This is a genomic window from Pseudomonas sp. LAMO17WK12:I10, assembly GCF_900215185.1.
GTDB lineage: Bacteria > Pseudomonadota > Gammaproteobacteria > Pseudomonadales > Pseudomonadaceae > Aquipseudomonas > Aquipseudomonas chlororaphis.
The window spans coordinates 1-42,239 of sequence record NZ_OBDX01000043.1 but is presented as its reverse complement, the minus strand read 5'-3'; the positions used below and the strand labels follow the sequence as shown (position 1 = coordinate 42,239).

34 protein-coding genes and 1 pseudogene are annotated in these 42,239 nt (G+C 64.4%); 20 read left to right on the top strand and 15 right to left on the bottom strand.

Going from position 1 to position 42,239, the window contains the following annotated elements:
- The 3 genes and pseudogenes from CRO75_RS32445 to CRO75_RS30245 form a co-directional block, all read left to right on the top strand.
- A pseudogene (locus tag CRO75_RS32445) lies at nucleotides 1–91 on the top strand (IS5/IS1182 family transposase); the annotation flags it as partial.
- Between the two features lie 522 nt (nucleotides 92–613).
- Complete coding sequence (locus CRO75_RS30250; protein WP_085530551.1) at nucleotides 614–1,351, top strand: TSUP family transporter; 738 nt, start codon at nucleotides 614–616, stop codon at nucleotides 1,349–1,351.
- A gap of 30 nt (nucleotides 1,352–1,381) precedes the next feature.
- Nucleotides 1,382–2,338 (top strand): TauD/TfdA family dioxygenase, encoded by a 957-nt coding sequence (locus CRO75_RS30245; RefSeq protein WP_097140217.1) that lies wholly within the window; start codon nucleotides 1,382–1,384, stop codon nucleotides 2,336–2,338.
- 366 nt (nucleotides 2,339–2,704) lie between these two features.
- On the opposite strand, the gene tagQ is transcribed toward CRO75_RS30245, so the two are convergent.
- The 12 genes from tagQ to tagH all read right to left on the bottom strand — a co-directional run bounded on the left by tagQ (nucleotide 2,705) and on the right by tagH (nucleotide 20,205).
- Nucleotides 2,705–3,646 (bottom strand): type VI secretion system-associated lipoprotein TagQ, encoded by a 942-nt coding sequence (gene tagQ, locus CRO75_RS30240; RefSeq protein WP_097140215.1) that lies wholly within the window; start codon nucleotides 3,644–3,646, stop codon nucleotides 2,705–2,707.
- Between the two features lie 145 nt (nucleotides 3,647–3,791).
- Nucleotides 3,792–5,456: an SUMF1/EgtB/PvdO family nonheme iron enzyme gene (locus tag CRO75_RS30235; RefSeq protein WP_177409814.1), complete on the bottom strand. Its 1,665-nt coding sequence runs from the start codon at nucleotides 5,454–5,456 to the stop codon at nucleotides 3,792–3,794.
- Between the two features lie 73 nt (nucleotides 5,457–5,529).
- Nucleotides 5,530–6,717 carry an FtsX-like permease family protein gene (locus tag CRO75_RS30230; protein ID WP_097140210.1) on the bottom strand — a complete coding sequence of 396 codons (1,188 nt, stop codon included), beginning with the start codon at nucleotides 6,715–6,717 and terminating at the stop codon, nucleotides 5,530–5,532.
- On the bottom strand, nucleotides 6,717–7,433 hold the full coding sequence (locus tag CRO75_RS30225; protein ID WP_097140208.1) for an ABC transporter ATP-binding protein: 717 nt from the start codon (nucleotides 7,431–7,433) through the stop codon (nucleotides 6,717–6,719). The genes CRO75_RS30230 and CRO75_RS30225 overlap by 1 nt, the downstream gene beginning before the upstream one ends.
- Nucleotides 7,433–10,498: a serine/threonine-protein kinase gene (locus CRO75_RS30220; RefSeq protein WP_097140206.1), complete on the bottom strand. Its 3,066-nt coding sequence runs from the start codon at nucleotides 10,496–10,498 to the stop codon at nucleotides 7,433–7,435. The genes CRO75_RS30225 and CRO75_RS30220 overlap by 1 nt, the downstream gene beginning before the upstream one ends.
- Before the next feature lie 28 nt (nucleotides 10,499–10,526).
- The gene (locus CRO75_RS30215; protein ID WP_097140204.1) at nucleotides 10,527–11,252 is read right to left on the bottom strand and encodes a PP2C family serine/threonine-protein phosphatase; all 726 of its coding nucleotides are present in this window, start codon (nucleotides 11,250–11,252) and stop codon (nucleotides 10,527–10,529) included.
- 34 nt (nucleotides 11,253–11,286) lie between these two features.
- Entirely contained in the window at nucleotides 11,287–11,979 is a 693-nt protein-coding gene (tagF, locus tag CRO75_RS30210; protein ID WP_097140202.1) for a type VI secretion system-associated protein TagF, read from the bottom strand.
- Complete coding sequence (gene tssM, locus CRO75_RS30205) at nucleotides 11,976–15,488, bottom strand: type VI secretion system membrane subunit TssM (protein WP_097140200.1); 3,513 nt, start codon at nucleotides 15,486–15,488, stop codon at nucleotides 11,976–11,978. Before tssM ends, tagF begins: the two co-directional genes overlap by 4 nt.
- The gene (locus tag CRO75_RS30200) at nucleotides 15,485–16,852 is read right to left on the bottom strand and encodes a DotU family type VI secretion system protein (protein ID WP_097140199.1); all 1,368 of its coding nucleotides are present in this window, start codon (nucleotides 16,850–16,852) and stop codon (nucleotides 15,485–15,487) included. The genes tssM and CRO75_RS30200 overlap by 4 nt, the downstream gene beginning before the upstream one ends.
- Nucleotides 16,853–16,858: 6 nt before the next feature.
- Entirely contained in the window at nucleotides 16,859–18,193 is a 1,335-nt protein-coding gene (tssK, locus tag CRO75_RS30195; protein ID WP_009044334.1) for a type VI secretion system baseplate subunit TssK, read from the bottom strand.
- A gap of 21 nt (nucleotides 18,194–18,214) precedes the next feature.
- Nucleotides 18,215–18,685, bottom strand: a complete 471-nt coding sequence (gene tssJ, locus CRO75_RS30190) for a type VI secretion system lipoprotein TssJ (RefSeq protein ID WP_097140197.1) — start codon at nucleotides 18,683–18,685, stop codon at nucleotides 18,215–18,217.
- 107 nt (nucleotides 18,686–18,792) lie between these two features.
- Nucleotides 18,793–20,205 carry a type VI secretion system-associated FHA domain protein TagH gene (gene tagH / locus CRO75_RS30185; protein ID WP_097140195.1) on the bottom strand — a complete coding sequence of 471 codons (1,413 nt, stop codon included), beginning with the start codon at nucleotides 20,203–20,205 and terminating at the stop codon, nucleotides 18,793–18,795.
- 366 nt (nucleotides 20,206–20,571) lie between these two features.
- Here tagH and tssA point away from each other — a divergent pair, with 366 nt between their 5' ends.
- The 17 genes from tssA (at nucleotide 20,572) to CRO75_RS30100 (ending at nucleotide 39,504) form a co-directional block, all read left to right on the top strand.
- Nucleotides 20,572–21,609 carry a type VI secretion system protein TssA gene (gene tssA / locus CRO75_RS30180; protein ID WP_239990679.1) on the top strand — a complete coding sequence of 346 codons (1,038 nt, stop codon included), beginning with the start codon at nucleotides 20,572–20,574 and terminating at the stop codon, nucleotides 21,607–21,609.
- A gap of 65 nt (nucleotides 21,610–21,674) precedes the next feature.
- The gene (gene tssB / locus CRO75_RS30175; protein ID WP_009049566.1) at nucleotides 21,675–22,190 is read left to right on the top strand and encodes a type VI secretion system contractile sheath small subunit; all 516 of its coding nucleotides are present in this window, start codon (nucleotides 21,675–21,677) and stop codon (nucleotides 22,188–22,190) included.
- Nucleotides 22,191–22,205: 15 nt separating this feature from the next.
- The gene (gene tssC / locus CRO75_RS30170; RefSeq protein WP_053261652.1) at nucleotides 22,206–23,699 is read left to right on the top strand and encodes a type VI secretion system contractile sheath large subunit; all 1,494 of its coding nucleotides are present in this window, start codon (nucleotides 22,206–22,208) and stop codon (nucleotides 23,697–23,699) included.
- Between the two features lie 97 nt (nucleotides 23,700–23,796).
- On the top strand, nucleotides 23,797–24,285 hold the full coding sequence (locus CRO75_RS30165) for a type VI secretion system tube protein Hcp (protein ID WP_009044340.1): 489 nt from the start codon (nucleotides 23,797–23,799) through the stop codon (nucleotides 24,283–24,285).
- 75 nt (nucleotides 24,286–24,360) lie between these two features.
- Nucleotides 24,361–24,792, top strand: coding sequence for a type VI secretion system amidase effector protein Tae4 (locus CRO75_RS30160; RefSeq protein ID WP_037005248.1), 432 nt, complete (start codon nucleotides 24,361–24,363; stop codon nucleotides 24,790–24,792).
- On the top strand, nucleotides 24,789–25,232 hold the full coding sequence (locus CRO75_RS30155) for a hypothetical protein (protein WP_097140193.1): 444 nt from the start codon (nucleotides 24,789–24,791) through the stop codon (nucleotides 25,230–25,232). The genes CRO75_RS30160 and CRO75_RS30155 overlap by 4 nt, the downstream gene beginning before the upstream one ends.
- A 150-nt stretch (nucleotides 25,233–25,382) precedes the next feature.
- On the top strand, nucleotides 25,383–25,898 hold the full coding sequence (gene tssE / locus CRO75_RS30150; protein WP_009044342.1) for a type VI secretion system baseplate subunit TssE: 516 nt from the start codon (nucleotides 25,383–25,385) through the stop codon (nucleotides 25,896–25,898).
- Nucleotides 25,895–27,754 (top strand): type VI secretion system baseplate subunit TssF, encoded by a 1,860-nt coding sequence (gene tssF, locus CRO75_RS30145; RefSeq protein ID WP_097140191.1) that lies wholly within the window; start codon nucleotides 25,895–25,897, stop codon nucleotides 27,752–27,754. The genes tssE and tssF overlap by 4 nt, the downstream gene beginning before the upstream one ends.
- Nucleotides 27,718–28,770 (top strand): type VI secretion system baseplate subunit TssG, encoded by a 1,053-nt coding sequence (gene tssG / locus CRO75_RS30140; RefSeq protein WP_239990678.1) that lies wholly within the window; start codon nucleotides 27,718–27,720, stop codon nucleotides 28,768–28,770. The genes tssF and tssG overlap by 37 nt, the downstream gene beginning before the upstream one ends.
- Nucleotides 28,763–31,486, top strand: coding sequence for a type VI secretion system ATPase TssH (gene tssH, locus CRO75_RS30135; RefSeq protein WP_097140186.1), 2,724 nt, complete (start codon nucleotides 28,763–28,765; stop codon nucleotides 31,484–31,486). The genes tssG and tssH overlap by 8 nt, the downstream gene beginning before the upstream one ends.
- A 30-nt stretch (nucleotides 31,487–31,516) precedes the next feature.
- Complete coding sequence (gene tssI / locus CRO75_RS30130) at nucleotides 31,517–33,742, top strand: type VI secretion system tip protein TssI/VgrG (RefSeq protein WP_097140184.1); 2,226 nt, start codon at nucleotides 31,517–31,519, stop codon at nucleotides 33,740–33,742.
- Between the two features lie 17 nt (nucleotides 33,743–33,759).
- Nucleotides 33,760–34,206: a DUF6484 domain-containing protein gene (locus CRO75_RS30125; RefSeq protein WP_097140182.1), complete on the top strand. Its 447-nt coding sequence runs from the start codon at nucleotides 33,760–33,762 to the stop codon at nucleotides 34,204–34,206.
- Between the two features lie 15 nt (nucleotides 34,207–34,221).
- Nucleotides 34,222–35,334: a DUF2169 domain-containing protein gene (locus tag CRO75_RS30120; RefSeq protein WP_097140181.1), complete on the top strand. Its 1,113-nt coding sequence runs from the start codon at nucleotides 34,222–34,224 to the stop codon at nucleotides 35,332–35,334.
- Entirely contained in the window at nucleotides 35,334–36,368 is a 1,035-nt protein-coding gene (locus CRO75_RS30115; protein ID WP_097140179.1) for a 3-oxoacyl-ACP synthase, read from the top strand. The genes CRO75_RS30120 and CRO75_RS30115 overlap by 1 nt, the downstream gene beginning before the upstream one ends.
- Complete coding sequence (locus CRO75_RS30110) at nucleotides 36,369–37,316, top strand: DUF4150 domain-containing protein (protein ID WP_009044350.1); 948 nt, start codon at nucleotides 36,369–36,371, stop codon at nucleotides 37,314–37,316.
- Nucleotides 37,317–37,326: 10 nt separating this feature from the next.
- A complete protein-coding gene (locus CRO75_RS30105; RefSeq protein ID WP_097140177.1) occupies nucleotides 37,327–38,241 on the top strand; it encodes a hypothetical protein in 915 nt (304 codons plus the stop codon).
- A gap of 3 nt (nucleotides 38,242–38,244) precedes the next feature.
- Entirely contained in the window at nucleotides 38,245–39,504 is a 1,260-nt protein-coding gene (locus CRO75_RS30100) for a TIGR02270 family protein (RefSeq protein ID WP_097140175.1), read from the top strand.
- Between the two features lie 56 nt (nucleotides 39,505–39,560).
- Here CRO75_RS30100 and CRO75_RS30095 read toward each other — a convergent pair whose 3' ends face one another.
- From CRO75_RS30095 to CRO75_RS30085, 3 genes are all read right to left on the bottom strand, one after another.
- Nucleotides 39,561–40,466 (bottom strand): LysR family transcriptional regulator, encoded by a 906-nt coding sequence (locus CRO75_RS30095; RefSeq protein WP_092420973.1) that lies wholly within the window; start codon nucleotides 40,464–40,466, stop codon nucleotides 39,561–39,563.
- Between the two features lie 679 nt (nucleotides 40,467–41,145).
- Nucleotides 41,146–41,772: an isochorismate family cysteine hydrolase YcaC gene (gene ycaC, locus CRO75_RS30090; RefSeq protein ID WP_028682128.1), complete on the bottom strand. Its 627-nt coding sequence runs from the start codon at nucleotides 41,770–41,772 to the stop codon at nucleotides 41,146–41,148.
- A gap of 68 nt (nucleotides 41,773–41,840) precedes the next feature.
- The coding region (locus CRO75_RS30085; protein ID WP_143504262.1) for an amidohydrolase family protein at nucleotides 41,841–42,239 on the bottom strand (399 nt) is incomplete at its 5' end.

Sequence of the window (42,239 nt, the reverse complement as noted above, 5' to 3'; positions counted from 1 at the left end):
CTACGACAAGCTGGCGAAAAGTTTTGCGGCGATGGTCTCACTGGCTTGCACCATGCGGTGTTTGCGACATTACTTTTCGTACACTGCCTAGCACACGCTTATCGTTTCGCCGACAACATGGCCCCGCCATTTGACTCGGCAGACCGCCCGGGTGAAAGGGTTGACTATTGATATAAGGGAGATTTTCACCCGCAAGGGAAGTCAGTCAACGCAACACGCCATCAACTTTGTATCGATGACGATCTGACTTCCCGACATGAACAGAGTGATTGGACTACGGCCTGTCACACCAACCCCATACTCACGCATCAGTAAGACTTACGCCCCGTTTGAACAGGGGGCGGAAACCTTGTCGCGTTGAAAAAAGTATCCGGCTGGCAACCAAGCAACATCCACAGAGCAAAAGCTCGCCGTGGCCAGGAATCTGAAACAGACAGACTACGCATTTCCGATCATTTCATTACCTGCAAATAAGTAATGGCTGAGTTCGCCTTGAAGCGCCTGATTATTCCAGAGCGTTCATAGGCGTTTGCCTAGAAATAAGTAACTCCGTGAAAAGCCAACGCATCGCGATGCACGTTTAAACCTTAATAAAACTGGACAGGAACCAATAATGCTCGAACTCTCTGATGGCTTATATCTGTTGGTGGGCGTCAGCTTTATCACTTCATTCATGACGGCAGCCATTGGTGTTGGCGGCGGGATTGGATTGCTTGCGGTGATGCCTCAATTCATCCCTATCTCTGCGGTTGTACCGGTTCACGGTTTGATTCAAATGGTGAGCAATGGCAGCAGATTCGTCTTTGACTACAAGAGTGCAAAAGTAGAGATCCTGCCTAGATATGTTATCGGCTGTCTTGTCGGAGCATTCATAGGCTATTTCTTCATCGGGAAATTCCCCGAACAATATCTGTCACTGATCCTCGGCTTTTTTATTCTGGCAATCACCTGGACCAAGATCGTCTCACGCCTGGGTTTTGTATTTAAAAACTTTGCGATCGTGGGCTTCTTTCAAACATTTCTTTCACTTTTCGTGGCTGTAACCGGTTTGATATCACAGCCCATCCTGATGAAGATGAATATTAATAAAAATGAAGTGATCGTAACCCACGCCATGCAAATGAGCGTGCTGCACGGGTTGAAGGTCGCGGCCTTTGTTATTGCCGGTTTTGCGTTCATGGATTACGCAAATCTCATATTAATCATGATTACCGCATCCACCCTCGGCTCATACCTCGGTGGCTTTCTCAGAGACCGTATATCGCAGCGTGTAGGCGCCATGCTTTTGAAAGCGGGGGTGACATTTTTTGGTTTGAAAATGATCTTCGATCATTTTTTTAATGGCATGTAAAAGTTCTTCCATCAAGACAAGGAGTGTAAAATGACTATAAGCAAGAAGTTTGATTTTTTTGACAACAAAGGAATCTCCCTTTTTCTTAAAGAACATGGATATTGCGTTATCAAGCCTCAAGACCACTCTCTCGAAGCCTTTAGAGAGACGGCGGGCAAGTTTGGACTGATCCAGTTCCATACGAAGTCCGATGAACATGGTGTGGTGGGCGGCGGCGAGCCAATAAACAAGGACTGGCAAAGCTTCAAGGATGATTACCATGGTGAACTGTCGAGCGATTTCTTCCCGCATACCGACGGGTCTTTTTTGAATGGGATGGCCTATGTAGATGGCACGGCAAAAAAAATCACGCCACCCAAGTTCGTCATCCTCCAGTGTGTTTCGAAGCCTGAGTCTGGCGGAGACAATTTCCTGGTTGACGGGCAGAAAATCTACAATGACCTGCTTTTAAATCATGCTGACACATTGAAGATATTGATGACCAGCGGCAGTGTCACCTACTGCCGGGACGACTTGTTGTCCATAGACTGCGCGGTATTCGAAAAAATCAATGACAACACATTAAGAATCCGCTACAGGTATGACAGCACCGCCTTCATTCCTGAATGGGCCAACGCCGCTTTCAACTACATCCAGAACCATTACTCCAGCAACGAGAATTACATCACCCCTATCAGCCTTGAACCTGGGGATATTCTGGTCATGGATAACCTGAGAGTCCTGCACGCTCGTCACAAATTCATCGATGGCAACCAGAAAAGAAAAGTAAGACGACTCTGGATCGCTGATGACTCAAGCGCCACATTCAAGAACATACTGGATCAGTCACCGGTGCGTAGAGCCATGCTGCCTTTTCAGAAATACAATATCGCCCGGCATGAAAATGCAGAGCATTCATTTATCGAATACACCTGCGGCATTCACTGTCAATCGAACAGGCGCTTATTAAAAGTTCACGACGAACTTGATATGCCTGTCGAGCAATAATGACCACTGACGTCACCTTGACAGCGCCCCTGACTGATACTTTCAAAAGAACCTTCATCTTCCTTTTAGCGTGCCAAGCGGATGCTGGTTTATGGTTTTCAGATAAGTTCTGACTGCCCCATGAACCCCATATTCAAAGCACCTGTCTGATCCCGGATGCTGTGCTCCCGATGCCCTCAGGAGCCAGCATCGCCGTGGATGTGACCCGCCGCCCAATCAAAAAAACGGCACCCCTCCCCCCAAACCCGTCGACCTCCAAAAAGTCATTGCTGGGCTGGCCGCGCCGGACCTCAAGGACGCCATCGTCAAACAGATTGAGCTTCCAATCGGCTCACCCAACCCCTGGAAAGCGGCCCTTTTCCCGCATCAGGCTTTCGAGCAGGCAGGCGGTGCCCAGTCCCCCATGTCGGGGTTGCTGCACACGTCGTTGACCATGGTCTGGCCACGAGCGGCGACTTTCTGGCCTTCCGCACGCTTGGCCGTGGCTTGCTGCAAGGTGCGCTCGGTGGTGACGGCTTCCTTGGGCACATTCGTCTTCGTCGCCGCCTTGGCGCCGGCCTTCTTGCGGGTCGACGCCTTCTTATCGGTGGCGGCCGGAGATTTCACGGCGGCCACCTGAGCGACGTCCTGGCGTTGCACACCGACCGTCTGCAGATCTTTCTCATAGGCCTGGGTGTAGACACCGATGCTCTCGCCGGCACGCCCATCCACGGCGGCCATCAGCGCATTGGTTTCCTTCAGGCCGCTGACGATCTCGGCCAAGCGCAGGCGCCCTTCGCTGTCGCTGATCTTCTTCGCCTTGCGCGCATTGAGCAGTGAGGTGAACTCACGCTGGTAGCAGTTCTGCGCGGTACGGGTGTAGCTGATGCTACGGTCGATTTCGCCGCTACTCTGGTCGAAGTCGCTGGCGTAGGAAGCAATGCGCGCACGGTCGTCGCTGATCTGCTTCTGGCGTTCGCTGTAGTAGCCGGTCGCGCCGCCGACCAGTGCCCCGGCGGCAGCGCCTATCAGGGCATTGCGGCCGGCATCGCCGCTATTGCCGACCATGGCCCCGGTCAGGCCGCCGAGCAGGCCACCGGCAATGGCGCCGGTGGCCACCGACTTGGTCATCGACTTGTCGGAACTGCGCAGCTGGCTGACCGGCTCATAGCATTGCGGGTAGTACTCGACCTTGGTTTGGGCCGCGACCTTCGAGCTTGGAGCCCCGAAGCCCGCGCATCCGCCCAGCAGTAGGGCGCAGCAGACCATGCCCGGCAACGGCAGGGTACGAGCCAGGATCGAAGCGCAGTTCTTGAGTGAAGTATCCATGGTCGTGTCTCTCCTTGTTTTGTGGGTCAATTCCGTTTTCGGCTTCCGCGCAGAGCGGGCTGCGTCCAGCGTGAGCCAAGCCTGCCGACACTACATCCAGCCTAGCGGGTCTTCGCCGCCACCGACGACCGTTCCGACACCCTGCTCAGGGTCCAAGAAGCTCCTTCAGGATCGTCTCCGGATCGGCTCGGTGCTGCTGGCGAAACTGCCCCACGTGCCTGACGAAAAGCGTGGCACGGGCCATGAGGCTTTTTCCCAGCACCGGTTTGTGATTGAGCTCTTCCCGGGTCCGCTGGAACTGCGTCTGGATCACCTCGTCGGTGTAGCGCGTTCCGGTCGCCAGGTTGTCGATGTAGATCGCCAGGGCGCCCTCGAGCGCACTGCGCCCATTGGCGATGGCCGTTTCATAGAGCTTGGCGGTGGCTTCGTCCTGGGCGGCCCGCGCCTGATCGCGATCCTTCTTCAGGTTGGTCAGGCGAATGTTGTAGTTGTTGACCGTCTCGGCCACCAGGGCCGCCGACTGGATCAGGTTGCCTGCGGCCTCCTCGCGCTGCCGGGCGATCAGCGACACATTGCGCTTGAGCTCTTCGTTCACCCGCGCCAGGCGCGCCTGCAGGTTCGGATCGGTGCTGCTGGCGATGAGACTGTCCAGTAACTGGGTCGGGTCTTCGGCAGCCTCGATTTCATCGGTCAGGCCCGCCAGGCGGCCTTCCTTCTGCCACTGCTCGAACAGTTCCTCATAGCGTGAGCGCGGTGCCGACAACGCGCCCAGGGCCACCCGGAAACCGGTGGTGGCGTTGCGCTGTTCGCTGCCGTCGGCGGCGAACAGCGGGTATTCCCGGCGCATGCCGGTGAACAGCGTCAGCTCGCCTTCCAGGTAGTTGCCGCCCTTGACCACGAAGCCGCCGTAACTGCCCTGGCGGCGACCGGCGTGGACCAGTTGGAAGGACTCCTGGACCATCTCCGCGGCATTGCCGATCACGTCGAACAGTCCCAATGGATTGGGCTTTTTCAGCCCGACCGGCAACAGCCGCGCGCCCTGCCCCGTGCCCCCGGCGACCTGACTGAACACCGCCCAGTCCCCTAGCGGGCCATCGCTGTCGCTGCCTTGCACCTTGCGCGGAAACAAGCGCGCCTCCAATGCCTGGCGGCTGACCGCATGGCCACCGCGGGCGGCGAATTCCCACTCCACTTCGGTCGGCAGGCGGACGAAGCCCATCCCGCCGTCCTCGGCCGCTTTGCCGCGGCCGCTGACCGGCAACCGGTCGCGGTGGTACTTGAGCAACCAGGCGCTGTACACCGCGGCAAAGCGCTCGGCCTCGAGGCGCGACAGCTTGACCTTGGGCAAGCGCGCAGACATGTCGCTCATGGGGGCGCAGGCCGGTGCCTCGCCCTGTCCGGCCAATGCCGCCTCCTGGGCCATGACCAGGGCATATTGGCGCTCGGTGACCTCGTACTTGCCGACGAAATAGAACATCGGCTTGAGCAGGCTGTCGGCCTCGCTCTTGGGCAGGGTCGGGGCGATTCTGGCTTGCCAGTCGGCCGGCAGGTCGTCGAGGACGAACTGACCGTTGATGTAGTCGCGCCGATAACCGGAGATGAAGGATTGCCGGTAGCCCGGATCGTCATCGCTGAAGGGATAGCCGAGATTGACCTCACGGTCGTCCAGGGTGCCCTTGGCGAGGACATAGACGTAGCGGAACACCAATTCGCCTTCGCAGGGCAGCGGCAGGCTGAGGTCATCGGGCAGCGGTTTCGGATTATCCGCCGGGGCGTCCTGCGCCTGCGCCGCGCCGGCCAGCGCCAGCATGACCAGAGCCCTCAGCCAGACCAGGCCCTTCAGCCAGACCAGGCCCCTCCGCCAGACCAGAACCCTCGGCCAGTTACACATCGCGCAGTCCTTCCGAGGCTTCGATCCGCGCCGCGCGCCAGCCACCGGAGGCCGCCGCCAGCAGGCAGCAGAGCAGCGTCAGCAGCAGGGCCAGCAGGTAGTGGGTCGGCAGCAGCCGGCAGGCGAACTCCCCTGTCGCCGGTGCGAACAGCCGGTTCAGCCCGGTCTCGGCCATGCCGTACAAGCTCCAGGCCAGCAGCAGGCCGAACACCCCGGTGTACAGCGCCTGCAGCACGACGAAAGCGATCAGGGCGCCTGTCGAAAAACCCAGCAGGCGCAACACCGACAAGGCCCTGCGCTTGCGCTCGACGGCGGCCAGGGCGCTGGCGGTCATGGCCGCGAAGGCCCCGGCCAGGGCCAGGCTGGCGATGACCCAGAACACCAGGGTCAGGTTGTGGCTGAGGGAGCGCACCTGGGCGATGGCGTCGGCCTGGGTCGCGACCTCCAGCCCGCGCTTGGCGAAATAAAGACGCAAGCGCTCCACGCCGTCCAGGTCCGCGGCGTAGAGACGGAACCCCGGATACACCCGCGCCGTGCTCGCTTGTGGCTGGTACCCAGGCCAGGCCAGGCCGTCGCGGTAATCTTCGGCGGCTTCCAGCAGGGCCAGGGGCGCGAACAGCGCATCGCGCTGGAAGGCCGCGAGTGGCAAGACCCCCTGCACCCGCAGGCGGGTGCGCTGGTATTCCTGGCGCCCGCCGACCTGACGGCCGAACGCGGCGCTCAGCACGTCGCCGCCCTGGACCCCGAGCTTCTCCGCCGCCCGCTGGCTGAGCAGGACCTGGTCCGGCGCATCGGGCAGCAGCGCCGGCGCCACCAACGGGTCGCCCGCGGCGGTGGGGATCATCTCGACCGTCAGCGCCTGGCCGGCCGCGTCCGGATAGAGGTCGGCGGTCGCGGCGATCTGTCGGGTACGCGGCACGACGAAGGCCACTTCGGGACGCGCGGCCAGCTCGGCGATGGCCTGGGCGCTGAAGCGCCCGCCGCCCATGGGCACCACTTCGCGCACCGCGGGGTCGCGCTCCAGGCGTTCGGTCAGGGTGGTGACCAGGCCGAACTTGAGGCCGAACAGCACCAGCAAAGGCGCGAGCACGGCGACCAGGGCCAGGACCGCGCAAGCCGACAGGCGCACCTCGGCGCGGTAGTCGTGCCAGGCCAGCAGGGCCATCAGGGCAAGCCGCATCAGCTACCCCCCGCCAAGGTCGCGGTGACCCCGCCATCCGCGCCGCGCTGCACCTGCAAGGGATGCAGCTGCAACCCGGCACGCCGGGCCAGCGCCTCGTCATGGGTGGCGACCAGGATGCACACGCCGCGCTCCTCGGCCTGGGCCACCAGCAGTTGCATGACCCGTTCGGCGTTCAGCGGGTCCAGCGAGGCGGTGGGCTCGTCCGCCAGCACGATGCTCGGCCCATGGGCCAGGGCCCGGGCGATGCTCACCCGCTGGCGCTGGCCCACGGACAGGGCCGCCGGCAGCTTGTGCAACTGGTCGGCGATTTCCAGCTGCTCGGCCAGGCGCCTGACCGTGGCATCGGCCGGCAGGCCGAGCAGCGCCCGCGACAAGCCGATGTTGCGCTGCACGTCGAGAAAACCCAGCAACCCGCCCGTCTGCAGCACATAGCCCATGACCCGGCTGCGCAGCCCGGCCAGCACATCCTGGCGGCCACTGCGCCAGAGCCCGGCGACATCCAGCGTACGGTCGTCGGCGCGGCATTCGAAGACGCCGCCCGGGTCCGGCGACAGCACCAGAGCCAGCAGGTCCAACAGGGTGCTCTTGCCGCTGCCGCTGGGGCCTACCAGCGCCAGGCGCTGGCCCGCTCGCAAGTCGAGCCGGGGCACCACCAGGCTGTAGCGCTGTGGTCCCTCGCCGCGGGTCTTGCGAATATCTCTGAGCTTGAGCATCAGGGCAGCGTCGCCAGGGGAACGCGATACAGTGCATCGCCCGGCTGGGCGTCGCCGAAGCGGACCCAGTTGGCGCTGTCGTTGTGGAAGGTCTCGTACAGGCGGATCTTCGACTCCAGTTCGTCGATGAAGTCTTGCTGCTCGGCCACGCTCAGGGACAGCCAGAGGTCCTGGGTCATGGTCAGCGATTTACTGCGATACGGCAGGCCGTCCAGGTACTCGCCGAGGATGCCGCCTTCGACCAGGTTGCCGCCCTGCTTCAACCGCGTCGGGTCGCGGCTCATGTGGGCACTGGCGCTGGCGATTTCCTGGAAGAAATCCTTGGGTGAGGTCTGGGTACGGCGGGCCGCATCGACGATCAGTTTCAGCGACTGCTGCAGGTCGTTGAGCTGCAGCTTGGTCAGCAGCACGCAGACCTGGAAGGCCGGCAGCGAGGGATTGGTCAGGTCATGGTCGGAGGTCCAGGCGGTGATCAGCTGCGGTGCACGGACCGCCGACTGGCGACCGAGAAAGTCCATTTGCATGGCGTAGCCGATGGCCGTGGCCTTGCTCGCGACGCTCGGCGCCCCCTGTGGCGGCGGCAGGCTCGGCGCCTGGTTGTTGCGCGCCTGATGCACCTGTTCGGCGAATACCGAGCCGATCTCGGCGACCGTGTCGCCGAAGCGACCGACATCGCCGCCCGCCACCGGAATGTACAGGTCGCCGATCTGCGGGTTGGCGTCGGCCGTCAGGCTGCGGTACTGCTGCTCGGCGAAGTCATGGTTTTTCCGGCCCGCCTCGGTGCGCAAGTGCAGCGCATAGAGCTTGATCTGTTTGCTGAGGGCGGCTTCGCGCACCTCGGCTTCGTTCATCTGGGTGCGCCCCAGCGGATCGTTCTTGCGCAGGGCGCCAGCGTCGGTGACCAGCAGGATCAGCCGCCCGGCATAGGGACTCCAGTCCATGCCTTCGACCGCCGCCATCACACCGGCGAAGGCATCCTCATTGAAGGCATGGCTGGACACCTGGGCGGCCTTGACCTGGCCAGCCAGCTCGAGGAAGCGCTGTGGATCGCGGCCCTCCTTCAGGCTCACCAGGGTTTGCGCCACATATTCCAGGCCCGGGGTTTTCTCGACATTGCTGCGAAACCCCACCAGGCCGAAGCTGACGCTGTCCAGGTCGCCACGGCTGGCGATCTGCCGGTGCAATGCCTGCACCACCTGGCGCACCCGGTCGATGTAGGGCTGCATCGACACCGAGGTGTCGACCACCAGCACGATCGCCGTGCGGAAGGCATCGCTGCCGGCCTTGGCCGCTCCCCCGGCCTTGCCCAGGGGCGTATTGCCAGGGTCGATGGAGGCCACATTGAGCAGCTGCACCGGCTGACCGTCGGCATCGAAACTCTCGCGGGCCTCGAAAATCGGCAGCAGGTAGAACTGGTCCTGGGGGATGGCGCTGGCCACAGGCTCCAGAGCGACGATCTGCGGGTCCACGCTGCCTTCGTTCTGCGCCTTGTGCAGGGCCGCACGGGCCTGGGCCGTGTCAGCCAGGAACCGTTCGAGGGTGCTTACTTCGCGCAGGAACATGACCGGCGAACGACCGGAGCGCTCGGTGAACTTCAGCACCAGGCTCTGCTTCCAGTCGCTGACCTGCTCGGCCGGCAACCAGCCGTCGCGCTGGCCATCGCTGGCGGCGCCAACCTCCAGCCAGGTGCCACCCGCCACCGCCTGGCGCTGATAGACATACAGCACCGAGAACGCCGGCAGCGCGGCACCGCTGGGCGCCGCCCCGGGCTGGCCGGACACCTGTGCGCCGGGCTTGCTCAGCACGCGCTGGAACAGGGTTTTCTTGCCCGGCATCAGCAGCGGCCGGTCGCCGCCATCGGCGTTCGTCGCCAGCGGCGGTTGCGCTGCGCTGGCCGTCTTGGCGGGCGAGCCCTGCTCATCGCCAGCCGGCGTTTTTTTGGCCTCGACCTGGCCGTTTTGCGGCTCCGCCGGCGGCGCCGAGCGCAGCCACCAGTAGCCCCCGCCAGCCAGGGCCAGTGCGCCGACCACAGCCACACCGAGCAGCGCCCACAACGGCCCGCGCGACCCGGGCGGCGGCTGTGCGCCGAGGCTTGCGGCCCGCTCGGGTCTGGCCGTGGCGGCGGGCTCCGGCTCTGGCGCAGCGAGCGGCGGCATGTCCAGGGACACCGGCGTCAGCCCGCCCAGGCCGGTCGTCGCGGATTGGCCGGCGGCCGCCGAGGGCGGCAACGGCAATGGGCGCAACTGCGTCGCCTCGGCATCGGCCGGCCCGGCGGGCGGCAGATGGTCCAGCGCGGCGATCAGGGCATCGGCATCGGCAAAACGCTCGGCCGGATCCTTGGCCAGCAGCTTGCGCAGAATCCCCTGGTAACGGCCGTGGGTCATGGGCAGTTCGGGCAGCGGCTCGGTCAAGTGGGCCAGGGCCGTGGACAGCGAGTCGCTGCCGGTATAGGGCAGCTTGCCGGTGAGTATCTCGTAGAGCACCACCCCCAGGGCGTAGAGGTCGGTGCGCCCGTCGATCTGCTGGCCGCGGGCCTGTTCGGGGCTCATGTAGCTGGGCGTGCCCACGGCGAAACCGGCCTGGGTGAACTGGGTGCTGTCCTCCAGGGACTTGGCGATGCCGAAGTCCGAGAGCACCGCCGAACCGTTGGCGCGGAACAGGATATTGGCCGGCTTGACGTCCCGGTGTACCAAGCCCTGGGCATGGGCATACCCCAGGGCCAGGGCGATCTGGCGCAGGTAGACCAGGCCCTGCTGCGGGCTGAGCCCCTCGGCAATCCGCTCCTTCAACGTCCCGTTCGGCAGGTACTCCATGGCCATGTAGTAGAAGTGGCCGACATTGCCGATGTCGTAGATGGTCACGGTGTGCGGGTGGGAAAGCCGCGCCAGGGTCTTGCCCTCGCGCAGGAAGCGCTCGCAGAAGCTGCGGTCGGCGGCCAGCGCGGCGGCCATGACCTTGAGCGCCACCTTGCGCTCCAGCGAGCGCTGGGTCGCCAGGTAGACAGTGGCCATGGCGCCCTCGCCCAGCTCGCGCTCGATCCCATAGCCGGGAATGTCCATGTCCATGCTCGAGCGTTCTTCGGCTGATGCGTTTTCAGTGGGCATTGACGACTACCGCCGTGATGTTGTCGGGAGCGCCCCGGGTCAGCCCCAGGTGCACCAGGCTGCGGACCACCTCATAGGGGCTCGCGTTGCCCAGCACGTCGCGCAGTTCAGGGTCCTCGACGGTCTTGGTCAGCCCGTCGCTGCACAGCAGGAAGCTGTCGCCGGGACGCACCTCCAGGTCCACGGCCGAGAGTTCCAGCCGGTCCTGGGTGCCCACGGCGCGGGTGACGATGTTGGCCATGGGGTGCTCGCGCGCCTCGGCCTCGCTGAGCAGCCTGTTGTCCAGCAGCTCCTGGACATAACTGTGGTCGTGGCTGATGACCTCCAGCTGGCCCTCGCGCAGGCGATACAGGCGGCTGTCGCCGGCCCACAGGCAGGTGGCCTTGTCTGCTCGGGCGGCGAGCAGCACCAGGGTGCTGCCCATGATGCCGACACCGCGCTGCGCGGTTTCCTGGCGAACCGCCGCGTTGGCCTGCTCCAGCCCCGCCCGCAACGCCTGGACATAGGCCGCCAAGGAGGGCTCGGGCGGGATGGCGCGCAACGTATCGACGATCAGGCTGCTGACGAAATCGCCCGCCGTATACCCGCCCATGCCGTCGGCCACCACCCAGAGGCCGGCTTGCACCGCATCCAGGCAAGCGTCCTCGTTGACCTGACGCACCATGCCGACATGGCTGTGGCTGGCGGATTCGTAACGCGTTACGGCTGACGACATGCCCTGGCTCCCGAAATGTCCCTAATGCCCAAAATCAGCTCCCGAAATCGAACTGCGCGGTTTGCGCAAGCGCCGCGCAGCCGCCCTCGCCCAGCAGAAAACCGCTGAAATCCTGCGCCGCCGACAGCCCCTGGCAGCGCAGCAGGCCGGCGGCGACCCGTCCGGAGCCCTTGCCCCACCAGAGGCTCGCGCCCTCGCAGGCGTGCTGCATCAGCACCGCCCCACGCGCCGCCGCGGTCGTGGCGGCGAAACGCATCTGCCCCTCCAGCCCCGGCATGCCCGGCACCTGCGTGCTACAGACCGGGCGACCGAGGGCCGGCACCGCGGCCTCGAAGGCCTCGACAGCGGCCTCGGGCTCCAGGGTCGAGAGCAACAGGGCCTCGGCGGCCTCGAACCAGTCATCCGGGCCGGCCACCAGCGCGCCCAGATCGGTCTCGGCCTCCAGCTGTAGCGCGATGGTCAGCGGGAAGTAGCGCCCGACCCGGTCGACACTGGGCATCATCACCCCCACCGCCGCCTCGCTGCCGAGCAGGCCCGGCGCCACGGCAAAGCGCCACAGCGGGCTGACCAGGTAAGCATCCAGCCAGGCCGCCCCCAGCGCCGCCTGGCTCGCGGCCATGCCGGCGGAGAGCCAGGCATCCCAGCGCTCGATAAAGGTCGGCGACAGGCCGCGGTGGATGAAATCCCCGCGGCCGGCCAGCTTGCCGTAGAAACCCGGGCTGCTCACAAGCGCTCCGGCAGGCTGAAGCCGGACAACAGCCGGCCCTTGAACGGGTTGAACGCGCTGCTGGCGCGCAGCTCGCAGGAGATGCTGGCGCTGTCGACGCGCATGCGCAGGGTGAAGCGGTCCGGGGCGTTGCCCTGGGTCAGGTCAGACTGTTCCAGCAAGCGAAACCAGGCCCAGGGCCCCTCCAGGGTCAGTCCCGAACGACCGGCGCTGGTGGGCGGCGTGACGGACAGGCGCACCACCCCCAGGCTGTTGGGGCTGGGCCATTGCATCGCCATCGGCCGGCTGGGGCCATGGTCGTAGCTGAGCTGCTGGCCGTCCAGGTCGAGCAGGAACTGGCTGATGGAGGCATCCATGGCCACCGGCTTGAGTTCGAAGCGTACCGCCGGCTGGGTGCCTCCGGCGCGGAAGTAGGCATCGCGAATGGCCGCGGCGCGCTGGAAGGTTTGCAACACGCCTGGGCCGATGCCGAGTTTTTCCGCGGCGCCCGGCTGCCAGCGCCAGTTGCTGGTCGAGGTGTTGACGTAGGCTTGCAGGTACTTGCGAAAGTAGTTGTCCATCACCCCGCCCACGCCGAAGAAATTGCCGAAGTCCTCCAGGGTGGCCTCCCGCGAACTGGAGTTGACCATGGGGTAACGGCCAGCCAGGGACTGGCGGTAGACATTCACCACCTCACTGATCCAGGCCGCGTTCAGCTGGGTGCGGATGCTGCCCATCATGCTGCTGGTGGTGGCGCTGACCACCGAGTTGACCAGCTTCTGCACCAGTGGCGGCTGACGCTCGGCGCCGAGTTTGACCCGCGATGCCGTGGCCACCGCCTGGTTCTTCGCCTCGCCCAGCAGGGCCTCGCCGCTGGCGCCGCTCATGGCGCTGACCTGCACATACAGCTCATTGAGCTGGGCCAGCAGATCGTCGATCGGCGCGGGCCCATCCCCATGGGCGGTCACCAGGCTATTGAGCTCGGCGAAACGCGCGCTGATGGGATCGACCTGCGAGGCTGCCGGCGAATCTTCCTGGGCCGCTTGGCCGACCAGCGAGCCGAGCTGCTGCTTGAGTTTGTCCACGGTGCCGTCAGCGGCCTTGAGCTTCTCAGCCAGCAGGCGATCTTCTTGTTGCAGGTTGGTTTCCTTGGCCACTGCATCGAGCAGTTTCTTCAGTGGCGAGTTTGGCCCGGAGAGCACCCGCAGCACATCGGCGGCCTGGGCGATGCCGTTGATCGCGACGAAGTCGAGATCGCCGAGCAGTGTTTCCCATTGGTTGAGGAAATCCTGGAAGTACAGGGCACGCACCTCCAAGGCCAGGCTGGCGACATCCTGGTTGTCGTTCAATGGCCGGCCGAGTACCCATTGTTCCTCGGCCAGGGCGCCGGACTGGCTGAGGCTGGCGACCATGAATGCCTGGCGGTAGCCACGGTAGGTATAGAAACCGGACAACGGATCGCTCAGCGGCTTGCCGCTCTTGCGCGTGAACACCAGGGCGGCGTCGCGCCCGGCCGCTTCGCTGAGGCGAAAATCCGCTACGCCCTCGGGCAGTTTCTGGCGTTTCACCCGACTGTAGACCCGCTGCGCCACGGACATCTGTTGCAACTGCCGACGCAGGTCGGCCAGCAGCGCTTCATCCAGCCTCGCCGGCGGTGGCTTGTGGGCGAACAGCGCATTGAGATGCTCGGCCAGGGCCAGCCGCTGCTCCGGGGCCAGGTCGCGCGGCAGGCTGTGGTCCCAGTCGAGGTTGATCCAGGTCTTGATGGCATCGGCGTCATAGTGCTCGGCGCTGGCCAGCATCAGGTAGACCTTGAGACCTTCGTAGAGAAACTCGGTGTTGCCGCCGCTGCGCAACTGTTCCTCAATGCGGGTCAGCAGACGCGGCGCGAGCACCGCGATCAGCAGCTTGCGGTACACGCTGGCGGCTTTGGCGCCGAGCATGTCGCCCTGGAACAGGCCATAGCCTTCGGCCCAGGACAGCGAATTGTCGGCGACATGGCGAACGGCGTTGAGCAGCGGCAGCACGGCCAAGACCTCGCGCTGCGCCGGGCTGAGCGATTCGACCTGCCCCTTGAGCGGCGCCAGGCGCGCGTCCACCTCGGCGATATAGGCCTGGTTGGCGCGGTAGCTGGCGACCCAGAGGGCCGTCACCGTCAGCAAGACCAAGGCACTGGCGGCGAGTACGCCACGATTGATCCAGCGATGCCGGCGCTCGACCTTGGGGTTGCTGCCGACCAGGCCGCGCTCGCCGAAGGCGACATCGCGGAACAAGCGGGTAATGAAGTAACTGCGGCCTGTGCCGGTCTGGCGCGCCAGGTGCTGGCGATCCAGGTTCATGCTCTGCGCCATGCTGCCGATCAGACGGTCGATGGGGCTGCCTTCCTGGGTGCCGCTGGTGAAGTACAGCCCGCGCAACAGCGCCCGTTCTTCATAGGGATTGGGCTTGAATACCCCCTCGAGGAAGGACGACAGGTTGTGACGCAACGCCGCGAACTGCTGGATGAAGGCGTAGATCAGATCGCGTCGGTTGGGGTCGCGCTCCTGTTGCAGGCGCTCGACCAAGCGCTCGGTAAGACGCGCCTCGAGGGCGGTGAATTCCTCGTCGAAACGAGCCAGCGGGCCTTGGGGACTCTTGCCATCGTCCAGGGCAAAGGTGACGCCCCAGACCTGCGCGCGCTCTTCCTTGCTCAGCGCGTCGAAGAACTCCATGAACCCCGGCACCAGGTCGAACTTGGTAAGCATCACGTAGATCGGGAAGCGCACACCCAGCTGGCTATACAACTCCTGTACCCGCGTGCGGATGGCCCGGGCATGGGCGCTACGCTCGGCCTCGCTGCCCAATAGCAGGTCGGACAGGCTGATGGCGACGAAGACGCCATCGATCGGCCGGCGCTTGCGCTGGTTCTTCAACAGGTCGAGAAAGCCCAGCCAGGCCGCCTTGTCCACCGCCGCATGGCTGTCCTGGGTGGTGTAGCGCCCGGCGGTGTCCAGCAGCACCGCTTCGTCGGTGAACCACCAGTCGCAGTTGCGCGTACCGCCGACTCCGCGGATCGCCCCACTGCCCATCTGTTCGGCCAGCGGAAAGTGCATCCCGGAATTGACCAGCGCGGTGGTCTTGCCCGAGCCCGGCGGGCCGATGATCACGTACCAGGGCAGCTCGTAAAGGTTGCGCCGCTCGTTACCGCCGAGCTTGCTGCGCTTGAGCAATAGCAGCGCTTCGTCCATGCGTTGCTTGAGGGCCGCCAGCTCTTCGGCGGTGGCGACGCTGGCCGCATCCGGCGCTACCGCCGCCAGGCCCTGCATGACCTTGGCGGCGTTGCGCCGGGCCTGGACGATGCGCAATACGCGCACCCCGATCCAGGCCAGGAACAACAGGCCGATCAGCGCCCAGCGTACGGCCGCCGGGGCCAGGGGTTCATAGGCCGCGACGATGATCAGCGGACCGAGGAACCAGATCACCAGGCTCAGGGCGAGCAGGCCAAGCAGCGGCACCACCCAGCGCACCAGGAAATTGATAAAGGCCTTCACTGGTTGCCCTCCGCTAGCACGGTGATCTCCACACGCCTGTTCCTGGCGCGTCCGGCGGCGCTGTCATTGGAGGCGACCGGTTCCGCGTCGCTGCGCCCTTCGGCGGTGAAACGCTCGGGTTGCCCGCTGCGGGCGGCGAGGATCTCCATCACTTGCTGCGCGCGATCCTGCGACAGCTTCCAGTTCGAGGGGTAGCGCAAGGTGGCGATCGGTCGGTTATCGCTGTGCCCGGTGACCTGCACCGTGCCCTTGATCTGGCGCAGGGCATCGGCGACGCGCAGCAGCAAGGGCTGCAACTGCTCGGAAATGCTCGCGCTGCCCGAGGCGAACAACTCGTCGCCACGGATGGTCACCACCGAGCGATCCAGCGCATCCTCCACGGCAACGCGCTGGGCCTTGATGTCCTCGGCGAGGAAGCGCGCCAGGCGCGGGCGTTCGATCAGCCTGGGCTGCTGCGGTGGACGGTCGATGGTTTGCACCGGGATCTCGCCCAGGGCGTGGATATTGCGAAACACCGGCTCGGCGTCGGCCGCCAGCTTCAGGCGCAAGCCGAACAGCAGCAGCAACAGCACGGCCAGGCAAATGGCTACGCCAACCCAGGGCGGCAGGAACTGCGACAAGCGATCGCGTACCACGCTGAGCCCCCGCCAATGCGGCGACAGCTCGCGCTCGAATTCGCCGCGCACGCTGCGAATGGTCGCGCTGGTGCGTTCGCGCAAGGCCTCCAGCTGGCTGCGGCCGTCATTCATGACCCGGTAACGGCCCTCGAAGCCCAGGCAGATACAGAGGTACAGCAGCTCGAGAATGTGCAGGCGCTGCTGCGGGTTCTGCAGACAGTGTTCGAGCAGCTGGAAGACTTTTTCGCCGCCCCAGGCTTCGTTGTGCAGGGTGATTAGCAGGCTCTGCTTGCCCCAGTCGCTGGTACTGCCCCAGGGGGTGCTGAGGACCGCTTCGTCCAGCGCGGTACAGAGCACATAACGGCTGAGCATCACCTCATCCTGGGCGACGCCGGCGGCGCGCGCCTGCTCCTCGAACTGGCGCAGATAGGCCAGCAACTGGGCGCGCAGGCTGGCCGGTTGCGGGTGAGCGAGGGTGCTGCGCAAGCGGGTCAGCAACGCCAGTATCGGGCCGGCCGCCCGCTCCAGCGGGTTGAGGCCCTGGGCCAGGCTGCTCGCCACCGGCGCGCCCGGCATCGCAATGTGCGGATCGGCGGCGCTGGCGCCATCCTTCCTTGGGGCAGAGGCATCGACGGAGCGCCCGCCGGGCCGCGGCATGATCAGGGTATGGTCGTTGCCGCCCGGCGAGGCGCCGCCTGAAGTGCCGCCTATGCCAGAGCTGCCGAAGGGATCATCGATCGGGTGCATGACGAACTATCCTCGAATGGCCCAGAAGGCCAGGTTCAGGCCCGGGAACTGGCCGGCAATGTGAAAGGCGAAGCCCCCTGAATTGGCCAGCTGTTTCCAGTGTTCGCTGCCACGGTCCAGTTCGAAATAGCTTGAACCGGCGTGATAGGGAATTTGCCGCGGCGCCACGGGCATGGACAGCAAGGCGATGCCGGGCAACTGCAGATTGACCAGGTCGCGGATGTGTTCCACCGAACCGATCTTGGCCTGCTGGGGGAAATGCGTGCGCAGGGTTTCGGCCGGCACCTCGGCCCGCACCACCAGGACGAAGCTGGCCATCTCCAGCAAGCTCTTGTCGGCCAGCATCGCCACATGCACGCCATAGGACTTCTCGATGATCGGAATCGGCGTGGCGCGGGTATCGATGACCATCGACAACGCTTGCCGCAGATCATGCATCACCGGGGCGAAGCTGCTCGCCAGGTCGTCGTGGGCATAGGCCGGGTAGTCGCTGGGGCGACGCCCGGCAGCGGAAAAGGTGGCGAATTCCCCCGCCAGGCAGACCGCCTCGCGATAGAAGTCCTGCGGATGCAAGGGGCTCAACCGGGCCAGGTGGCTGAGCAAGGGCTCGGCGCGATTGACCAGTTGCAGCAGCAGAAAGTCGGCGATCTCCGAGGCGCCGCCGGCCCCCGAGGCCACCACTCTTCCTGCCAGGGCCTCGCCGCGCTGGTGCAACAACCCTTGCAGCTCGCTGCGAAAGGCCGCCAGCACGCTGGAGGCGGCCACATCGAGCAGCGGCGCAATATAGTCGTCGTCCAGTTGCACGGCATTGTCCGCACGTTTTTCCAGCACCCGCAGCAAACCGAGGCAGGCATATTCGCCGAGGCCGTCGCGCTCGGTCAGCAGGCGCAGGGCTTTGCCGCCGATCGCCAGCGACGCCCGGCTCTCGAAGGCGGCGTTGTCATCGCGCACTTCCCGCACCTGGCTGATGTAGCGCGCACCGCCCGGAGCTTCGCCCTCCCCCACGGTGTCGCGGCTGCCGGCCCGCTTGAGCGGCAAACCCAGGAAGACCTGCGCATCGCGCAAATTGTCGTTGACGTTCAGTGGCGGCGGCGGCAGATCGTCGCCGGGAATGTCGAAAGGCGTGCCATCGGGTAGCACCCCGCGCGCGCTGACAATCGCCACCTTGCCCTGGCCGAGCAGGGACTCGTCGATGCGCAGCTCGGAGAACCCCCACCCCCCGGCGCTCAACGGGCGGCAACGGCCATCGATCAGGGCTTCCATGTAGCGATCATGTTGCTGGAGATGCTGCGGCCGCAGAAACATTCCTTCGGACCACACCACACGGTTATTCCAGGACATGGACTGGCTTCCTCGACAGGACTAATTCGCAGGTTTCGTGGCTGCCGCGCTGATCGCCCTGGCTTTCAGGGAAACCGTCAATGGCGTGGTTTCATGGCTCGGGATATTGACCATCTGGCGCCACACGGCGCTGTCCAGTTCACGGTAGGACACCACCAGGCCGAGCAAACGGCTCTGCTCGTCGAGCGTGCGCTCCAGGGTCAGCTGTTGACCCGGCTGGACCAGCAACTCGTCCTGCGCCACCAGGTCCGCGGACAAGGTCGCGCCGCTGGCATTCACCAGGGAGAAATAGTCGGCGCGACTGAAAGCTCCACCGCTCTTCAACTCATACAAACGTACCCGCACCGGCGTCGCCTGGCCGCCCGCCGAAAGATTCAGATCGGCAGCAGCCTGGATATGCATGACAACGACAGTAGGCGCAGCGGGCGGCGGCGGACTCGAAGCACAGGCAGTCAGCAGTAGTACTGTTGCGAACAACAAGAACTTTGGCATGTCGTCCTCCATGACGTTTGTTATTCCAAATCGAAACTACCGATCGCCAAACAAGATCAACTCACTATTTAATAGCCATTAGCCTTTATCCAACTAACCGATGGCGCTCAGCCTTTTCGCAACTTGGTATTTTGTTCTTCATAGGCACGACTGAATTCGCGCCCGAACAAATCCTCGAAATCATCTTCGGCCTCCCTGGAAATGCTCGCATAGAGTTCCGTGAACAACTCCCAGTATTGCGCTTGACGTCTACCGGGCAGCAAAGCGCCAATAGCCGAAGGTTGACTTAAACGCGCTTCCAGTACCGCTGGCTGAAAACGCTTGAGCAGGTGTTGGATCGAGGCTTGTACACCCGCCATGACGGCCAGTTGATGCGCTTTCAGGTCGTCGAAGCTTTCCTTGATCGCCTGGTCGGCCGGCATGAAGGCCTGGTTGCCGGAACGCAGCAATAACAGCAGCGCCTCATCGACATTGGGGGCGAACTTGAGGGGGTTGTTCTCCACCGGGCGGATCATGGTCTGGGCCATGCGGAACTCACCCTTGAGGCTGGCACGGGCGCGCAGCACCTCGATCAACCCCTCGACCATATGCCGGTAGCTGCGGCCGATGGCCTCCATTTGCGCGCGGGTTTCGCCTCTGTCGATACGCAAGTGCTCGAGCCCCGCGCCCCTGAGAAAGGCTTCCAGTCCCTCCTCATTGTCGCCCCCGACTGCCGGCGCCGGAGGGGCAACCGCGGCCCGTTGCACGGCCGGTTCGGGTGCGCTGCCGGCCCTGTTCTCCGATACCTCTGGCAATGGTTGCGGCTGGGCCTGCGCGGTGGCTTGCACAGTGGCCGGCGCCACCGGCGCCGGGCCCGCCCCCAGTTCAGTGAAGGGGTCCCAATCCGCCGGAATCGCCGGTGCCGCGCCGGTTTCGCGGGCCGCAGGGGTGCTCGGGCGTTGTGGCTCAGGCGGGCGAAAATCATGGCGTTCGGACGGCACGTGGTCGGCCAGGGCAGGAGGGGGGACGGCCGGGGACGCGAGAAAATCGAACAGGTCAGGCTTGGTGTCCAGGGGCGAACCGCCCGCGTGGATCTGCACCCTGCCGGGGGGCGGCGCCGCGGCGCCGGGCATCTCGCCCGGCGCCTGGCGCTTGATCAGCGCATCGAAGCCGGTAAAGGGATCGCTCATCCCGGGTGCGCCGTTGGCGATTTGTGGCGCGCCGTTGATCTGCACCAGGATGTCGTACTCGCCGACGCGCAGCAGTTCGCCGTCGCGCAAGGGTTCGCTGTTGCCGCGGTGCATGCGCACGCCGGCATTCACCAGCTGTACGCCATTGGTGCTGGTGTCGGTCAGGTAGTAGGTGCCGTCACGCAGTTGAATGACGCAATGCTGGCCGGACACCAGGCGCTCGGGGTCTGGAAGTATCCAGTCGTTCTCGGGGTTGCGACCGATTTTCAGCTCACCGCGATCAAGCTCGAACTCCGCGCGTTGGCCAGGAGTCAGCTTGTGATAACTGGTGATTGTCAAACGCAGCGGCATTGGAACTCCTTGTACGGTATTGCTCAATAACAACAGCTCGGGCATGCCAGCGAGTGCAAAGCGAGTATAGCCCCCTAAAAGATTTCCGTGCCCTCAAAGTTCCTGCGCTTATATTCGCTTTTTTCAAATAACCCCTATAACAAAAGAAACTAAAAAAACCGCCTCCAACCGCCTATCTTCAAACACCACAGTGTTCCTCCACTGGTCGGAGAGTTTCTTGACAACAATTGAACTGGGCTAAAACTTCAGGTCAATTGTTGAATTAAGAAATGACGCCAGACAGTGGCTCTGGATAGAGCACTTATTTGCAGGAAAAGGGATTTAATCGTGCGCTCACCCTGACCGGGCGCCGATTGCCGGGCCGATATGGAGATCACGTCCGTGGTGGATGTACAGCGCTTGTTGGAAACCATTTCCCCCGACTCCCCCTGTGGCGGCGACCTCGAGTACGACGCCGCCTTTCTCGAGCTTGAACGCGCGGCGCAAGGCCAACCCGAACGGCAGATGGGCGATGCCGTGTTAGCCGCAGCACCGCCGGAATGGCGCCAGGTCCGCGACCTCTGCGTCGAGCTGTTCACGCGCAGCAAAGACCTGCGCATCGCCAACTACTTCCTGCAAAGCGCCATTGCCCTGCAAGGCTTACCCGGCCTGGTGCAAGGGCTACAGCTGATCCAGCAACTGCTCGCGCAGTATTGGGATGACCTGCATCCCAAGCTGGATGCAGAAGATAACAATGACCCCACCTTTCGGATCAACGCCCTCGCCGGCCTCAACGCCGAGCCGGTCATTCGCCTGCTCTGGGGCATGCCGCTGATCAGCTCGCGGGCATTTGGCAGCATCGGCCTGCGGGCCGCGCTGAATGCCGCGGGCTTGCAGCGCTTCGCCAGTGAAAGCCTCAGCCCGGACCAGCTCGGCGCGGCCTTTCAGGACTGCGCGGGCGAACAGCTCGAGGCCTGCCGCGCCGCCCTGAACGATGCCCATGGCACGCTGTTGAGCATAGAGCGCGAGGTCAACGAACGGGTCGGTTCCACCCACGGCGCGGACCTGGGCACGATCAAGCAACTGCTTCGGCATGCCGTGCAAATCATCGCCGAGCACGCCCCTCAGCCAGGCGTTTCCGGCGCTGTCGCGCAGGCCGGCGAGCCTGTCGATACCGCCATGTCCCCGGCCCCCGGCGCCGCCGCGCCGCGCATCGCCGGCGAGATCGGCAGCCGTGACGATGTGCTGCGCAGCCTCGACCGGATCCTCGGTTATTACGCCAGGCACGAGCCCTCAAGCCCCGTGCCGGTGCTCCTGAGCCGCGCCAAGAGACTGGTCAGCGCCGATTTCGCCACCATCGTGAGCAACCTGATTCCGGACGGCTTTTCCCAGTTCGAAAAATTGCGCGGGCCCGAGGGTGAATAGTCCGAGTGAAAACGCTTTAACCGACGCCCATCCAACACAGCCGCATAGGCAGCGCAGGAGGAAAAATGGCTAACACCAGCAGCCAGAAATTCATCGCCCGTAACCGTGCTCCCCGGGTGCAGATCGAGTACGACGTAGAGCTTTACGGCGCGGAGAAGAAGGTGCAGTTGCCCTTCGTCATGGGGGTGATGGCCGACCTTGTCGGCAAGCCTGCCGAGCCGCTGCCGGCGGTGGCCGACCGCAAGTTCCTGGAGATCGATGTCGACAACTTCGACTCGCGGCTCAAGGCCATGAAACCGCGGGTGGCGTTCAACGTGCCCAATGCCCTGACCGGTGAAGGCAACCTGAGCCTGGACATCACGTTCGAGAGCATGGACGACTTCAGCCCGGCCGCGGTGGCGCGCAAGGTCGATGCCCTCAACCAACTGCTCGAAGCCCGCACCCAGCTGGCCAATCTGCTGACCTACATGGACGGCAAGACCGGCGCCGAGGACATGATCATGAAGGCGATCAAGGACCCGGCCCTGTTGCAGGCGTTAGCCAGTGCGCCGAAACCGACCGAACCCGAGCCGCAAGCCTGACAGAGGACGCAGACCATGGCCGAATTGATGAAAGACCCGCAGGCCCAGGCAGACGCCGCGACCGCACCGAGCGACTTCGCCGCCTTGCTCCTGCAAGAGTTCAAACCCAAGACCGAGCACGCCCGCGAGGCGGTGGAAAGCGCCGTGCGCACCCTGGCCGAACAGGCCCTGAGCAAGACCGAGCTAATCTCCAACGACGCGATAAAATCCATCGAATCGATCATCGCCGCGATCGACGCCAAGCTCACCGCGCAGGTCAACCTGATCATGCATCACGCCGACTTCCAGCAACTGGAAAGCGCCTGGCGCGGCTTGAGCTACCTGGTCAACAACACGGAAACCGACGAGCAGCTGAAGATCCGCGTGATGAGCATCGCCAAGGGCGACCTGCACAAGACCCTGAAGAAGTTCAAGGGCACCGCCTGGGACCAGAGCCCGATCTTCAAGAAAATGTACGAAGAGGAATACGGCCAGTTCGGCGGCGAGCCGTTCGGCTGCCTGGTGGGCGATTACTACTTCGATCAGTCGTCACCGGACGTCGAGCTGCTCGGCGAGCTGGCCAAGGTCTGCGCGGCGATGCATGCGCCCTTCATTAGCGCGGCCTCGCCGACGGTGATGGGCATGGGCTCCTGGCAGGAGCTGTCCAACCCGCGCGACCTGACCAAGATCTTCACCACGCCGGAATACGCTGCCTGGCGTTCGCTGCGCGACTCCGAGGACTCGCGCTACATCGGCCTGACCATGCCGCGTTTCCTCGCCCGCCTGCCCTACGGCGCCAAGACCGACCCGGTGGACGCCTTCGCCTTCGAAGAGGAAACCAACGGCGCCGACAGTTCCAAGTACACCTGGGCCAACTCGGCCTATGCCATGGCGGCGAACATCAACCGCTCGTTCAAGCTCTATGGCTGGTGCTCGCGGATTCGCGGCGTGGAGTCCGGCGGCGAGGTGCCGAACCTGCCGACACACACCTTCCCGACCGACGACGGTGGGGTGGACATGAAGTGCCCGACCGAAATCGCCATCGCCGATCGGCGCGAGGCGGAGCTGGCGAAGAACGGTTTCATGCCGCTGCTACACAAGAAGAACACCGACCTCGCTGCCTTCATCGGCGCCCAGTCGTTGCAGAAGCCGGCCGAGTATGACGACCCCGACGCCACCGCCAACGCCAACCTGGCGGCACGCCTGCCCTACCTGTTCGCCACCTGCCGCTTCGCCCATTACCTGAAGTGCATCGTTCGCGACAAGATCGGCTCGTTCAAGGAAAAGGACGACATGCAGCGCTGGCTGCAGAACTGGATTCTCAATTACGTGGACGGCGACCCGGCCCACTCCACCGAAACCACCAAGGCGCAGCACCCCTTGGCCGCGGCGGAGGTGGTGGTCGAGGAGATCGAGGGCAACCCCGGTTACTACAGCTCCAAGTTCTACCTGCGCCCGCACTACCAACTCGAAGGGCTCACGGTATCGCTGCGGCTGGTATCCAAACTTCCGTCCGCCAAGGCGGTTTGATTCATCTCAGGAGGCATTCGCCGTGGTGGCGGGTGCCCTGCGACGCAGCGTGGCGAATCACTGGCACACAGTGGTGCAAACCACTTAAGGAGGCATGATGGCTGTTGATATGTTTATCAAGATCGGCGACGTCAAGGGCGAGTCCCAGGACAAGAACCACAAGGAGGAGATCGACGTGCTCTCCTGGAGCTGGGCCATGGCCCAGTCCGGCAACATGCATGTGGGCGGTGGCGGCGGTGCCGGGAAGGTCAATATCCACGACCTGACGCTGACCAAGTGGGTGGATAAATCCTCCCCCAACCTGATGATGGCCTGCTCCAGCGGCAAGCATTACGACGAGGCCAAGCTGACGGTGCGCAAGGCCGGCGGCGACGATCCGGTCGAGTACCTGACCATCACCCTCAAGGAGGTCCTGGTGTCCTCGATCGGCACCGGCGGCAGCGGCGGCGCGGATCGCCTGACCGAAAACATCGCGCTGAATTTCGGCCAGGTGCTGGTCGACTACCAACCGCAGAAGCAGGACGGTTCCAAGGACGGCGGCCCGGTCAAGTACGGCTGGAATATCCGCCAAAACGTCAAGGTGTGACGCCAGCCACCCTGCTGCCCTGCCGCAGGGTGCTCGGCTTGTACCAGGGGCCACGACGCAACAGGAGGTTCGATGATGGCCAGACCCGCGTTCATCAATCTGTGGAACAACTATCCGGCTGAAAGCCAGCCTTGCGATGGCGGTTGGGAAAATCAATGCGCGATCCGCCTGAGCATTACGCTCAACGCCGAGCGAAGCATCCTCGTGGATGGCCACACCTATTCGGAACCGCGCTGCAGCCACGGCCACGCCCGCGGTGCCGAATCGCTGGCGAACTGGCTGTGGCGCCAGCATCTGGGCCGGCCGAGCATCTTTACCGACGCGGCCAAGGCCAAGCTGCAGCTCAATGAGAAGAACGGGATCATTTTTTTCAAGGATTGCTTTACCCGCAGCGGCGAGAGTCGCGCGGCCGGCGACCATATCGATCTGTGGAGCCGCGGTTTCACCAAGACCTACGACGACCCGGCCAACCACTCCGCCCAGGTGTGGTTCTGGGAGCTGTCATGAATCGGCACCTGCTTCGCCTTGTCGCCGTGGGCTTGTCGTGCCTGATTTTTTCCGCCTGCGCGCAGAACCCGGTCGATAACACCACTCAGGCGCGCTTCCTGGCCCAGGATCTGCTGCTGGAAGAGCGCAATGGCAACTGTCGTGTGCTGGTCCCGCAGCAACCCGGCATCGACCTGAGCCTGAAATGGCCTTGCCAGTTCCACCGTGACCCCAGCGGCACGCTGCGCACCAAGCAGGTGGGGACGCGCCAGGTGATATTGGTGGAAAGCAGCGAGCAACTGCCCCCGCCCAGTCGGGATTGCCGTACCGAGATCCAGGCGCTACGCAGCGGCTCCGGTCAGACTCTGGAAGCCTCGGCGGCGGTGAGCCGAGTGACGGCCTGCCCGCCCTTCCAGTGGGATGAGAAAATGTTTATCGGCTTGTTCGAACCCGACGTTTGAGCGCACGCCAGGGCTCGGTTCGAAGCCTGCGAACAAGGAAATGGCGATGGACGCCGAACAGCCGATGTGTGCAGGTCAGTTGGGCGGCGCCTTGCGGGCCCTGCGGGATCAACTGCACAGCCTCAGCTTCACCGACAGGGATAACCGAAGATGGCCGAGCTGACTCTGCAAGAACGCCTGCAACCCTCGTTGCTCGATCGCCTGACCGACGACGATCCGCACAACCCGAAAGAAGCCGCCGAGCGCCGCGTCATGTCGCTGACCCAGCTGAAAGCTTGCGTGCTGCGCGATCTGGCCTGGCTGTTCAACACCTGCGTGCTGTTCGATCCGGAGCAGGCCGCGCAGATGCCAGCGGGCAACTCGGTGCTGAATTTCGGCCTGCCGCCCCTGGCCGGACATACCGCCTCGAGTGTCGACGTTCAGGCCATCGAAGCCTTGTTCAGCGACACCATCGCCACCTTTGAGCCGCGCATCCTCAAAGGCTCGTTGAAGGTTCGCGCGCGACTCGACGGCAATGACATGAGCCACAACGCCCTGAGCTTCGAGATCGAGGGCGATCTGTGGGCCGAGCCGGTGCCCCTGCGCTTGCTGCTCAGCACCGCCCTCGACCTGGAAACCGGGCACGTCAAGGTGACGCCGGCCGAGCCCGCCAGGAGACGCCAATGAACCCGCGCATGCTCGAGTATTACAACCAGGAGCTGCAGCATATCCGCGAGAGCGCCGCCGAGTTCGCCCAGGAGTTCCCCAAGATTGCCAGCCGCCTGACCCTGTCCGGCATCGAATGCGCCGACCCCTATGTCGAGCGTCTGCTGGAGGGCTTCGCCTATCTGAGCGCGCGGGTCCACCTGAAGCTGGACGCCGAATACCCGACCTTCACCCACAATCTGCTGGAAATCGCCTACCCCCATTACCTGGCGCCAACGCCTTCGGTGGTGGTGGTCCAGTTGGTCGCCGACCCCAACGAGGGTTCGCTGACCAGCGGCTTCACGGTCGAACGCCACGCCGCCCTGCGCGGCCAGCTGGGCCATGGCGAGCAGACCGCCTGCGAATACCGCAGCGCCCATGCCGTGACGCTGTGGCCGTTGCAGGTCAGCCATGCCGAATACTTCGGCAACCCGGCAGCGACCCTCGGCCGACTGGCCGCCAGCGAACCCAAGGCCAAGGCCGGGTTGCGCCTGCGCCTGCGCTGCGGCGCCGGGTTGCCGTTCAACGCCCTGGCGCTGGACAGCCTGCCGCTCTACCTCAACGGCGCCGACGAGCAACCTTTCCGTCTGTACGAGCAGTTGCTCGGCAACGCCTGCGCGGTGTTTATCAAGAGCGTCGATGGCGACTGGGCCGAGCGCTTGCCTCTGCAGAGCCTCAAGGCGCGCGGCTTCGACGATCAGGACGCGGTGCTGCCGGTGGTGCCCCGGGCCTTCCAGGGGTATCGCCTGCTGCAGGAATATTTCGCCCTGCCCAATCGTTTTTTGTTCGTCGACTTCACCGGGCTGGGCGCCGGTGTGCAGCGCTGCGCCAGCCAGGAACTGGAGGTGGTGGTGCTGTTCGATCGCCTCGACAGCACCCTGGAAGGCACGGTATCCGCAGCCCAATTCGTGCCCTTCTGCACCCCGGCGGTGAACCTGTTTGCACGCCGCACCGATCGCATTCACCTGAGCGAGCGGGTGCATGAGCACCAGGTGATCGCCGACCGCACCCGGCCGCTGGATTTCGAGATCCATTCCCTGACCCAGGTCACCGGCCATGGCAGCGGCCCCGAGCAGCCGTTCCAGCCGTTCTATGCGATCCGCGACCCGCTGCGTTATGGCCGCGAGCAGGCCTACTACATCGTCCGCCGCGAGCCGCGTCGCCTGTCCAGCCAGCAACGGCGACGCGGGCCACGCTCGACTTATATCGGCAGCGAAACCTTCGTCTCGCTGGTGGATGTCAACCAGGCGCCCTATCGCCACGACTTGCGCCAGCTCGGCCTCAGCGCCCTGTGCACCAACCGCGACTTGCCGCTGCTGATGCCGGTGGGTACCGGCAAAAGCGATTTCACCCTGGAAGACAGCGCCCCGGTGCTGGCCGTGCGCTGCCTGGCCGGGCCAAGCCGGCCGCGGCCGAGCCGCGCGCACGATGCCAGCGCCTGGCGGTTGATCAGCCAGCTGTCGCTGAACTACCTGTCGCTGAGCGAACAGGGCCAGGGGGCCGCGGCGCTGCGCGAATTGCTGCGCCTGTACGGCGACCCCGGCGATGCGGCGCTGCAGTTGCAAATCGAGGGCCTGCGCCAGGTGCGCAGCATGCCCTGCACCCGCCGGTTGCCGATGCCGGGACCGATCGTTTTTGGCCGTGGCCTGGAGATCAGCCTGGAGTTCGACGAAAACGCCTTCCGCGGCACCGGCGTGTACCTGCTGGGCGCGGTGTTCGAGCGCTTCCTGGCCCGTTACGTGTCGATCAACAGCTTCACCGAAACCGTGCTGCGCACCACCGAGCGCGGCGAAATCATGCGATGGCAGGCGCACCCCGGATGTCGACCGAACCTCTGAAACCGCTGCACAGCATCGAGCGGATGGCCGACGAGCCCTGGGCCTACGACTTCTTCCAGGCGCTACGGCGCATCGAGTGCGAGGCCAGCGACCGGCCGCGCATCGGCCATTCCCTGCGCTTGCACGACGACCCGCTGCGCCTGGGGCAAAAACCCGACTGCGGCTTCGCCCCCTCGACCCTGGCCAGCATCGAGACCGGCCCCGAGGGCGCCGCGCCGCGCATCGAACAGTTGTTCTTCGGCCTCACCGGGCCCAACGGCCCGCTGCCGCTGCACCTGACCGAATACGCCCGCGATCGCCAGCGCAACAACGACGACGCCAGCTTCACGCGCTTTCTCGACGTGTTCAATCACCGCCTGTTATGCCTGTTCTACCGCGCCTGGGCCGAAGCGCGGCCGACCGTCAGCCATGACCGCCCCGCTCACGACTACTGGTCGATGCGCCTGGCCGCGCTGTCCGGGCGGGGCATGACCAGCCTGCTCGGCCAGGGCCCGATCGCCGACTCGGCGCGTTACCACTTCACCGGCCACCTGGCGGCGCAAACCCGCTACCCGGACGGCTTGCGCGCGATCCTGGAAGACTATTTCGGCGTGCCGGTCAGCATCGAGGAATACGTCGGCCAGTGGCTGGAGTTGCCGCAGCGCAGCCAGCTGGGCGTGGCGCTCTGCTCGCTCGGCAGCGACCTGAGCCTGGGCACCCACGTCTGGGATCGCCAGCATAAATTCCGCATCCGCCTGGGGCCCTTGAGCCTGGAGCAATACCGCCGCCTGCTGCCCGGCCAGGAAAGCTTCGGCGAACTGGCCGCCTGGGTCGCCGAGTACCAGGGCGAAGAGCTGGATTGGGAAGTCAATCTGCTGCTGCGGCACCAGGAAGTGCCGCGCATCGATCTCGACGGCCAGACCCGCCTGGGCTTCGACACCTGGCTCGGCAGCCCGCCGACGGATGCCGGCGACCTGCTGCTGGCCCGCGAATACGCCAGCCATACCACCCCCTCAAGGAGCAGCGATCATGAGTGAGATCAGCCGCGCCGCGCTGTTCGGCAAGTTGAACAGCCCGGCCTACAAGGCCATCGAAGCCGCCACGGTGTTCTGCAAACTGCGCGGCAACCCCTATGTGGAGCTGGTGCATTGGCTGCATCAGTTGCTGCAATTGCAGGACGGCGATTTGCACCGCCTGGTCCGCCAGTTCAGCCTCGACCCGGCGCGCCTGTCCAGGGATATCACCGACGCCCTGGACCGCCTGCCGCGCGGCTCGACCTCGATCACCGACTTGTCCTTGCAGGTCGAGGAAGCCGCGGAGCGCGGCTGGGTCTATGGCAGTTTGCTGTTCGGCGAAAGCCAGGTGCGCGGCGCCTACCTGGTCGTCGGCATGCTCAAGACACCGAGCCTGCGCCACGCCCTCTCGGCCATCTCCCGCGAGTTCGACAAGATCAAGGTGGAGCACCTGATCGAGCGCTTCGACGAATACCTCGGCGATTCGCCGGAAAATGGCCTGGCCGCCAGCGACGGTTTCAACGCCACCGCCGCGCCGGGCGAAGCGAGCGGCGCCCTGGCGCCCAGCGCGCTGGGCAAGCAGGAGGCGCTCAAGCGCTTTACCGTAGACCTCACCGAACAGGCCCGCAGCGGCAAACTCGACCCCATAGTCGGGCGCGACGAGGAGATTCGCCAACTGGTCGATATCCTGATGCGCCGCCGGCAGAACAACCCCATCCTCACCGGCGAAGCCGGGGTCGGCAAGACCGCGGTGGTCGAGGGCTTCGCCCTGCGTATCGTCGCCGGCGACGTGCCGCCGAGCCTCAAGGACGTCGAACTGCGCACTCTGGACGTCGGCCTGCTGCAAGCCGGCGCGAGCATGAAGGGCGAGTTCGAACAGCGCCTGCGCCAGGTCATCGAGGATGTGCAGGCCTCGCCCAAGCCGATCATCCTGTTTATCGACGAGGCCCATACCCTGGTCGGTGCCGGCGGCGCGGCCGGTACCGGCGATGCCGCCAACCTGCTCAAGCCGGCCCTGGCCCGTGGCACCCTGCGCACCGTGGCGGCAACCACCTGGGCCGAATACAAAAAGCATATCGAGAAGGACCCCGCCCTGACCCGGCGCTTCCAGGTGGTGCAGGTCGACGAGCCGTCCGAGGCCAAGGCGATCCTAATGATGCGCGGCGTCGCCTCGACCATGGAGCAGCACCACAAGGTGCAGATCCTCGACGAAGCGCTGGAGGCCTCGGTCAAGCTGTCGCACCGTTATATTCCGGCCCGGCAGCTGCCGGACAAGTCGGTGAGCCTGCTCGACACCGCCTGCGCGCGGGTCGCCATCAGCCTGCATGCGGTACCGGCGCAAGTGGACGACAGCCGCCGACGCATCGAGGCGCTGAGCACCGAGCAGGCGATCATCGGCCGCGAGCAGGCCATTGGCATTGCCATCGGCACTCGCCAGCAGGAGGTCGAGGCGGCCCTCGCCGAGGAACGTCAACGCCTGGCGACCCTGGAGAGTCGCTGGGGCGAAGAGAAAGCCCTGGTCGATGAACTGCTGGCGACCCGCGCCACCCTGCGCGCCGCCGCCGAACCGCTGGACGACACCAGCGGCGAGGCCGGCGCTGCATCGCCGCGCCTGGCTGAAGCCGAACGCACGGCATTGCGCGACAAGCTCGGCGACCTGCAGAGCCGCCTCGCCACCTTGCAGGGCGAAAGCCCGTTGATCCTGCCCACCGTGGATTACCAGGCGGTGGCCGCGGTGGTCGCCGACTGGACCGGCATCCCGGTCGGGCGCATGGCGCGCAACGAAATCGACACCGTGCTCAGGCTCGACGAGCACATGAAAAAACGCATCATCGGCCAGGACCATGCCCTGGCGATGATCGCCAAGCGCATCCAGACCTCGCGCGCCGGGCTGGACAACCCCAGCAAACCGATTGGCGTGTTCCTCCTCGCCGGCACCTCGGGCGTGGGCAAGACCGAAACCGCCCTGGCCCTGGCCGAGGCCCTGTACGGCGGCGAGCAGAACATCATCACCATCAACATGAGCGAGTTCCAGGAGGCGCACACCGTCTCCACCCTCAAGGGCGCCCCGCCCGGCTATGTCGGTTACGGCGAAGGCGGCGTGCTGACCGAGGCGGTGCGGCGCAAACCCTACAGCGTGGTGTTGCTGGACGAGGTGGAGAAGGCCCACCCGGACGTGCACGAAATCTTCTTCCAGGTGTTCGACAAGGGGGTGATGGAGGACGGCGAAGGCCGCCTGATCGATTTCAAGAACTGCCTGATCCTGCTCACCACCAATGCCGGCACCGAGATGATCGCCAGCCTGTGCCGCGACCCGCAACGGCTGCCCGACCCCGATGCCATCGCCAAGGCGCTGCGCGAGCCATTGCTCCAGGTGTTCCCGCCGGCCCTGCTCGGGCGCCTGGTGACCGTCCCCTACTACCCGCTGAGCGACGAGATGCTCAAGGCCATCACCCGCCTGCAACTGGAGCGGATCAAGCAGCGCGTGGAAAGCGGGCACAAGGTGCCCTTCGCCTACGACGACAGCGTGGTCGACCTGATCGTCTCGCGCTGCACCGAGATCGAGAGCGGCGGACGGATGATCGACGCCATCCTGACCAATACCCTGTTGCCGGATATGAGCCGGGAGTTTCTCACCCGCATGCTCGAGGGCAAGCCGCTGGCGGGCGTGCGCATCAGCCAACGGGACAATGCGCTGCATTACGCATTCGACCCGCATGTTGGCGAGACGACCGACTGACGCCCGAACGCGAGCCGGAGGAAGCCGTTTATGGCAATCACGCAAAGCACCCGCCTGGTGCAGGTCGACAGCCCCCTCGGCGGCGAGGTCCTGCTGTTGCAGGGCATGGAAGGCAGCGAGGAGCTGGGGCGATTGTTCCATTACGAACTGGACCTCACGTCCGAAGACCGGGCGATCAAGTTCGACCAGTTGCTGGGCAAGCCGATGGGCCTGACCCTGGAGCTGCACGGCGGCGGCAAACGCTACTTCCATGGCATTGCCTGCGGCTGCCGGCAACTGACCGGCCACGGCCAGTTCGCCGGTTATCGGGTCAGCCTGCGGCCCTGGTTCTGGCTGCTCACGCGCACCTCGGACTGCCGGATTTTCCAGAACAAGACGGTGCCGGACATCATCAAGCAGGTGTTCCGCGACCTCGGCTTCTCCGATTTCGAAGACAACCTGAGCGGTAGTTACCGCGAGTGGGAATACTGCGTGCAATACCGTGAAACCAGCTTCGATTTCATCAGCCGGCTGATGGAGCAGGAAGGCATCTACTACTACTTCCGCCATGAGAAAGCGCGTCACGTGTTGGTGCTGGCCGACGCCTACGGCGCCCACTCGACGGTGGCCGACTACGCCTCGGTGCCCTTCTACCCGCCCGACCAGCAGATGCGCGAGCGCGACCACTTCTACGACTGGCAACTGGCGCGGGAAGTCCAGCCGGGCTCGCTGGCGTTGAACGACTACGACTTCCAGCGCCCCGGCGCCAGCCTCGAAGTGCGCTCCAGCGTGTCGCGCAGCCACAGCAACGGCGACCATCCGCTCTACGACTACCCGGGCGAATACGTCCAGAGCAAGGATGGCGAGCATTACGCACGCACCCGTATCCAGGCCATTCACAGCCAGTTCGAGCGCGTGCAGTTGCGCGGTCGGGCGCGTGGCCTGGGCTGCGGCCATCTGTTCAAGCTGACCGGCTACGAGCGCGCCGACCAGAATCGCGAATACCTGGTGGTGGTCGCCCGCTACCAGATCCGCCAGGAGCTTTATGAAAGCGGGCAACTGGACCTGGCCGAGCAGTTCACCAGCGAGCTGGACTGCATGGATGCCAGCCAGGCCTTCCGCCCCCTGCCCCTGACGCCCCTGCCGATTGTCCGCGGGCCGCAGACCGCCAAGGTGGTGGGCCCCGCCGGCGAGGAGATCTGGACCGACCAGTATGGCCGGGTCAAGGTGCATTTCTATTGGGATCGCCACGACCAATCCAACGAAAACAGCTCCTGCTGGATGCGCGTGTCGCAGGCCTGGGCCGGCAAGAACTGGGGGTCGGTGCAGATCCCGCGGATCGGCCAGGAAGTGATAGTCGGTTTCCTCGAAGGCGACCCGGATCGCCCGATCATCACCGGCCGCGTCTATAACGCCGAACAGACCGTGCCCTACGAACTGCCGGCGAATGCCACCCAGAGCGGGGTGAAAAGCCGCTCGAGCAAGGAGGGCTCGCCCGCCAACTTCAATGAAATCCGCATGGAGGACAAAAAGGGCGCGGAGCAGTTGTTCATCCACGCAGAGAAGAACCAGGACATCGAGGTCGAGAACGACGAGACCCACTGGGTCGGCCACGACCGCAGCAAGACCATCGACAACGACGAAACCGTGCACGTCAAACACGACCGCACCGAAACCGTCGATAACAACGAAACCATCACCATCGGCGTGGACCGCAAGGAAAAGGTCGGCAATAACGAGACCATCTCCATCGGTGTGAACCGCACCGAGGATGTCGGCAGCGACGAGAAAATCACCATCGGCGCCAACCGCACCGAGAAGGTGGGCAACAACGAGACCATCACCATAGGCGCGGACCGCACGGAAAAGGTCGGTGCCAACGAAACCATCAGCATCGTCAGCAACCGCACCGAGGACGTGGGCGGCAACGAGACCATCGACATCACCGGCAACCGCAACGAAACGGTCAAGGGCAACGAAGGTATCGAGATCAACGGCAACCAGAGCACCCAGATCGGCAAGAACGAATCCCGCGACGTATCCCAGAACCGCTCCACCAACATCCAGCAGAACGACAGCCTGGACGTCGGCAAGAACTTCTCCCTCACCGCCGGCGACTCCATCACCCTGACCACGGGCGCGGCCAGCATCACCATGAAGAAGGACGGCACCATCATGATTCGCGGCAAGGACATCACCATCGACGGCTCCGGCGCCATCAACATCAAGGCCAACAGGAACGTGGTGGTCAAGGGCCAGAAGATCCTGCAGAACTAGCACAGTGGAGGCATGCAATGACGGTTCAACACCCGCTCCCCATGCAAGCCCGCATCGATGCAGTGGTCATCGGCACCCTGCTCGAGCTGCCGCACGCCAGTGCGCCCAGGGTCGTTTACCCGGGTTGCCCGGATGGCAGCGGCGTCGTTGCCCGTTGCACCGCGCTGCTGGGCCCCGCGGATATCGGCGGCCAGGTCGCGTTGATGTTCGAAGGCGGCGACCCGGCTTGCCCACTGGTGATCGGCCGCTTGCTCGGCGCGGATGCCCCACCCGAGCCCGTCGCCAGCGTGCGGCTGGACGAGCAGTGCCTGGAACTGAGCGCCGAACGCGAGATCGTCCTGCGTTGCGGCAAGGCCAGCATCACCCTGACCCGCGCAGGCAAGGTGATCATCCAGGGCGCCTACCTGTCCAGCCGCTCCAGCGGGGTCAACCGCATCAAGGGCGGTTCGGTGCAGATCAACTAGACAGGTATCCGGCCTATGGAACTGCTCAACGCCAGCCAACTGCTTGCCGCCTATACCCAGGGCCTGGCGCCCGATGGCCGCGAATCCCTGGTGGTGGTGGCCAAGGGCACGTTCAACCTGCCCCTGGACGGCCGCGCGGCTACCCTCGCCGACACCCAGCAACCGCTGCTGATGGCCGACACCTTCCTCGGCGAGCCCGGCCTCAGCGCCCCGCTGCAGGAAATGGACTTCGCCCCGGTCAAGCCATGCTGCGATGTCCTGGTGCGCGGCAAGGCCTACGCCCCAGGCGGGCGTCCCGTGACGCAACTGACCGCGGGCATTCGCGTCGGGCGGATGAGCAAGGCTTTTTCCGTCCTCGGTCCACGGCAATGGCAATCGGGGCTGTTGGGCGTTGCTCCCGGCTTGCCGCAGCCGTTTACCGAGCAGGACATCTCCTACGCCCGGGCGTTTGGCGGCAGCCATCCGATCGCCAACGACCCCCAATTACGCCACTGCTACCTGGACAATCCGATCGGTTGCGGCTGGTACCCACGCAGCGCCGACAGTGCCGACATCGTCGGCATGCCGATGCCGAGCACCGAGGAGTTGGGCAAACCGATCGACAGTCCCTCTGGCGACTTCCGCCCCATGGCCCTCGGCCCCCTCGGCCGTGGCTGGCCGCAACGCGCTCGCTTCGCCGGCACCTACGACGAGGCCTGGCTGGCCGACTGCTTTCCCTTTCTGCCGGCGGATTTCGACCAGCGCTACTTTCAGGCGGCTCCTGAGGATCAGCAGACCCACTACCTGCGCGGTGGTGAGGATGTGCTGTTGCTCAACCTCACGCCCCAGGAGCGCGCGGGCTTTCGCATTCCCCAGATGGAGGTGCCGGTGACCTTCTTCCTGAAAAAAGGCGGCCATGAAACCGTGCAGGCGGTGATCGACACCCTGCTGATCGACACCGACACGTGCCAGGTGCAGTTGACCTGGCGTGTCTCCCGTCCGCTACAACGCAACCTGTTCGAGATCGCTCAGGTGCTGGTCGGCACTATGTCCACGGGCTGGTGGCGCGCCCGCGAACTGGGCAAGGATTACTACCCGTCGCTGTCGGCCCTGGTGAAAGCCAAACGCACACCCGAGGAGACGCCCTGATGACCGCACTGTGCATCATCGGCTCCGGCATGGTCAGCGCCGTTGGCCTTAGCGCCCCCGCGAGCTGCGCGGCGATCCGTTGCGCCATCGACAACTTCCAGGAAACCCGTTTCATTGACCAGGCAGGGGAATGGTTGATCGGCGCGCCCGTGATCCTGCCTGAGCCGTCCTCCGGATATGCACAACTGGTGGGAATGGCCAGCATGGCCATCGCAGAGTGCCTGTCCGGTCTGTCCGACGAGGACGTCCACGACATACCGCTGCTGCTCGGCGTGGCCGAGAGCGACCGTCCAGGACGCCTGGAGCGCCTGGACGAGTCCTTGCTGCTGGCCATCGAGGAGCGCCTCGGCCAGCGCTTTCACGAGCGCTCCTGTGTGATCCCGCGGGGCCGGGTGAGCGCCGCGGTGGCATTGATCAACGCACGTAGACTCATCGAGCAGGGATGTTCGAAGGTACTGATCGCAGGTGTCGATTCCTATCTCACCGGGGCGACGCTCGCGGCCTATCAGGAGCGAGACCGGCTACTCAGCAGTCATTGCGACAACGGCTTCATTCCTGGCGAAGGCGCTGCGGCGATACTGGTGACGGCCGTGCGGGCCAGCGAAGAGCCGCAACTGTTATGCCTTGGGCTTGGTTTCGGAAGGGAAAAAGCTACTGTCGAAAGCGAGGGGCTGCCATTTCGCGCGGACGGGCTCACTCAGGCGGTGAAAGCGGCGTTCGATGACTGCGGCTTCGGCTTCGAGCATATCGACTATCGTCTCGCCGACCTGACGGGTGAGCAGTATTACTTCAAGGAAGCCGCGCTGACCCTGAGCCGGACCCTGCGGGTACACAAGGAGCGCGTCGAGCTCTGGAGCCCCGCGGACTGCATCGGCGAGTGCGGGGCAATGACCGGACCCGCGCTGCTGTGCATTGCCCTGGCTGCCTCGCGCAAAGGCTACGGCCACAGCGCGCAGGTACTCTGCCATTCGAGCAATGATGGGGGCGAGCGGGCGGCGATGGTGCTCGGCTACCAGCGTGTGAGGGCGAACTAGATGGCCAATGAGGTCTACGCCAATGGTCGAGAACTTTCCTGCAAGTCGGCCTCGGGGAAATCGATAGCCTCGTTTCCCGACGTCTGCTTCACCCCGCCACAGGCACCGCCTACCCCCTTGGGCGTACCGATCCCCTATCCGAATACCGGCATGTCGAAGGACACGACGCAGGGCACTCGGACCGTCAAGATCACCGGCAAGGAAGTGATGCTCAAGAATAAGAGCCATTTCAAGAAGAGCTATGGCGACGAGGCAGGTCGAGCGCCGAAGAAAGGCATTATCACCAGTACCAATACCGGGAAGGTCTATTTCATCTCCTGGTCGATGGACGTGAAGTTCGAGGGATTGAACGTCGTTCGCCATCTCGACCTGACCACCCACAACCACAATCCGTCTCCTGGCAACACGGCAACCTGGCCGCACACCTCGAAGATGAAGGCGGCCTTCAAGCCGGGCGGCAAGTGCGCCGGCATGGGACACCTGCGCCTGCAGCCCTATAGCAAGGCCTGTCCGAACACAGCGAGCGGAGCGGCGCAAACCGGCCACCATCTGATACCCGGCCGCTGCATGCGCGGCAAGGCCGGTTACAGTCACTCGAAAGCCCCGGTGATCTGCGTGTCGCGCGGCAACCAGCACCAGGGTTCGCACAAGCGCTGCCATGCGAAGTTCGATCCGGTCGAATTGGACCACTTCGACAAGGGCAAGCCGTTCAAATATGAAACCGCACGCAACACTGCGGCAGCCTCGGCGGGAGGCGCGCTGAGCCCCCCGCGCGACCTGACGAAAAAAGAGCAGGAATGCGTCGCCTTCCAGCTCGACCAGTACTACAAGGCCAAGCCGAAGAAAGGACCTGGCTGCACCAACACTTTGAACCTCCGTGCCTCGGGCGCGGCGGGCAAAGTCATACCACCCGCACGTTCCGCACCAGCCCCCGCAGGACGCCCATAGGATCTGAACCATGGCAAAGAGCGAAACCGCCCTCTACTTCACCAACATTATCGCGATCGGACCGGAGCAGGCGCTGCTCGGCGGACATCTCTATCTGGAGGGCGCGGAACCCAGCGTAACCCGGGTGATGATGATCGACCAGGACGACTGGTTCCATGTCTACGACATTCCCGAGGTGGTCTACAGCGCTCTGCAGAGAGCACCGCTGCGCGGGCAACAGAAAGGTAACTACTGTTTCCTCGGGCGGGCCGGGCTACTCCGTGAACACCCCTCCGGGCAGTCCAGCACCGACACCACGCTGGACATCGACAATGTCTACCTGATGGACCTCTGCGAGGTGGATGGCGAACTGTATGCCTGCGGCACACAGAACCAGGTATTGAGGCAAAGCAAGGGCGTCTGGCAGCGCATCGACCAGGGGCTCTATGTTCCATTGGTGGACGAGGTCACGGCCTGCCTGAACGGCATTGACGGGTTCTCGCGCGCCGATGTCTATGCCGTCGGCGATGGCGGCGCCATCTGGCACTGGGACGGCAATGGCTGGCAGGCATCGGTGGCCCCCACCAACCTGCCGCTTTACTGCGTGCACTGCGCCGCCGATGGTGTGGTGTACATCGGCGGGTCCGGCGGGATCCTGCTACGAGGCAGCGCGCAGGCGGGATGGACAGATATCGGCGATCGCGACCTGTGCGCCGAAGTGCTGGAAAACATGGTTGAGTTCGCCGGCAAGCTCTACGTGACCGCAACCGACCAGTTGCTTGAGTACGACGGCGTGCAGCTGCGCGAGACCAAGGTGCCGCTGAGGGGCAAAAAGGCCTACTACGCCATCGATGCCAAGCCCGATGTGCTGTGGGTGGCAGGCGACGAATGCGTGCTCAGTTTCGACGGCAGCACGTGGCGGCGTCATGTTTGCCCAGAAAACTGATCGATGACGAGCCTCAGTATCGTCATCGACCAGCATATTGAGGAGGCCACCTTTCTGGCCGGTCTGCGCGACCTTGCCGTGCACGCCCCCCACTACGACCTGGCGCACCTGCTCGATCTCGACAAGCGCATCGAAGCTCATCTGGATGCTTTGCAGATAGGCGGGCTAAAGAGCCTGGACCTGGTGCTCCAGCAGCTCAACCCCAACGCCCAGGGCGAGATATTCGCGGCCACGGTGCTGGCCTTCGAAGCCGCCAATACTTGCGCAATGACCCAGTTGGCCGAACATCTGCGCGCCCACCCCGACGGTGCCCGTTATATGGGTGCCGCGCTGGGCTGGCTGGACTGGCCCCGAGTCGAACCCTGGGTGGAGAAGCTGCTCGGCTCGCCGCAAGCGTTGTTTCGCTGCATCGGCCTGGCCGCCTGCGGCATGCACCGGCGTGATCCGGGGGCAGTGTTGATTGCGGGGTTGGCGCATGCCGATGTGGCCGTTATCGCCCAGGCCGCTCGTACTGCCGGCGAGTTGCGCCGTCGTGACCTGATGTCGGCGATTCGTGCCCACCGCCAGCATCAGGACGCAGCCACCCGCTTCTGGGCCAACTGGGCCACCGCGCAGATGGGCGACGAGGAAGCTTTGGAGCCACTGCGCCAGTTCGCCGAGCAACCGGGCGAATTCCAGTACCGCGCGCTCTGCGTATGGCTGGCCTGGCAACAGCGCGAGTACAGCATCGCCTGGATCCGCCAGTTGATGCAGAACCCCGGGCAGCGGCGCATCGGCATCCAGGCCGTCGGGCTGCTGGGCGATCCGGTCAGTGTGCCCTGGCTGATCCAGCAGATGAGCGACCTGCCGCATGCCCGCGTCGCTGGCGAGGCCTTCAGCCTGATGACTGGCGCCGACCTGGCGCTGCTCGATCTGGAATTGCAGGACCTGCCGGATTTCGATGCCGGCCCGAACGACGACCCTGAGGATGCCAATGTCGTCATGGACCCCGATGAGAACCTACCCTGGCCCGACCCGCGGTTGATCGCAGCCTGGTGGCAAGCCCATGCAGGCGATTTCCAGGCAGGCGTGGGCTATGTGCTGGGGCTGCAACAGAGCGAAAGCAGTTATCGGCAAGCGCTTGTCCGCGGCCAGCAACGCCAGCGAATCGCCGCGGCCTGCGGCATCGCGCGCTTGCGACCGACCGAGGTGCTGTTCCCCACCAGCGCACCCGCCTGGCGGCAAAAGGCATTGTTGGGAGAGCCGGCGGCGTTCGGGCGGTGATGAACAGGCAGTTGCCCCGGACTGCCCCCGCTAACGCACTGCATTCTCCCTAGCGCTTATCGCGATCCCGGCACCACGCCGCGATTCAGCTGTTCGCGCAGGAACTCGATAAACACCTGCACCGGCCGCGAACCCTGGCGGTGCTGCGGGTAGACCGCCGACAAGGCCAGGGGCTCGGGTTCGAAGCCGTCCAGCAGCGATACCAGCCGCCCGTCCTTGAGCGCGGCCTCGACGATGAAGGTCGGCAGATAAGTGATGCCCATGCCGGCGATCGCCGCGTCCTTGAGCAATTCGCCGTTGTTGACCCGCATCCTGCCGGTGACGTTGACCAGCAAGGGCTTGTGGCCCTGCCCTTCGAAACGCCACTGCACCTGGCGGCCGTGGCCGTAAGGCAGGCAGTCGTGGCCCTGTAGTTCCTCGGGCCTGAGCGGGGTGCCGCGCTCGGCCAGGTACGCCGGGCTGGCGCAATACACCCGCTGGATCGAGGCGATGCGCCGGGCGATCAGCGTCGAGTCTTCCAGCACGCCGATGCGCAAGGCCAGGTCGTAGCCCTCGCCAAGCAGGTCCACCGGCCGGTCGCTGAGATCGACCTCGACCGCGACATCGCGATAGCGCCGCAGGAACAGCGGCAACAGCTCTCCCAGATGGGCCATGGCGAACGACAGCGGCGCGCTCAGGCGAATGGTGCCCCGGGGTTCGACGGTCTGGCCGGCGATGCCCTGCTCCACCTGTTCGACTTCGCTGAGCAGGCGCAGGGCCGACTCGTAGTAGCTCTGCCCCAGGGGCGTCACGTCCAGGCGTCGGGTCGAGCGATTGAGCAGGCGCACGCCCAGGCGCTCTTCCAGCTGCATCAGGCGCCGGCTGACGAACTGCTTGGACAGGCCCAGCTGATCCGCCGCCGCGGTGAAGCTGCCGGCGTCCATGACCTGGCAAAAAATACGCATGTCTTCGAACGGGTTCATTGTCACTCTCTGGTTGACAGCTGAACGCTTTATAGCGGCTTTTTCGCGTTCCGGCACCTCATTCCACCTGGAAAACCACATCGCCTGATTTTACGACGGCTGCGCCGCCGATCGCAGCCTGCGGCAGCGGCTACAGGGATCGCGATGTCTGTGTAGCCGCTGCCGAGCTTGCGAGGCTGCGAACGGCAACGCAGTTGCCGCAAAACCTGAGTCCGCGATCTGCCTGGAAAACCACATCACCTGGTTTTACGACGGCTACGCCGCCGATCGCAGCCTGCGGCAGCGGCTACAGGGACCGCGATGCCTGTGTAGCCGCTGCCGAGCTTGCGAGGCTGCGAACGGCAACACAGTTGCCGCAAAACCTGAGTCCGCGATCTGCCTGGAAAACCACATCGCCTGGTTTTACGACGGCTTCGCCGCCGATCGCAGCCTGCGGCAGCGGCTACAGGGACCGCGATGCCTGTGTAGCCGCTGCCAAGCTTGCGAGGCTGCGAACGGCAACGCAGTTGCCGCAAAACCTGAGTCCGCGATCTGCTGGAAAACCACATCGCCTGGTTTTACGGCGGCTACGCCGCCGATCGCAGCCTGCGGCAGCGGCTACAGGGATCGCGCTGTCCGCGAGGCAAAAAAATGCCCGCACAATGGCGGGCATTTTTTCAGCTCAGCGATGACGCGAAGCTTATTTGGCAGTAAACGCCGAGTAGCTGTTCATCAGGTTGCGATAGTTCGGGATACGCTGCGACAGCAGGTTGGCCAGGCCTTCCATGTCGTTGCGCCAGTCGCGCTGCAGCTCGCACGCCACGGAGAACCAGTTGACCAGTTGCGCGCCGGCGGCGGACATGCGGGCCCAGGCAGCCTGCTGCACCACCTCGTTGAAGGTGCCGGAGGCGTCGGTCACGACGAACACGTCAAAACCTTCTTCCAGGGCGCACAGGGTCGGGAACGCCACGCAGACGTCGGTCACCACGCCGGCGATGATCAGTTGCTTGCGGCCGGTGGCCTTGATCGCCTTGACGAAGTCTTCGTTGTCCCAGGCATTGATCTGGCCTGGGCGAGCGATGTAGGGCGCATCCGGGAACATCTGTTTCAGCTCGGGCACCAGTGGGCCGTTCGGGCCGGATTCGAAGCTGGTGGTGAGGATGGTCGGCAGCTTGAAGAACTTGGCGCAGTCGGCCAGGGCCAGCACGTTGTTCTTGAACTCGTTCGGCGAGAAATCCTGGACCAGCGAGATCAGGCCGGTCTGGTGGTCGACCAACAAGACAACGGCGTCATTAATGTCCAGACGTTTGTAGGGTACGTTGCTCATGTGAAACTCCTAGGTGGATGGATGTCGCTATGGGCACCGGCCACTGTGGCCGGCACTGTTGTGGATCGTCAGAAGGCAAAGCACGAGCAGCCGAAGGCGCCCCAGAAACCCTGGAAATCGCTGACCGGCACATTCGACAGACGCGCCCGCTCGTGGCTGTGGGAGTGCACCGCGCACGGGCCGCTGCACTGGTGCACCTGGGCCACCAGCGGCGAGGTCGGACGCCAATGCCCCGGCACCTTGACCACCGGCGACCAGTCCGGCAGCACCGGCACCATCGGCGGCGAGAGCTTGGAGAAGTCGTCGGCGGCGTACACCACCTTGCCGTCGACCACGGTCAGCACCGACTCGATCCACTTGATGGCCTCTTCCTCGACGCTGAAGAAGTCCGCGGACAGGGCCGCCAGGTCCGCCAGTTGGCCGACCTTGATCTGGCCCTTCTTGCCCTGCTCCGAGGAGAACCAGGC

Excerpts from the sequence above, each read along its gene's own strand:
- CRO75_RS30250 (WP_085530551.1), top strand. The coding sequence starts at position 614 with ATGCTCGAACTCTCTGATGGCTTATATCTGTTGGTGGGCGTCAGCTTT.
- CRO75_RS30245 (WP_097140217.1), top strand. The coding sequence starts at position 1,382 with ATGACTATAAGCAAGAAGTTTGATTTTTTTGACAACAAAGGAATCTCC.
- tagQ (WP_097140215.1), bottom strand. The coding sequence starts at position 3,646 with ATGGATACTTCACTCAAGAACTGCGCTTCGATCCTGGCTCGTACCCTG.
- CRO75_RS30235 (WP_177409814.1), bottom strand. The coding sequence starts at position 5,456 with ATGCTGGCGCTGGCCGGCGCGGCGCAGGCGCAGGACGCCCCGGCGGAT.
- CRO75_RS30230 (WP_097140210.1), bottom strand. The coding sequence starts at position 6,717 with ATGCGGCTTGCCCTGATGGCCCTGCTGGCCTGGCACGACTACCGCGCC.
- CRO75_RS30225 (WP_097140208.1), bottom strand. The coding sequence starts at position 7,433 with ATGCTCAAGCTCAGAGATATTCGCAAGACCCGCGGCGAGGGACCACAG.
- CRO75_RS30220 (WP_097140206.1), bottom strand. The coding sequence starts at position 10,498 with ATGGACATGGACATTCCCGGCTATGGGATCGAGCGCGAGCTGGGCGAG.
- CRO75_RS30215 (WP_097140204.1), bottom strand. The coding sequence starts at position 11,252 with ATGTCGTCAGCCGTAACGCGTTACGAATCCGCCAGCCACAGCCATGTC.
- CRO75_RS30200 (WP_097140199.1), bottom strand. The coding sequence starts at position 16,852 with ATGCACCCGATCGATGATCCCTTCGGCAGCTCTGGCATAGGCGGCACT.
- tssK (WP_009044334.1), bottom strand. The coding sequence starts at position 18,193 with ATGTCCTGGAATAACCGTGTGGTGTGGTCCGAAGGAATGTTTCTGCGG.
- tssJ (WP_097140197.1), bottom strand. The coding sequence starts at position 18,685 with ATGCCAAAGTTCTTGTTGTTCGCAACAGTACTACTGCTGACTGCCTGT.
- tagH (WP_097140195.1), bottom strand. The coding sequence starts at position 20,205 with ATGCCGCTGCGTTTGACAATCACCAGTTATCACAAGCTGACTCCTGGC.
- tssA (WP_239990679.1), top strand. The coding sequence starts at position 20,572 with ATGGAGATCACGTCCGTGGTGGATGTACAGCGCTTGTTGGAAACCATT.
- tssB (WP_009049566.1), top strand. The coding sequence starts at position 21,675 with ATGGCTAACACCAGCAGCCAGAAATTCATCGCCCGTAACCGTGCTCCC.
- tssC (WP_053261652.1), top strand. The coding sequence starts at position 22,206 with ATGGCCGAATTGATGAAAGACCCGCAGGCCCAGGCAGACGCCGCGACC.
- CRO75_RS30165 (WP_009044340.1), top strand. The coding sequence starts at position 23,797 with ATGGCTGTTGATATGTTTATCAAGATCGGCGACGTCAAGGGCGAGTCC.
- CRO75_RS30160 (WP_037005248.1), top strand. The coding sequence starts at position 24,361 with ATGGCCAGACCCGCGTTCATCAATCTGTGGAACAACTATCCGGCTGAA.
- CRO75_RS30155 (WP_097140193.1), top strand. The coding sequence starts at position 24,789 with ATGAATCGGCACCTGCTTCGCCTTGTCGCCGTGGGCTTGTCGTGCCTG.
- tssE (WP_009044342.1), top strand. The coding sequence starts at position 25,383 with ATGGCCGAGCTGACTCTGCAAGAACGCCTGCAACCCTCGTTGCTCGAT.
- tssF (WP_097140191.1), top strand. The coding sequence starts at position 25,895 with ATGAACCCGCGCATGCTCGAGTATTACAACCAGGAGCTGCAGCATATC.
- tssG (WP_239990678.1), top strand. The coding sequence starts at position 27,718 with ATGGCAGGCGCACCCCGGATGTCGACCGAACCTCTGAAACCGCTGCAC.
- tssH (WP_097140186.1), top strand. The coding sequence starts at position 28,763 with ATGAGTGAGATCAGCCGCGCCGCGCTGTTCGGCAAGTTGAACAGCCCG.
- tssI (WP_097140184.1), top strand. The coding sequence starts at position 31,517 with ATGGCAATCACGCAAAGCACCCGCCTGGTGCAGGTCGACAGCCCCCTC.
- CRO75_RS30125 (WP_097140182.1), top strand. The coding sequence starts at position 33,760 with ATGACGGTTCAACACCCGCTCCCCATGCAAGCCCGCATCGATGCAGTG.
- CRO75_RS30120 (WP_097140181.1), top strand. The coding sequence starts at position 34,222 with ATGGAACTGCTCAACGCCAGCCAACTGCTTGCCGCCTATACCCAGGGC.
- CRO75_RS30115 (WP_097140179.1), top strand. The coding sequence starts at position 35,334 with ATGACCGCACTGTGCATCATCGGCTCCGGCATGGTCAGCGCCGTTGGC.
- CRO75_RS30110 (WP_009044350.1), top strand. The coding sequence starts at position 36,369 with ATGGCCAATGAGGTCTACGCCAATGGTCGAGAACTTTCCTGCAAGTCG.
- CRO75_RS30105 (WP_097140177.1), top strand. The coding sequence starts at position 37,327 with ATGGCAAAGAGCGAAACCGCCCTCTACTTCACCAACATTATCGCGATC.
- CRO75_RS30100 (WP_097140175.1), top strand. The coding sequence starts at position 38,245 with ATGACGAGCCTCAGTATCGTCATCGACCAGCATATTGAGGAGGCCACC.
- CRO75_RS30095 (WP_092420973.1), bottom strand. The coding sequence starts at position 40,466 with ATGAACCCGTTCGAAGACATGCGTATTTTTTGCCAGGTCATGGACGCC.
- ycaC (WP_028682128.1), bottom strand. The coding sequence starts at position 41,772 with ATGAGCAACGTACCCTACAAACGTCTGGACATTAATGACGCCGTTGTC.